The sequence below is a fragment of the Billgrantia kenyensis genome, assembly GCF_013697085.1.
GTDB lineage: Bacteria > Pseudomonadota > Gammaproteobacteria > Pseudomonadales > Halomonadaceae > Halomonas > Halomonas kenyensis.
Window position 1 is genome coordinate 1 of record NZ_JACEFT010000001.1, and the last position, 57671, is coordinate 57671.

The 57671-nt window shown below is 63.6% G+C and carries 25 protein-coding genes, 1 tRNA gene and 1 pseudogene (1 of these 27 running past the window's edge); 23 read left to right on the forward strand and 4 right to left on the reverse strand.

Annotation, left to right across the window (positions count from 1 at the left end; genetic code table 11):
* The 13 genes and pseudogenes from H1D44_RS00005 to H1D44_RS00065 all read left to right on the forward strand — a co-directional run.
* Positions 1-234: pseudogene (locus tag H1D44_RS00005) on the forward strand (hypothetical protein); the annotation flags it as partial.
* Positions 231-1307, forward strand: coding sequence for a hypothetical protein (locus H1D44_RS00010; protein WP_181512799.1), 1077 nt, complete (start codon positions 231-233; stop codon positions 1305-1307). The pseudogene H1D44_RS00005 and the gene H1D44_RS00010, both read left to right, overlap by 4 nt.
* Complete coding sequence (locus tag H1D44_RS00015) at positions 1304-2374, forward strand: hypothetical protein (protein ID WP_181512800.1); 1071 nt, start codon at positions 1304-1306, stop codon at positions 2372-2374. The genes H1D44_RS00010 and H1D44_RS00015 overlap by 4 nt, the downstream gene beginning before the upstream one ends.
* A gap of 258 nt (positions 2375-2632) precedes the next feature.
* Positions 2633-3664 carry an AraC family transcriptional regulator gene (locus H1D44_RS00020; protein ID WP_181512801.1) on the forward strand — a complete coding sequence of 344 codons (1032 nt, stop codon included), beginning with the start codon at positions 2633-2635 and terminating at the stop codon, positions 3662-3664.
* A 120-nt stretch (positions 3665-3784) separates the two neighbouring features.
* Entirely contained in the window at positions 3785-5161 is a 1377-nt protein-coding gene (locus H1D44_RS00025; protein WP_181512802.1) for a TolC family outer membrane protein, read from the forward strand.
* Positions 5162-5397: 236 nt separating this feature from the next.
* Positions 5398-6201, forward strand: coding sequence for a SapC family protein (locus tag H1D44_RS00030; protein ID WP_181512803.1), 804 nt, complete (start codon positions 5398-5400; stop codon positions 6199-6201).
* 192 nt (positions 6202-6393) lie between these two features.
* The gene (locus tag H1D44_RS00035; RefSeq protein WP_181512804.1) at positions 6394-32415 is read left to right on the forward strand and encodes an LEPR-XLL domain-containing protein; all 26022 of its coding nucleotides are present in this window, start codon (positions 6394-6396) and stop codon (positions 32413-32415) included.
* Entirely contained in the window at positions 32402-33238 is an 837-nt protein-coding gene (locus H1D44_RS00040; protein ID WP_181512805.1) for a hypothetical protein, read from the forward strand. Before H1D44_RS00035 ends, H1D44_RS00040 begins: the two co-directional genes overlap by 14 nt.
* On the forward strand, positions 33235-35127 hold the full coding sequence (locus tag H1D44_RS00045) for a GAF domain-containing protein (RefSeq protein WP_181512806.1): 1893 nt from the start codon (positions 33235-33237) through the stop codon (positions 35125-35127). Before H1D44_RS00040 ends, H1D44_RS00045 begins: the two co-directional genes overlap by 4 nt.
* A 3-nt stretch (positions 35128-35130) precedes the next feature.
* Positions 35131-37290 carry an HlyD family efflux transporter periplasmic adaptor subunit gene (locus tag H1D44_RS00050; RefSeq protein WP_181512807.1) on the forward strand — a complete coding sequence of 720 codons (2160 nt, stop codon included), beginning with the start codon at positions 35131-35133 and terminating at the stop codon, positions 37288-37290.
* A 10-nt stretch (positions 37291-37300) separates the two neighbouring features.
* Complete coding sequence (locus H1D44_RS00055) at positions 37301-39229, forward strand: preprotein translocase subunit SecA (RefSeq protein ID WP_181512808.1); 1929 nt, start codon at positions 37301-37303, stop codon at positions 39227-39229.
* A 56-nt stretch (positions 39230-39285) separates the two neighbouring features.
* Complete coding sequence (locus H1D44_RS00060) at positions 39286-40041, forward strand: efflux RND transporter periplasmic adaptor subunit (protein ID WP_181512809.1); 756 nt, start codon at positions 39286-39288, stop codon at positions 40039-40041.
* Positions 40042-40739: 698 nt separating this feature from the next.
* The gene (locus H1D44_RS00065; protein WP_238984335.1) at positions 40740-43412 is read left to right on the forward strand and encodes a sensor domain-containing protein; all 2673 of its coding nucleotides are present in this window, start codon (positions 40740-40742) and stop codon (positions 43410-43412) included.
* A 31-nt stretch (positions 43413-43443) separates the two neighbouring features.
* On the opposite strand, the gene H1D44_RS00070 is transcribed toward H1D44_RS00065, so the two are convergent.
* Together H1D44_RS00070 and H1D44_RS00075 are read right to left on the reverse strand one after the other, a co-directional pair.
* A complete protein-coding gene (locus H1D44_RS00070; RefSeq protein WP_181512811.1) occupies positions 43444-46614 on the reverse strand; it encodes an EAL domain-containing protein in 3171 nt (1056 codons plus the stop codon).
* Between the two features lie 411 nt (positions 46615-47025).
* Positions 47026-47102 (reverse strand) — tRNA-Pro (locus H1D44_RS00075).
* Between the two features lie 254 nt (positions 47103-47356).
* On the opposite strand from H1D44_RS00075, the gene H1D44_RS00080 reads away from it, so the two are divergent.
* Positions 47357-48985, forward strand: a complete 1629-nt coding sequence (locus H1D44_RS00080; RefSeq protein ID WP_181512812.1) for a BCCT family transporter — start codon at positions 47357-47359, stop codon at positions 48983-48985.
* A 14-nt stretch (positions 48986-48999) separates the two neighbouring features.
* Here the strand turns inward: H1D44_RS00080 and H1D44_RS00085 are convergent, their stop codons facing one another.
* Entirely contained in the window at positions 49000-49353 is a 354-nt protein-coding gene (locus H1D44_RS00085; protein WP_181512813.1) for a hypothetical protein, read from the reverse strand.
* A gap of 200 nt (positions 49354-49553) precedes the next feature.
* Here H1D44_RS00085 and H1D44_RS00090 point away from each other — a divergent pair, with 200 nt between their 5' ends.
* The 5 genes from H1D44_RS00090 (at position 49554) to H1D44_RS00110 (ending at position 54258) form a co-directional block, all read left to right on the forward strand.
* The gene (locus H1D44_RS00090) at positions 49554-49727 is read left to right on the forward strand and encodes a DUF2970 domain-containing protein (RefSeq protein ID WP_181512814.1); all 174 of its coding nucleotides are present in this window, start codon (positions 49554-49556) and stop codon (positions 49725-49727) included.
* A gap of 194 nt (positions 49728-49921) precedes the next feature.
* Complete coding sequence (gene coxB / locus H1D44_RS00095; protein WP_181512815.1) at positions 49922-51037, forward strand: cytochrome c oxidase subunit II; 1116 nt, start codon at positions 49922-49924, stop codon at positions 51035-51037.
* Positions 51038-51120: 83 nt separating this feature from the next.
* The gene (ctaD, locus tag H1D44_RS00100) at positions 51121-52758 is read left to right on the forward strand and encodes a cytochrome c oxidase subunit I (protein ID WP_181512816.1); all 1638 of its coding nucleotides are present in this window, start codon (positions 51121-51123) and stop codon (positions 52756-52758) included.
* A 49-nt stretch (positions 52759-52807) separates the two neighbouring features.
* On the forward strand, positions 52808-53401 hold the full coding sequence (locus tag H1D44_RS00105; protein WP_181512817.1) for a cytochrome c oxidase assembly protein: 594 nt from the start codon (positions 52808-52810) through the stop codon (positions 53399-53401).
* On the forward strand, positions 53398-54258 hold the full coding sequence (locus H1D44_RS00110) for a cytochrome c oxidase subunit 3 (protein ID WP_181512818.1): 861 nt from the start codon (positions 53398-53400) through the stop codon (positions 54256-54258). Before H1D44_RS00105 ends, H1D44_RS00110 begins: the two co-directional genes overlap by 4 nt.
* Positions 54259-54307: 49 nt before the next feature.
* Here H1D44_RS00110 and H1D44_RS00115 read toward each other — a convergent pair whose 3' ends face one another.
* A complete protein-coding gene (locus H1D44_RS00115; protein ID WP_181512819.1) occupies positions 54308-54505 on the reverse strand; it encodes a DUF2909 family protein in 198 nt (65 codons plus the stop codon).
* Between H1D44_RS00115 and H1D44_RS00120 the strand changes: the two genes are divergently transcribed.
* The 4 genes from H1D44_RS00120 to cyoE all read left to right on the forward strand — a co-directional run.
* Entirely contained in the window at positions 54504-55232 is a 729-nt protein-coding gene (locus tag H1D44_RS00120) for an SURF1 family protein (protein WP_181512820.1), read from the forward strand. The two genes, H1D44_RS00115 and H1D44_RS00120, sit on opposite strands and share 2 nt — an antisense overlap.
* A gap of 13 nt (positions 55233-55245) precedes the next feature.
* Positions 55246-55788, forward strand: coding sequence for a hypothetical protein (locus tag H1D44_RS00125; RefSeq protein ID WP_181512821.1), 543 nt, complete (start codon positions 55246-55248; stop codon positions 55786-55788).
* A gap of 63 nt (positions 55789-55851) precedes the next feature.
* The gene (locus H1D44_RS00130; protein ID WP_238984336.1) at positions 55852-56916 is read left to right on the forward strand and encodes a COX15/CtaA family protein; all 1065 of its coding nucleotides are present in this window, start codon (positions 55852-55854) and stop codon (positions 56914-56916) included.
* A gap of 7 nt (positions 56917-56923) precedes the next feature.
* Positions 56924-57671, forward strand: the 5' portion of a protein-coding gene (gene cyoE, locus H1D44_RS00135; protein WP_181513261.1) for a heme o synthase. It continues 176 nt past the right edge of the window; only the first 748 of its 924 coding nucleotides appear in the window; it begins with the start codon at positions 56924-56926; the stop codon falls past the right edge of the window.

A 57671-nucleotide genomic window follows, 5' to 3' on the forward strand; every position in this document is an offset into this window, starting at 1 on the left:
GAGCCCTTCCGTCATCTCGACCCCACCACTGCCGAACACGACCGGCAAACCGGACGCAATCCGCGCTACTGGCGCGACCTGGATCTGGAGGCCTGGAAGGCGGGCGAGGGCGCCGCTCACCTCAAGGCACAGATCGACTACCCCTGGTCCCGCCAGCGCTGCCAGCTAACCCCGCAGCTTGGCAAGGTGGAGATGTCGGCCTACCAGGAACAGCTGAAGGCTGCGGTGGCATGAGGGGAGCCGGCTCCTTCTGCTATGGCCCCGGTGCCTATCGTGCAAGTGCTATTGCTGCGATGCCGGCAGCGTCGAAGAAGCGCGAGCGTATCGGTGAGGAACTGCTCCCCTTTGGCGACTACGCCGATATCGACCCCTATCAGCAGATTTGTGAGGACGCCGAGTTCGTTCAGCACCAAGATCGTCAGGATATGGCATTCTACGAAACGAATGACTGGTGGTGGGACCATCAACGCATTCGTTTCCTGAAAAGTCAGTTGGGATTTTCAGTCTTGTTAATGGCCTTCCCATTTGTTTACTTTTGTGCTTTGGTGGCAATGCCATTTTATCTCTCTGGTATGGCTGTGTTTTATATGCAGGATTACGGCCATAATGTAATATTGGCCATGCTTTTGTTGCTGTTGGTTGCGGGTGGAGGGCTTGTGGGAGCCATTGTTCTTGCAGCTTATACAACACAAACTGTATTTAATGGGTTGGCTAGAGTGATCATTTATATGCTCAAGCCATTTCGAGAGCGGATTGAGAACCGTGCTAATCGCTACATGGAAAACCGATGCAGTGAGTTCAATCGCCAAACTGGGGCAGTAAGCTTCGCCCAAGGCAAGACGAAGCCGCCGCTGAAGGCGCCTTTCGTCGAGTTCGATGGGTATGTGGAGCGGGTGGTGCAGCGTGGCGGTATCTTCTATCGGCTGATGTTCGTACACCGTTATACCGGCAAGCAGTTCAGCCAGACCTCGCTCAGCGCCATCGTGGATCATAAGCACGAGGTACATGCCACGTGGGACATGCTCCAGCGCTACATGGACGTGAGCCAGCCCATGCCCGACGTGCCGCGCCTGGAGCCGTTTCGACATCTCGACCTCACCACTGCCGAACACGACCGGCAAACCGGACGCAATCCGCGCTACTGGCGCGATCTGGATCTGGAGGCCTGGAAGGCGGGCGAGGGCGCCGCTCACCTCAAGGCGCAGATCGACTACCCCTGGTCCCGCCAGCGCTGCCGGCTCACCCCGCAGCTTGGCAAGGTGGAGATGTCGACCTACCAGGAACAGCTGAAGGCCGCGGTGGCATGAGGGAAGCCAGCTCCTTCTGCTATGGCCCCGGTGCTTACCGGGCCGGCGCCATTCCTGCCCTGCCGGCAGCACCGAAGAAGCGCGAGCGAATCGGTGAAGAGCTGTTGCCCTTTGGCGACTACGCCAGCATCGATCCCTATCAGCAGCTCTGTGAGGATGCCGAGTTCGTTCAGCATCAAGATCGTCAGGATAAGGCGTTCTACGAAACGGATGATTGGTGGTGGGATCATCGTCGTATTGGGTTTTTAAAAAGTCAGTTGGGTTTCTCAGCCATATTGATGGCATTCCCTGTAATTTATTTTTCTTTCCTTCTCTCATTTCCATATTTCTTGATTTTGAGATTTTATGAGTCTTTATATGGCTATGGTGAGGTGTTTTCTGTTATTGCTATTCCTCTGGTGGCGATTATAGGTTTTGTTATTGTTATGGTTGCGACGGTCTATACAACACAGCCTGTTTTTAATTTCTTGGCGAGATCTCTTGGGTTTATTCTGACTCCTTTAAATACGTGGTTCGCTAGTCGTGCCAACCGCTACATGGAAAACCGCTGCAGCGAACTCAACCGACATACCGGGATGGTGAGTTTCGCCCAAGGCAAGAAGAAGCCGCCGCTGAAGGCGCCTTTCGTCGAGTTCGATGGCTATGTGGAGCGGGTGGTGCAGCGTGGCGGTATCTTCTATCGGCTGATGTTCGTGCATCGTTATAGCGGCAAGCAGTTCAGCCAGACCTCGCTCAGCGCCATCGTCGATCACAAGCACGAGGTGCATGCCACATGGGACATGCTGCAGCGCTACATGGACGTAAGCCAGCCCATGCCCGACGTGCCGCGTCTGGAGCCCTTCCGTCATCTCGACCCCACCACTGCCGAACACGACCGGCAAACCGGACGCAATCCGCGCTACTGGCGCGATCTGGATCTGGAGGCCTGGAAGGCGGGCAAGGGCGCCGCTCACCTCAAGGCACAGATCGACTACCCCTGGTCTCGTCAGCGCTGCCAGCTCACCCCGCAGCTCGGCAAGGTGGAGATGGCTGCCTACCAGGAACAGCTGAAGGCCGCGGTGGCATGAGGGAAGCCAGCCCCGCCGGCTATGGCCCCGCTGGCCAACCTACCCAACCCTACCGTTTAGAGAGCGTGAGCTGTTGCGGGGTAACTGTTGTAACGCAACGTTTACTTGACCATGGTCATGTCTATAATAGTGATGGCCTAGGAAAATGGCCTAGCTGCCAGGTAATAACTATCAAGCGGGCGGGAGAGATGCCATCAGAGCGTCATGGTAGGTCTGCTACCTTCGCCCGGTTCCTTCCTCCTACGCAGGCATGGCTGAATGTCGTTCATCTCCTTCCACAGCCGCGACTATGCCGAGCGTGAGCGTCTGGACGCCGCGCGTGAGTTCTATGCCGCCGTGGCCAATGTCGAGCTGGCGCTACCACGCCATGAAACCCCCGAAATCGCGGCGCGGATCCGGCTATTGCCGGGTATTTCCATTGCCAGCATCGAATGCTCCTCCTTGATTGCCCAGCGTGAGCTGAGCAGCCTTGCCGATGGCAACGACGATATCTCCTTGCTGCTGAATCCGGCGGGCAACGGGGGCTGGACCTCTTCTCAGCCGAGCCTGGGGGAGGTGACCTGTGCACCGGGTGAGGCCTGCCTTGGCTTCAATGAGCAGCCCGGGCGCGTTGCCTTCCACGGTCAGCGCACGCGCTTTCTGAGCCTCGGCTTTTCGCGCCAGCTGCTGGCGCCCATGCTCAACCAGGACATGCGCCCGGCCGTCAGCAAGCTGTTTCGCTACGAGCCCCTCGAGCGCCTCGCTCGGCTGGCGCTGGACCTTGCCACGCCCGAGCCCGTGGCTCTCGACGGGGGCGGGAAGGCAACGAATCAGCCGACCTGGGATCCGGCCGCCGTGGCTGAGGAGATGTTCGACCTTGCCGCACTGTGTCTGGGGGCATCGCCGGATGCGGCACAGCGGGCCCGGGGCAGAGGACTTCGCGAGGCGCGGCTGCGTGCCATCAAGGGCGACATGCGGGCTCACGCCGGCTGCGGCGACCTGACCCTGCCGGAGGTGGCACGCCGCCACGGTGTCTCGCCCGGCTACCTGCGTGCCTTGTTTCGCCAGGAGCAGACCACCTTCACCGACTACTTGCTTGAGCTGCGCCTGCAACTGGCATGGCAACGATTGACCGACCCCCGTCACGCCCATCGCACCGTCAGCGAGATCGCCTTCTCGGCGGGTTTCAACAACCTTTCCTGGTTCTACCGTGCGTTCAAGCACCACTTCGGCATGAAGCCCACCGAGGCGCGCGGCGAGCTACTGGTCAGCGCCGATACGAACGGCCGGGAGGTGGCCGTTAGGATGTGACGCTGAGTGGAAGATAGGAAGAAAGTGGGCTGATAGGCTCATGCTGAATCATAACCAAGAACGACAACTACCTTGGCGTGGGACGCTCCGCGCCGTTGCGTAGCAGGGAGCAATCCAACAATGAAGGTACGTGGTACCCCTGTCCTTCGGCGCCTTGCCATGGCGCTGAGCCTGGGGCTGCTATCGCCCGTGGCGATGGGCGGCAGCCTGTTGCAGCTGCACGAGCTGGCTCAGGACAACGACCCGCAGTTTCAGGCTGACTTCTTTGGCAAGCAGGCCACCGACGAGCGTTACTATCAGGCGCGCTCGGCGCTGCTGCCGCAAATGAACCTCAATGCCAGCCGCAGCGAGATCACCCAGAATATCGTCAGCTCCGACAATGAGGTGTTCGATAGCGGCAGCACCTCCTACCCCACCACGGTGTATGGCGCCTCCATCGAGCAGTCCCTTTACGACTATTCGCGCTGGGCAGCCTTTAGTCAGGCCAAGCTGGAGATCCAGCAGGCCGCCTCGGAACTCGAGGCGGCGCGCCAGGACCTTTTCCTGCGTGTGGCCGAGCGCTATTTCACGGCGCTGGCGCTGCACGAGAATCTGGGCTTTCTACGTGCCGAGAAGGAGCAGGTGGGTGCCAATCTGGATCAGGTGCGCGCTCGCCATGAGGACGGCCTGGCCCGGGAGGTGGATCTACTCGACGCCGAGGCCCGCTACCTGCAGGTGGAAGCCCGCGAGCTCGACGTGGAGAACCGCCTGCGCGATGCGCTCAACGCCCTGGAGGAAGTGACCGGGGTGGTCCCCCGTACCTTGCGCCTGGTCAACGACGACCTTCAGCTCGAACGCCCCCAGCCGGACACGCCCGAAGCGTGGCTGGAGCTTGCCATGCAGCGCAATCCCAGGCTGCAGGCGGCGAGCATGGCGGTGGATGTGGCCATGCAGAACGTCAAGGTGCGCCGTGGCGGTCACTTTCCCACTCTCGATCTCTCCCTGAACTACGAGAACGATGACACCGAAGGCTCGCTCTTCGGTGGCGGCAGCCAGGTCGAGACCCAGACTATCCGCCTGGGGCTGACCATTCCCGTATACAGCGGCGGCATGGTCTCTTCCCAGGTGCGCGAGGGCGAGCAGATGATCGAGGCGGGCCGTTCCCGCCAGGAACAGGTGCGCCGCGAGCTCGAGCGCGGGGTGCGGGCAGGCTACCAGGGCATCGTGACTGCCATGGCACGGGAGCGGGCGCTGCGCGAGTCCCTGCGAGCCAGCGAACGCATCGCCGAGACCCGTCAGGTGGGCTATGAGTCCGGCGTCGTGCCGTTGCTCGACTTGCTGGATGCCGAGCGTGACCTGTTCTTCGCCCGCAGTGAGCTGGCCAGCGCTCGCTACGACTACCTGATCAGCGTGCTGCGCCTGAAACACTCCGCTGGTGTGATCAACGTGGAGGACCTCGCCGAAATCGATGCCCTGCTGAGCGACGAAGTGGATCTGGTGGCTTTCAGCCGCGTGTAAGGGAAGCACTGCATAAATGCCTGCGCGAGCGAATCGCTGCGTTGCGCGGTGCCGAAGCGCCGGACCGTCGGAATCCTCACCTATACCCCATAGGCTCTGGTTCCTGTGCTCCGTGCGCCTTGCGCTGCATCTCGCTCGTCGATTTCTTCAGTGCTTCCCAAGCCTGACCCGCACTATAACGATTACCGCCCGGTCCGGTGCCGGGCGATGACATGAGACAACGCAAGGAGGCCAACTTGGCTACTCAACTCCTGATCTATCGCAACGTGCAGCCGATCACCCGTGACAAGCACGGTGAGCTGTCCCTCAAGGTTGGCAAGGACTTCGGCTTTGCCGGAAAGGTCAATTCGGTGCCGCTGATGGCCGCGGAGTTTCCGGCCGCGGCAAGCGATCTGCCCATCGTCTTCACCGATGCCGAGGGCAGCGTGCTGCCGGTAGCGGTGCTGGGCGTGGAGCAGGACGCCAACCTGATGGTGGATGCCGAAGGCCAGTGGCGCGGCGAGTACGTGCCGGCCTTCCTGCGTCGCTATCCCTTCGTGTTCGCTTCCAGCGAGGACGGCAAGACCTTCACCCTGTGCATCGACGAGGAGTACGAGGGCCTCAACAGCGAGGGCCGCGGCGAGCGCTTCTTCGACAGCGACGGCGAGCAGACCCAGTACATGGGCAAGGTGCTCGAGTTCCTGCAGGACTATCAAGCGCACTTCCAGCGCACTCGTGCCTTCTGCAACCGGCTGGCCGAGCTCGACCTGCTGGAAGCAGTGGAAGCGCAGATCAGCCTGCCCGAGGGCGGCAAGCGCACCCTGACCGGGTTCAAGGCGGTCAACCGCCAGAAGCTCAAGGCGCTGCCGGAGGAGACCCTGAAGGAGATGCTGGCCAGCGACGAGCTGGAGCTGCTCTACGTGCATCTGCAGTCGATGCGCAACTTCAACCGCCTGAGCCGTCTGGCCCGTGGCGGCTCCCGGGTGGGTGCCCTGGCCAAGGGTGACCCGGCCGAGGAGAGCGTGAGCAACGGCGGAGACGAAGAGAAGCCGGTGCATTGATGCCTGGCGGCTCGCACCCAGTGCGAGCCGCCTTGAGTCATTCGAGGTGCCGTGTGCCGGTCATGCCGGCACCAGGCGCCATGTGAAAGCGTGGAGCTGGGAGCTCTCTTGTCGGAGCAGCCCGCTTTCACATGGCGGCTTTGAAAGTCAGCGGCAAACAAGCGGAAAAAAAGAAAAACCAGGAGCATCGAGATGAATCGCCCCCTGCGCAAGCCCTTGTCGGACCTGATTTCCCAGCTGACGCGCAAGTCGCGTCGCGCCAGGCGTGCCCAGGCGGAGCCTTCGCGTTTCGTCTTCGAGGGGCTCGAGCCGCGCATGCTGCTCTCAGCCGACCCGCTCACGGCAGCGGTGGCTGCCGGCAGCGATATGGTGCTGCGCTTGAACGAGGACAAGCAGCGACTGGAACTGGTGGAGCAGCTCGAGGACCAGGTGCAGCTGCTGGAGAGCTTCGATCTCGGCGAGGCCAAAGAGCATGGCATCACCATCCAGGGCAGTGAGGACGACGATTCGCTGAGCTTCGATACCAGCCTGCTCGACGAGTCGGTGAGTGGCCTGATCGTCAATTTCCATGGCGGCGATGGCGACGACACCCTCAATCTGGCCAACAGCCAGGGCCTGGTCATCAACTTCGTGGGGGGCGATGGCGATGACCGGATCATGGGGCTCGAGGGCGATACCGAGTGGAAGGTGACCGGGGAAGGCCAGGGCGAGGCCGGCGAGAGCTGGCTGAGCTTCAGCGGTATCACCGATATCGATGCGGCCTGGTATCGCGAGGAGGGCGATATCACCCCCGCAGACGATGACTTCGTGCACCGTCTTTCCGCCACCGTGGACGGCTTGAGCTGGGCGCTTTTCGATGAACGCAGCCTGTCGCTGGGGGGCATTGCCTTCGAAGGTATCGACGAACTGGTCGGCCTTCACAGCCAGACCCTGGACTATTCCGACTACGCCACCTCGGTGGCGGTGGACCTGGGCACCGGCGAAGCCAGCGGTTTCAGGCAGGTAAGCGGCTTCGGCCATGTGATCGGCAGCAACGGCGACGATATTCTGATCGGCGACAGCGCAGCGACCCAGGGCGTGATTCTCGATGGCCGCAATGGCGATAACCTGATCGTCGGCGGCGGCGGTGACGATACCCTGCTGGCCGGGGCGGGCCAGAGTACTTTGGTCTCCGTCGGTGGTAACGACACCTTTGCCCTGAGCGACAGCCTGGGCGATGAGTTCAGTGTCGCAGAGGCCGAGCTGACCTATGTGGTGGAGCGCTCTTCCGGTGATATCACGCTATCGAACGAGGGGGAGCAAGCCAGTATCGAAGCCGATTCAGGCGGCGTGACGTTCACCCACCAGCCGGTAGAGATCGTGCTGGCGGCGGCCGGCAATGGCCAGACCTTGAGCGCCACCGGCTATGCGCTTGGCGGCGTGACCTTCCAGGCGCGTGACGGCGCCTCGAGCACCCTCATGTTGGGCAGTGAGCAAAGTGACCGCTTCATCCTCGGTGCCGGCGGCGGCGAGGTGAATGCAGGCGGTGGCGACGAAAACCTGATCGAAGCCCAGGCCGATGTCGATATGACACTGACCGATACCAGCCTTGTGGTCGGTGACGGTGACTGGGAGACGTGGTCCCTAGCCAACGTCCAGCTCGCCCATCTGGTGGGTGGCGAGAGCGACAACGTGCTCGATGCCAGCCTGTTCAGTGGAGGCGTGCGTCTGGAGGGTGTGGCGGGCAACAACATGCTGTATGCCGGCCAAAAGGACTCCATTCTGATCGGCGGCAGCGGCGACGATGAGCTCTACGGCGGCGAGGGCGCTGACCTGCTGTTCGGCAACGGAGGCAATAACCTGCTGGACGGCGGCGGTGGCGAGAACACGGCCATGGCTGCCACCTCGCACTCGCTGCGCCTGTTCGGTGATGCCGATGAAGCCACTCTTCTGCGCGGTGATCTGGCGGAACGGCGCACCCTGGAGCTGAATTACGCTCCGGGAACCACGGTGCGATTTACCTATGACGGTGAGGAAACCGCTGACCTTGATATCGCCGCCGATGCACTCGAAGTGCAGCATGCCCTTGAGCAGCTGACCGGTATTGGTGCAGGTAATCTGCAGGTTTCGCGGGAGATTTATACCGAGGGAAGCGAGGGTGACCCTCAGGAAATGGTGCGCTGGACGGTGCGCTTCGTCGGTGACTTCATGGAGGTGCAAAGCGATGGCACCTTTGCCAAGGCGCTGGCGAACAGCGAGGCGTTCAGTGTGGCCCTGGTTGCTGGGGCCGCTGCCACGACTGCCAACTCTCAGCGCGTCCAGGAGCGCACTGCGGGTGTCGATACCCTGAAGAACATCCAGCAGGGCGTACTGCAGGCGGAGCACGGCAATACCGTGCTGGATGCCCGTGGCTACAGCGGCAGCGTGCTGCTGCAGGGCGGCAGCGGCAACGACACCCTGTATGGCGGCGACGGTGTCAGCCAATTCGTCACTCTGGCCGGCGACAACACGATTCATGCCGGCAGCGGCGAAAACGACATCATCGGCGGGGCGGGGCGCGATCACCTCATCATCCAGGGCTCCAGCGTCACTGTCGCCGGTGACACCTTCGAGATCGGCGATACGACCTCGAGCTATGTCAACGTCGATCAGCTGACGCTCGTGGGCACCGAGGGGGATGACACCCTGGAGGCCGATGGCTGGCACGGCCTGGGCGAGGGCAGTTCGCTGATCGAACTGATGCAGCGTGGTGGTGCCTCGCAGGCCGATACCGAGGCCTTTCTGGCGGCACTGGGTGGCGACCTGACGGACGACGAACTGGAGGAGCTGGGTGCCACTTCGGCGATTCTCGACATCACCCTGGCCGACGGCAGCGAGCACCGGCTCAACATCGCCGACGCTCGCACCATCGGCGATTTGCTGCTTCTGCTCAATTCGGTAGAGGGCCTCGAAGCCGAGTTCGATACCGCCGAAGGGCAGCTGCGCGTGAGCGATGGCTCTGAAGGCGAGGGCACCTTCGCGATTGCTGCCAATGAGAGCGCGGCGCTACTGACGGATGCGCTTGGCTTCGGCATGTCGGATAGTGATTGGGTCAGCCAGCCCTTGGCGGGTGCCGGAGTGACCTTCGACGCCAGGTTGGGAGGCAACAATACCCTCAAGGGTAGCCGCGGCGACGACCGCTTCATCGTGGTGGCGGGTGAGCACGATATCGACGGTGCCGGTGGCACCAATACCCTGGTGGCGAGCCATGGGAACGGCGATATTTCCCTCCTCGATGACCAGCTGACCTTGGGCGAGCTCGAGTCGGACCTCGCCAATATCGACCTGGCCGAGCTGCTGTTGACCGGCGGCAGCGATGTGACGCTGCGTTCCACCGGCTTCAGCGGTGTGACCCAGTTCCGGGTGGCCAGTGCGGTCGACGACGTGACGGTCGAGGCTGGCGATGACGACGTGGTGGTCGTCGATCTGCAGGCGGGCAGCCTGGATGGTCTGGATGCGGTGGATGTCAGTGGCGGAACGCTGGTCGGCTACTGGAGCGGCGACAGCGAGCTTAGCGGCGTCGAGCAAAATTTCGAAACGGACATCGAGCTGCGCGCTGCCGGCAAGCTGACGCTGACAGACACGACCTTGACCACCAATGGCGCTGATCTGACGCTGATTGCCCGTCACCTGACCATCGATGGCGGCAGCAAGCTCGATACGGGAGCCGGTGATCTGCACGTCAGCGCCCAGCTGCCGCCCAAGGTGCTGGCGCCGGTCAACGGCTTCGTCGACGTCGGCCTGTTCGATCTCTCCGTCTCCATCGATAACGCCATTCTTGAGGGCGCCAACGTACGCATCGACGCCCTGCTGATCGACCCTGAGCGCGACTGGTTCAACCTGCGCACCGGTATCAGCGCCATCGATGGCGGTATCGATTCGGCCCTGGGCTTCTTGCAGGGCCTTTCGCTGTTCGGCAGCATCTCCACCCTCGTTGCCAATGCCACCATCGATATCGGCACTGATGCTGAGATCACCGCTACAGCGGGTGATATCACCGTGGCTTCCGAGATCGACATTACCGCCGACGTGTCTCCCACGGCGGCCTGGGGGCTAGGCGTCTCGGTGAGTACCCTGATCACCCGCTCCAACGTGCATATCCATGGCAATCTTTCGGCCAATGACATTCACCTCAGCAGCAGTGTGACCACGACCCAGAACGTCGAGGCCTCGCCGGGCGGGATTGGCGGGGTGGCCGGGGCGGTGGCGATAAGCGTGCTGGTGAGCGAGTCGCGGGTGATGGTGTGGGACGATGCCAGGATTACCGCGGGCAACGATCTGACCGTTTCCGCCACCACGGTGGAGAACAATACCACCAAGGCGGCGTCGGCCCCCGACAAGGGCATGGTGGGCGTGGCGCTGGCGGTCAACGTGGAGCACAGCCGCACCGAGGCTCAGCTGGCCGGCACCATCACCGTGGGCAATAACCTCAGGGTCGAGGCAAAGACCGAACAGGGCGACAGCAACGGCGCCGTCACCGCCAGTGCCGGCACCGCCAAGCCCTCCGGTGGCCCCAGCAGCCTGCGTGACGGCGTTGAGTCCACCCATGCCGACCTGATGCCCACTGCCGTGTTCGGCAACTTCAAACAGGCGCTTGGCAACAAGATTACCGGTGCCGCGAAGCAAGCCGTGGGGGCGTATGCGCCCGATTTCATCGGCAAGCACTTCCGCGAGTCGGATGAAAAGAAGGAGAACACACTGGACGTTGCCGCGGCCCTGGCCATTTCCGTCGACATCAACATCGCCGAGGCGCGCCTGGGCACCAGCGTCAATCGCAGCGGGGATGCGTTGGGTGATGATGAGCGTAGCACTATCCAGGTCGGGGGAGAGGTCGACGTCGAGGCGCTGAGCCAGCACCGCCCGGCGGTGAGTGCCAGCGGTGATGCCAAGGGCGTCGACCCCAACAAGAAGGAAGACAAGAAAAGCTTTGGCAAACAGGTGCTTGGCAACACCATCTTCGCCAAGTATGCCAAGAGCCTGAGCGACTCTCAGGGGTCTGCGGTCAAGGGTAACGACGCTGCGGAAGCACAGAAGAAAAAGGCCCAGGACGACAAGATTGCCGGCAAGGACGCGGCCAAGCTGGGGGTGGCAGGTGCGGTGAGCTTCGGCCTGCTGGACAACCGCGCCAACGCCAGCATCGAGGGTAACGTCGACCTCGATGCCGGCGAGTCGATTTCCGTCGAGGCGGCAAGCCTCAACACGATCGATACCGACAGCCTGTGGGGCATGAACCTCTACACCGCCGGCAAGGCGTTTGGCGACCTGGAAGGGACCTACGACCATACCAGCAACGCCGAGGGAGCGGTTTCGGTCGAGCCTGAAGGCAAGGTACTGGTGGCGGATGGCCACCAGGCCGGCGGCGAGGCCGGCTCGGTATATCGCTTCCTGGGCGAAGACGAAGCGACACTCGACCTCGCCACGGAGGATTTCTCCGACGAGGAGCGCTGGGAGTCGCTGGGCACGCCGCTCGATATCCGTATCGATGAGTTTGTCGACACCCTGAACAGCTACACGTCGGGCAACCTGGGCCTGCCGGGCAGCTTCGACAGCTGGACCATGGCCACCGCCGAGGGCAAGAAGCTCGCCATTGCCGGCTCGGCCAATGTGTTCCTGGTCAACCAGGAGAGTGATGCGCGGATTCGTGAAGGCGCGCGTATCAATCTCGGCGAGGCCGGGGACATCGCCGAGGCCGAGTCGCCGGAGCCGGGCCAGAATGTCAGCGTGGTGGCACGTAACGACAACCACCTCTTCTCCTTGATCGGCAACGTCAGCCTGCCCAAGTTCGCCGGCGCCAACGAGGCGGATGGCGCCGCCTGGAAGAAGGCCTTCAAGAGCGATATCGACAAGCTCAAGTCGGGGCTCGCCGGGGTCAAGTCGGACGGCGGGGCGATCGGTGCCGCCGTGGGGGTACACCTGCTGGGCGGCAGCGCCACGGCGCTGATCGAGAGCGGCGTGAAGCTGGTGGCCGACAGCCTGAATGTGCAGGCCGATAACGAGACCGTGCTGCTCGGGATGGGAGCATCCAGCGGCAAGGCCGACAAGGTGGCCTTCAATGCCACGGCGGTGGCCAACGTCGTCAACAATACCACCCTGGCCCAGGTGCAGGATGGCGTGGAGCTGCGCATCGGTGGCGGCAGCGTCGATGACGAGAGTGGCCTGGCGCTGCGCATCAGTGCCAACGACGAAACCTACGCTTTCGGTATCGCCGGTGGTGTGGCGCAAGGCAAGAGCGTCGGTATCGGCGCCTCGGCGGTGGTCTCGGTGGTTGAGCGCGACACCGCGGCTGTGCTCGGCAGCCTGTCGGGTCCCTCCGGGTACAGCGGCAATATCGTGGTGGGCGGCGACGCCCTGGTCGAGGCAAGCACCTTCGGCGTGGTGGTGGACATGGCGCTGGCTGGCGCCAAGGCCGGCGGCAAGTCGGCCAGTGGCGTGTCTTCGGAAGGCGGCGGCAGCGGCACGGGTGGTGGAAGCGGTGGCGGAACCGGCGAGGACGACCCCAACAAGTGGCCCAACAACCAGAGCAATTACGACAACGTGCTTGCCGAGCTGCGGGCAAAGCTGGGCCTGGGAGGCGGCAGCAGTAGCGGTGGCGAAACCGGTGGCAGCGGCGGTGGCGGCGGCGACAAGAAGGGCGGTTTCGGGCTGGGTGTCTCCGGTTCTGCAGTCGTGCATATCGGCAATGACAATACCCAGGCCTTGATCCAGGGGCTGGAGAGTCTCGACGTCGAGGGTGCCACCCGAGTGGCAGCCAACGACAGTACGCACTTCGGCCTGCTGGCCGGTGGCGCGTCGCTGGCGTTGGGTGGCGATGATGTCCAGGTGGCGGTGGCCGGCGCGGCGGCTCTGGCCTTCCAGGAGGGCATCACCCGGGCGCGTATCGATCACGTGGCCCGGTTCAATAGTGATGGCGTTCTTGTCGAGGCACTGCGCGATGGCTGGGCGGTGATCGCCTCGGCGGGTCTGGCGGTGGCCAAGGGCCAGAAGGGATTCGGCTTTGCCGGTTCGGCAAGCGTGTTGCGCTCCGAGCGCACCATCGATGCCGGCCTGTTGAATATCGAGGCGGGTAGCCTTGGCTTGGTGGAGGTCACCGCGCGTGATGCCGCCAATACCATCATGATCGCCGGCGCAGTGGCCGGCGGTGGCAAGGCGGGCGTGGGCGGCGCTGCGGCTTTCTCCCATCTATCCCATGATGTGGAAGCGCGAGCCGACAGCCTGGGCAGCGACGGTGACGATGCTGCCATTGCCGTAGCGGGCATGGCGGTGGATGCCAGAAGCGAGGCGCTTATCGTCAGCGTTGCCGGCTCCGCCGGTATCGGGGCCAGCGCCAAGGGTGTGGGCCTGGCCGGCACCGTGGCGGTCAATCTTGTCGAGAACACCACTGAAGCCGTCCTTAAGGATGCCTACCTGATGGCACCGGCTGTCGAGGTCGATGACGAGGCCGTCCCCTTCGCGGTGCAGGTCAGCGCCGAGGATCGCAGCAGTATCTGGTCGCTCTCCGGCGCCGTGGGAGTGGGCGGGCCGGCTGGCTTCGGGGCCGCCATTTCGGTCAACTACCTGGCCAACACCACCAGTGCCCTGATCCAGGGCGGGGCCATCGATCAGGCCGCCGGAGTGGCGGTGCTTGCCGCCAATACCGGGCTGCTGCGCACCCTCACCATCGGCGTCGGCGCCAGCAAGAAGGTGGCCGGCTCGGGCAGCGTTTCTGCCAACATGATCTTCAATTCCCTGATGGCGGCGATCGACCAGGCGAAGGTGACCGGAGCCCAGGGCGATATCGCGGTGAGGGCGCAGGACCGCAGCCAGCTGATTGCCATCAGCGGTGCCGCCGCCGGAGCGGGTGCCGTGGCCATGGCGGGTAGTGTATCGGTCAACTTGATCGACAATGATACCGCCGCGCTGATCCGCGACAGTGTGATTACCACCCAGGGCAGCGTGCTGGTGGATGCGGCTTCCGATGCCCTGGTGGTCTCCGTCGCCATCGGCGGCGCCGGGGCCGGCAAGGTGGGCCTGGCCGGCGCGATCAGCGTCAATGTGATTGGCGGTCAGACCCTGGCACTGGTGGAGGGCGGCAGCCTGACGGCTGGCGGCAACATCCAGGTACAGGCCACCGACAGTGCGCGCGTGGTAGTGATTTCCATTGGTGCCGCCGGCGCCGGCAAGGTGGCCGGTGGCGTCAGCAGCGGGACGGTGCAGACCGACAATGCCATCCTGGCCCGGGTGGACGGCGCCACGCTCGATGCGCACAGCGGCGGTGTCAACGTGTGGGCGGGGCTGGCCGACGATACGCGCGGCGATTTCGATCTCTCGGCTATCGGTCTCGGCATCGATCTCGAGACCGAGGGCACCGAGCTGGCACCGGGCGAAGACCCCGACGAGGACGAGCCGGACATTGCGCCGAGGGATCTCTCCAACGTCGATTGGTCCTCCGGTGTCATCAACATTTCCATTGCCGGGTCCGGGGCGGGTGCCGCGGCAGGCTCGGCTGCGGTGGGGCTGAACTGGATGCGCTCTTCGGTGCGCGCCGAGATCACCGGCGGTGCCAGCGTCACGGCCAGGGACGATATCAGTGTCGTCGCAGCCGACCGCAAGGGGTTGGTCAACATGGCCTTTGGCGTGGCCGGTGCGGGCAAGGCCGCGGGCGGTGCCGCCATCTCCTTCAACTACATCGGCGGCGATCCTTCCGACCCGTCGCGTACCGTCGACAATACCAGCGACGATGACGTGGATGCCTCGGAGGATATGCTGATCCTTGCCGGCATCGAGAGCGACCATGGCTATATTCCCGGCCAGGTGGCGGCGATCGTTGACGATGCCACGCTGACCTCTACCCTAGGCAGCGTCGAGGTCGTGGCTTCTGCCGAGGCCCAGTTGCTCAATATCACCGCGGGCGGCGCCGGGGCCGGCAAGGTGGCCCTGGCCGGCTCCATCGGCATCAACTTCATGCAGCACGACCTGCTGGCCACCATCCGCAACGGTGCGGATGTCACGGCGACCCAGGGCGACGTCAGCGTCAGCGCCTCGGTGGCGCCGATCATGATCAACGTGGCGGGGGCTGCCGCCGGGGCCGGTGCGGCGGGGCTGGCGGGGGCGTCCGCCACCAACGACATGGCGTCGATGCTCAAGGCCGGTATCGAGGGAGCCGACACCAGCGTGACGGCGGGTGGAAAGATCGATGTGGTGGCCGAGCTGATTCGTGTGACCAGCGTGCCGAGCATCGACACCGACGACAGCCTGATTCCCGAGGCCGATGAGGACGAGGACCGCCCCGCCACGCCGGAGCAGGGAGACCAGATCTGGAGCTTCGCCCTGAGCGGCGCCGGTGCCGGCAAGGCAGCGGTGGCGGGGGCACTGTCGCTCAACTGGCTGCGCACCGACGTCGAGGCGGTGGTGGATGGCGCCACGTTGAGCGCGACGGGCGACATCACCGTCAAGGCCAGCGACGACCTGGGTCTCAACGCCTTTACCGCGGCGGGTGCCGGGGCCGGCGCCTTCGCCATGGCCGGCTACATGGCCTACAACTACATTGGCGGCAATCCCGACGATCCCACCGATCATGCCGCCAATCGCATCCATGCCCTGATCAAGAACGGTGCGACGGTGACAAGCAGCACGGGTGGCGTCACCCTTGCCGCACACTCCGATTCACGCATCAATGCCTATTCGCTGGGTGGCGCGGTGGCCGGCCTTGCGGCCCTGAGCGGGACCACGTCGCTCAACTTCACGCGCAAGGATATCCGTGCCGACGTGGTGGCAGGCGCTACGGTCTCGGCGGCCAGCGATATCGTCATCGCCGCTGGCGACACCAGCAAGATCACCTCGGCCAGCGCCCAGGTCAACGTGGCGGTGAAGGGCGGTGCCGCCGGCATTTCCGTCTCCTACCACGACATCGAGAACTCCATCCTGGCCGGTAGCCAGGCGTCGACCCTGACCACGAGCGATGAAGGCAACATTCGCATCACCGCCGACTCGCGCTCCGAGAACTTGATCGTGATTGCCGGGGTGACCTACGGCACCTTCGGCGCCGGCGCCGGTAACGCCGGCAGTTCGCTGATTGCCAATGCCACCCAGGCACGCATCGATGGTGGCAATGTGACCGCCGACGGCAGCCTGCTGGTGCATGCCGACAGTTTCGATACCAGCCGCATCACCCTGGGCACCGTAGCAGTCGGTGCCGTGGCCCTGGGCGGTGGGGTCGGCGTCGACCTGATGGGCAGCCGGTCCGAGGCGTGGATTGGCGGGGGCGCCACCGTGCATGCGTATGGCAACGGCGACGGCCTGGATGTCATCGACCGCTGGGAAGACGGCTGGGCCGAGCAGAACCGCAACGGCGTGGTGGTGCTGGCCACCAGTCGCATGGAGTTTCTCACCCTGGCCATGACCGTGGCGGGTGGCGCGGCGACTGCGCTGGCCGCCAACGTGACGGTTGACGGTATCAGCGGGCATACCCATGCCTGGATCGAAAACGCCAGGGTCAGCAGTGACCGGGATGTGGTGGTTCGCGCCCTGCATCGCGGCGATGGCGACAGCGGCGGCGGCTCTGCCGCCATCGACATGACCGCTGCCGGCGCGGCGGGTGTCGACGTGTCTTTGCTCGACCACCAGACCCGGGCCTGGATCGATGGCGGTGACTACCAGGGCGACGGTGCCATGGTCACTGCCTCCAATATCGACGTGGAGGCGCGTGCCGATGTCACTTTCCTGACGGTGGCGATTGGCGTTGCCGTGGGGCTTGGCGGTGCCGCAGCGGCGGGCTCGGCTGGCGCCATCGACCTGTCCATCCAGACCCTTGCCTATGTCCAGGACGTTGAACTCAGCGCCGGCAGCATTCGGGTCGAGGCCAACAACCGGGTCGACGGGCGCTACATCATCGGTGCCGCGGCGGGTAGTGGCGGCGTAGGCATTGGCGCTGCGCTGGCCGTGGGGCTGCTCAATCCAGAAGCCATCGCCCTGGTGAGCAACGCCACCCTGGTGGCAAGCCAGCATATCGATGTACAGGCCCGCCAGCGCATGGATCTGGGGATCACCGTGGCAACCGGGGCCTTCGGTAGTACCGCCGGGCTGGCCGGAGCCGTTTCGGTGATGACCTCCAGCGCCATCACGGAAGCGCGAATCGACAATAGCCATCTCGTGGCAGGTGGCAACGTCAAGGTATTGGCTTCGACGACCACGACAGTCAACGAGCGTGATTCGCTGGCCGGCTATCTGCAGGGCGTCGGGGCTGCGGCAGTCGGCGGCGTGGGGGCGGGGGCCTCGGTTGACGTCATGGTGCTGCGGGAGCAGACCCGGGCCACTGTCGGCAACGGCAGCCGTATCGATGCCGGAGGCTCGATCAGCATCGAGGCGGAACTCGAGCGTCATCTCAACTCCAGCGTGGTGGCCTTCGCCGGTGGCCTCGGCGCAGGCCTGGCGGGGGCCATCTCGGTCATCAGCCTGGGGGCTGGCCTCAGTGAGGAGAGCTTCGCCGAGATATCGGAGCTCAACGATCTGATCGGCGATACCTTCGCTGGCTTCCAGGGGGGTGAGTTCGATCTTCAAGAAGCGGCGGGAGACAGCGATTCCGGCAGCGAGCCTTTCGACGAGGAGGCAGAGCGCGAGGCGTTCGAGAACGACTTCGACGCCCCGGCCAATGCCGGCAATCATAATCAGGCCAATCGTGCTCGCACCAACGAGGTGATGGGTGACCTGACCTCAGGCCTGTCCACCGATCGGCTGTTCGATGTCGAGGAAGGCCAATTGGTTGGCGATACCGCCGCCACCGTAGGGCGCAACGTCAGCCTCGCGGCGGGCAACGCCATCACCGTCGAGGCCGAGGAGCGACTCGAGCAGCATACGCTCACCGGCTCCGGCGCGGTCAGCGGTTTCGCCAGCGTGGGCATCTCCATTGCCGTGCTCGAGCTCAACGGCGCGGTCAGTGCGTCCGTCGGGTATGGCAGTGACCTGGCGGCGGGCGGTACGGTCCGGGTCGCCAGCCAGTTCGACGCGGATGCCGATTTGCAAGCCTATGGCGGCGCCGCGGCGCCTTCGGTGGCGGTCGGCGGTCAGGTAGTGACCCTGACCGATCGTACCGAACAGTTGAGCTATCTGGAGAGCGGCAGCGCCGAGGGGCAGGGGGTATCGATTCTCTCGGCATCGCAGCTGGAGGTGCTGGCCCATGCGCAGCGCGACTACCAGCTGACAGCCGCTGGCGGCGCGATCGGGTATGTGGCGGCCGGCGTTTCCATCGGCATTGCCAGCCTGCAGGGTAATACCCAGGCCTACCTGGGCGCCCATACCCAGGTGGGAGATCCCTCCTATGCAGAGGGCTCCGTGCTCGAGTCCATCACGGTGGCATCCACCAGTGAGGATACCGTGACCTTGAGCGTGACCGCCGTTGCAGCGGGTATCGGCGCCGGGGCCGGGAACCGCTCCGAGATCGAGCTCTCGACCGGCGTGAACGCCTGGGTTGGACAGGGTGCCTCCTTGTATGCGGGTGCCGTGACGGTGGCCGCCAGTGCGATACCTCTCCTTGAGTCGAGCACGCTGGGCGTTTCCGCCGGTGGGCTCGCGGTGGGCGTTTCCGAAACCATCATCACCCTGGGAATGGATATCCAGGCGCGGGTCGGTGACGCGCAGGGTGATGCGACGGACGTCGATATCCTGGCGGAAACGCTGGACATTCGCGCCGCGCTCGAGCGGCCGTCCAGTGGCCATAACATCAATGCCAAGGCGACCGGCGCCAGTGGCGCCCTGGTGGGGGTGGACGCCACCGTCGTGCGGTTGCGTGACACCACGAACGTGCTGGCGGAGCTGGGCAGTGCAGCGGCGGTCACGCTGGCAGCCAACGGCACGCTTCAGGCGCGACGCGAGCAGGCGCTTCGCGACAGCGACTCCTCTCCCATCGATCCCGAGGCGTGGGAGGGGTGGACCGGCGCGCCGCTCGACGATGACTTCATCATGCCGGCTCCCGAGGTGGGGCTCAGCGTGATGGCGCTGCAGGAAAGCAGCATGAATGCCGCTTCCGACAGCTATGCGGGAGGGCTGCTGGCCGCAGGTGCGTCGGTCAACCGCTTGACCCAGACCACCGTTACCACGGCGCGTATCGGTGAAGGCGCCGATGTGATCAGCTTCGGCGGTGTCGATGTCATTGCACGCAGCGAGCAGATCAGCCGCATGGATACCGTGGCGGGGTCGGGCGGTCTGGTCAGCGGGGCCGGTGTGGGTGTACGGGCCGTCGCCGACTCCCGGGTGCTCGCGGAAGTGGCCGATGATGCCGCTCTGACGCTGGTGGATACGGCGGACAGCATCACGATTTCGGCGCTGCAGCGAGTCGATGTCGATGGCCAGATGCGGGCCGTCACCGGCGGGTTGATCGCCGGTGCTGGCGCCGAGGGCATCTATGATCTGACCTTGCAGACGCTTGCCCGGGTGGGGGAAGGCGCGAGCCTGCTGGCCTCGGAAATCGGCGTGTCTGCGACCACCGAAGCGATCAAGAACGATCAAGTCACCAATGACCGGGATAACAGTCGGGGTGAAGTGTATGGCGTCGTTGCGGGTGGCGGCGCTTATGTGACTATCACCGTGGACCTGGATACTCGGGTGCAGATCGAGGACGCGGCCCAGCTGCGTACCAGTACCGCAGTCAGCCCCGATGGCATGGGCGGCAGCGACGGCAGCGGCGATATTCAGCTGCGGGCGCGCAACGTGCTCGACCTGCAGGACCGTGCCAGTCTCACCTCCGGTGGCCTGGGGGCCGGCGGCGGCGTCGAGACGCTGATCGATGCCGATGCGGTGCTGGCCGAGGTCAGGGTGGGAGGCGCCGATATCGATGCCTTCGGGCAGTTCACCGCCTCCGCCAACACTCAGGCGGACCTGAACGCGGTGATCTATATGGACGTCTACGGCGCCGCGAGCGTCAGCGTGGGCCGTGCGGATGTGGTGTTCCGGCCGGACAATCTGGTGACGATTGCCGCCGGTAGCATACGCGCCGACGGCAACATCTGGCTGCTGGCCGGGCGTGATTCCCAGTACGGGTACGACGAGCATCGTATCGCGGCAGCGGTGGACACCTTTGCCGGCAGTGCGCTGCCTTTCGATGATGTCGATGCCACTATCCGGGTGCTGCAGAACAACCAGATCCTGGTGGGCGGCCAAGCGGCGGTGCGTGGCGGCGGGGATATCAACCTCTTTGCCAATGACTACGATCCGGTACCCATGCTGGCCAGGGCCAAGGCGGTGAACTGGGTCAATTCGGCGCTGGGTGCCATCGATAACCTGCTTGGCGGTGGCGGCTTCGAAAACACAGGCGGCTCGACGAGCTCCGTGTCGATCGGCGGGGTGACCGTGGACGGCGTGGTCGAAACGGGGATCAACCGCGATCAGCGTCTGGTCATCACCCTGGCCGACGGCAAAACCCTCGAGGAACTGATGGCGTTGAACCCTGCCGATGCCGAGGACTTCCAGGCGTTCAGGGATGCCATCGTTGCCGAAGCGGGATTCGACGATATCGGCTTCACCATCGGCTTCGGGCGCACCGATTCCGAGCTCTTCCAGGCCCTCTACGAGGCTGAGGAGCGACTGCGGGCTTACGTGGGAGTCGGTTCACAGCGTGCTGTCGATCAGTTCTCTGCTGAAGTGGATCGCTTGAAGCAGCGTTTGATCGACCGTGGCTTGAGCACGACCACCGACAGCGGCGAGGTGGTGCCGGACAACCGCGAGGTGTTGGAAATCCACCTCGATGATATCGATGCCACCGCAGGCCGCATTCGGGTGCTGGCCGACTACCTGGTGGGCAGTGGCGACCTGATTTCACCCACGGATTCCAACATCACGATTCTCAACAAGCTGCCGGCCAGGCTGGTGGTCAATGACATCACCATCAACGAGCAGCTGGGGGGTGTCTATCTCAATGGCAGCATCATGGCCAACGACCAGGAGATCAATGATCTCAATAGGCTGCCTGTCGATCTGACAGGCACCTCACTGGCCAATTTCGGTTACGACGGTGATCCCGATGCTTCACCTTCGCCGAAAATCACCATTGTCAACAGCTATGCCAATGCCGGGCAGATCGGCGACCTGGATGCGGCTGACGCGCTATATGCGGGGCTGGGGGTCAGCGCCAATTACGATCTCTACCTGGATACCTTCGACCGCGACTTTGCCGATCCCAGCGTGCTGGTGCAAGGCAGCATATACGCTCCCTTGGCCGATGCGCTGATTGCTGCCGGCCAGGATTTCGAGCTGAGCGGCCTCGAGGGCAACCCCGATGCTTCCGTGGTGGTACGTGGCCTGGCCATCCAGGCCAGTGACAACGTGACCATCAATAGCAGTCGTTACACACTGGGGCCGCTGCCCGAGGCTGTCATCCGCGACTTCACCAACGGGTGGGTGGAACCCGCGGACGGGGGGGAGTTTACCATTCCGGACTGGATGCGGGACATGTTCCCCTTCCTGCCCGAGGTGCCGGATAACAGCGAGGAGCTCTTCGAGGCGCTGGAGAACTGGACCTATGGTCCGAATAATCGTGCGCCCAGCCTGCAAGCGGCGAACATCACCATCAATGCCGACTGGGTCAATCTCAACGGACATATCAAGAGCGGCATCGATGAGTTCGACATCGTCATCACCCAGGCGGATGCCGAGCAGATTCGCAACACCAATCGTAGCAGTACCTTCCTGCTCACCGAGGCGTCCCAGAGCAGCGGCGTCAATGTGGCGTACAATCCGGAAACGGGACGTATCGAAGTGGACGATGTCATCGTGCGGGGTGGCAACGTGCACATCGAGGGCCGCATCATCAATACCGGCGATGGCCTGATCGATGTCATGGCCGGCTATGGCCATATCAATATCGACAACCAGACCTCCTATGCCCTGGACCTGGCCGAGCTCAACGTGGTCAATACCGGGTCGGGGAACCTGACGATCATCGATCGGCGTCTCGATAACGGCAATGAGGTCAGGCGCCTCGAGTCCTACTATGACGAGGAAGAGGGGCGTTTCGTGGTCTCCCGCACCGGCGAGGACGATCAGTTCTTCTCCCGCGACGAGTTGATCGACTACAGCGACTTGACCTTCTCGCCCCAGCAGGGACTGCGCTACGCCTTCGAGGTGATGCAGGTCAACGAAACCCGCGAAGAGTACACCATCAGGACGTCTGCCTGGGCTGGGCTCAGTGCGCTCGCTTCCGACCCGCCCGATGAGTCCAGCAGCAGGACGATCGAGCTTGATCGTTTCCTCAAGCCGTCGGATTCCAACGAGAAGGGCTATATCTATCTCGGCAGTAGCGATCAGAGCCGCTACGAGTACTCTCGTGTCAGCGAGGAGAACAAGTCGACCCCCGGATCGTCAGGGGACGGCGTGATATACATCGGTGAGGAGGGATCGGATGATGCGATCAAGCTGGATAGCGACAATTACATTCCCAAGGGGTACTACGCCACTTCCGGGATGAACCATGTCAGCACCAACTGGATCGGCACCAAGACCTACGAGCAGACGTTCTCGCAGACCACTGTGACCCATGTCACCCACACCCACGACGTCGCCGCCGATCGCGAGGTGAAGATCAACTTCTTCGGCAAGGAAGCGGGGCGCATTCATATCGAATCCGTGGGAGACGTGGTGCTCTCCGACTCCTTGCGAAACGATACCGGCACGACGCGCATCGACACCGAAGGCAGCATTCGCTTCGCCGGCGACAACCCGGGCAACCGGGACGTCAGTGGCCGTGACGTCGTCCTGAATGCCGATGAGGGGATCGGCAGAATGCAGGTGGGCGCGGATGACGAGCCCGTCGCCGAGACACTGGACGTGGTGACGCACGGTGGATGGGTGACAGCCCACAGTGCAAGGGGCGATATCCTGCTCGGCAACTCCCTCTCTCAGCCCGATCACCTGCACATTGCCAGCGTCACGGCCGAGCGTGGCGATGTCTACCTCGAGAGCTCGCGTAGCATTCTCGGGCACGAGGCAGTCGATACCCATGTCAGTGGCCAGGCCATTACCCTGAATGCGGCAGGCAGTATCGGGGCCGGTAGCGGTCTGCTCGATTCGCTGCGCATCGACTCCAGTGCGCGTAGCGGTGAGGTGGCGGCCACCGAACGGCTTGCGGATATCGTCAATGTGAATGCCGGCGGCGATGTGAGGCTGGCGGAAGTGGATGGCGACCTGCGCCTCTTCCACCTGCAGGCCGGCGGCGATGTGCACCTGGCGATCGACGGCAGCCTGATCGATGTCAACGATATTGTCGAAATCGATGAGCGTACCTACGAGGAGCTCAAGAATGGCGTATGGCAGGCGCTTTCCCTCACCGATGAAAGCCGTGTTCAGGAAGCCATCGACAACCTGGTGGCACGGCGTACGTCCGAGTACCAGGCGTACTGGGACTACCGCCTTGCTGCATCCGATGATCGCATCGGTGAGTTGACCTATGGCGCTGATTACGAACTGATTCAGCTCGATGACCACTACGCTGTGCTGGTGAAGCGGGACGGCGACGGCAAGCTTACCGGCATCGTCGACCTGACCCCCATGGGCAGCGATGACGCAGCAACGGTGCATCAATTACTGGGCTCTGGAGCGACGGCCACTCTCGCCCGCGAAGACCTGGTAGAGGCTCCCACGACGCTTGATCTCGAGTCTATCGACGATGACGACCTGCGTCTGGCCATGGAGTCCCTGCTGGCCAGCGAGAACCGGGGCTGGCTGTTGTCGGCCCACGCGCTGGCAGGCGTGGCGTCGGGGGAGACCCTCACCTACCGGCGAGTCGTCGACTACGATGCGGACGCCAAGGTGACCCTGAATGCGCAGCAGCGTGAGGCGATCGCAGCCTCCATGCGCCAGAACCTGCGCGATGATGGCGTGCCCGAAGATGAGCTCGATGACCGGGTGGCTGCAGCCATCGAGACCATCGAGGCTTCCAGAACGCTTCGCTATCACGAGCTCCACGAGACCTTCTATGGTGCTGAAGTGCCGGCGAGCGAGCGCCCGCCGGAGTACCTGGATCTTGACTGGCAGGCGAGCATCGACGAAGCCGCTGTCACGGCTAACGTCAAGGTATGGACGGAGCAGGAGTTGCTCAGCCTGGTGGGTGAAGGGTTGCTGAAGGAAACCACCAGCACCCAGTTCGAGATCCAGGAACCCAACATCCACGCCGGCGGTGACATCCATATCACGGCGGGCGCCAATATCGGCTCCATCGATGACTATGTCGTGATCGACCTTACCGGAGGGGGGGAAGACGCGCCTTCCTTCGGGGCGCTCAGCGAGGAAGAGCGTGTCTTGCTCTCCGCGGCCGAGCGTAATGACATCACTTATCTGGAGGGGGCGCTGGTGGATGCCGAAGCCAGCTTCCGCAACCTGCAGGAGACCGGTGACGGTAGTACCGAGCTCGAGCTGGTGCGCAGCGATGGCGGCGACTGGGGAGGGCTGGACCTGGCCAGCGGCGACTGGCTCTATGTCAATGGCGATACGCTCAACTACACCGCCAACGGCATCTATTTCGAAGTCCTGGCGGTGGATGGCGATACCCTGTCGCTGAGGACGATGGCGCCGGAGGTCATTGCCGAAGAGCAGCGGAACGTTCAGCTCGGCAAGGTCATGCTGGATCCTACCGATGAGGTCAACAACGGCCGGGCCCTGAGCCATGTGGTGATCGATCAGCGCTCGGACATCCAGGTGGCATTGTCTGGCGATTCGGCGGTGTACCTGTCTGCCGGAGGCGCCATCTATCTGGGGTCCGAGGGCGATATCACCATTGCCCAGCTCGAAGCAGGTCGAGCAGAAGGCCTGGATGGAAACATCCGTATCAAGGTGCGTGGCGAGATACTCTCGCGCGATGCCACCATCATCGGTGACGGTGCCATCCTGGAGGCAGCGACGGGCGCTATCGGCAGCGAGCAGGCGCGGATAAACCTCGACCTGGGCAGCGGCCTGATCACGGCCAGGGCCCAGGAGTCGATCTGGCTGCATGCCGTGGAGAGCGCCAATATCGCTTCGCTCTTCTCGGAGCGCGGCGATATCGGTGTCAGTGCAGTCGAAAACATCATGGATGGCTTGAGCCATGATCTGCTCAAGATCCTTGCCCAGCAGGGCGACATTTACCTGGAAGCGCAGACGGGAAGCGTCGGCGCCAGCGACGGCAGCAACCCACTCGAGCTGGAGGCACGGCTCGGTGCCATCTACGTGACCGCGGCCGAAAACGTCTCGCTGCGCACCCCCGATGGCGACATGCGCATCGGATTGATCGATGCGCAGGAGGGTCGCGTGGAACTCGGCGCCGACCTTTCCATCATCAGCGCGAACCCCCTGCATGAGATGGCAGGCGACCACGATCCGCTGGCAGCCAATGTCATCGCAGACCGGCTCCAGCTGCATACCCTGCTGGGCGGGATCGGCAGCGTGGCTCAGGATCTGGTCATTCGTACCCAGGGGCGTGTCGACATCGATGCCGACAGCGGTGGCAGCGGTGCCGGCTCGATCTACGTCACCGAGCTGAGCGATGAACTCTCGCTGGGCACCGTGCGTGCCGGTGGTGGCAGGGAAGGCAGTGCCCTGGCCTTCCTGACCGCGCTGGGTTCGATCCAGAGCGTGTTGCGCCAAGACGAGGAGCACAACCTGCTCTCGGCCAACGTGCACTTGATCGCCGGTGGCGATATCGGGCGAAGCGACAAGGTCATCAAGGCCGCCATCGGCAACCTGCAGGGGACGTCCACGGGCGGCAGCGTCTACTTCGACAATACCGGTCACCTGGTCGTGCATGAGGACGGCCTGACCGCGGCGGGTGACATCGAGATCACCACCAACAGCCCCATGACGGTCAGCGAGAACCTGATCTCTCACTCCGGCAACATCTATCTCTACGCCATGGAGAGCAGCGATCCCCACGACAACGGCGATATCGTGACCTTTGCCAACGGCGCTCTGGTGGAGGCCGAGCAGGGTAGCATCTTCGTTTCCGCAGGCGACGGCATCGTCATCGAAGACGATCAAGTCGTGCTCAGGGCCTCCCGCGATATCCATCTCCGGGTGGAAACCTGGGAGACAACCCTGCTGGGTACGCGTCTCGACGATACGCAGGCTTCAAGCGTGCTGCGCGGTACGCTTGAAGCGGGTGACTCCATCGTAATGCAAGGTGGCGACGAGAAAGGCCAGCATTGGCTTATCGAAGAAGATGCGTTGCTCATCGCCACTACCGTGCGGTTGGACACCGGTGACGGCGAAAACGACTTCGAGCTGCAGGGCCGGATCGAGGCCGAAAGCGTACTGCTCAATGCCGGTCAGGACAGGGATGAGCTGTGGTTGGGCGGCTGGATCATTGCCGACCAGGTGCTGGTCCACGGCGGCGCCGGTGACGACCGCGTGACCTTCGACGGCGACCACCGGCTTGGTCGGCTGGAGGTGGACCTCGGCGCAGGCAACGACACCCTGCGCGTGCACGGCGTCATTCATGCCAGCGAAGGCATGCGCTTCGACGGTGGTGCCGGTGACGATGACCTGATGCTGCACGCCGATGAGCTGATCGGTGAGATCGAACTCTACGGCGGAGACGGCGACGATCTGATCACCGTGGTCGAGCTCAACAGCCGTGAAGACCTGCTGACCCTGGACGGCGGCAGCGGCAGCGATACCTATCGCATCGTGCTGCACCAGGGGGAGAGCGCCAACTACGAGATCACCGTGGCTGACAGCGGGGCGATCAACGACGGCGTGGACTTCCTGTTCATCGAGGGACGCGGCTTCGATGACTATACCGACATCCTCGATCGTGACTTGAACGACCACGTCGACGGCAACATGAGCGACCTGTTCCTGATCCGTCGCAACTTCATTGCGCGGATGGACGGTGATTCGACCCAGGGCGTCACCAGCGACAACGTCGAGCGCATCAACTACGGTGCCGACATCAACGGCCGCGTGACGGTCAATGGCCACGACGGCGACGACGTCTTCGTGGTGGATGATACCTCTGCGCTGATGACGCTGGATGGCGGCAACGGCAACGATCGCTTCCAGATCGGCCAGATTTTCGAGGACCACCCCAACCCCGAGGGCACCGCGGTGGACGGCTACTATGCGTCCGGGGTGCGTGTCGGCGACGAGATTCGTGTGACCCAGACCACCCTCGGCTACCTCAGCTATGGCAACAGCGAAGCCATGGTGATCTATGGCGGCGATGGCGATGACGAGTTCATCGTCTACAGCAACAAGGCGCTGCTGCGCCTGGAGGGTGAGGACGGTAACGACAACTTCGTCATCCGGGCCTTCATTGCCGGCGATACCATCGAGGTGCGCGGTGGCGAGGGCGATGACAACATCGAGTACAACATCAACGCTCCGGTGAGCATCGATGGCGGCAGCGGCTATAACACCGTGACGGTGCTGGGTACCGAAGCCGACGACAATTTCGTGATCACCGAAGACGGTGTCTTCGGCGCGGGCCTCAACATCGGTTTCGACAATGTCCAGCGCGTGCGCGTCGACGGTCTCGAGGGCGATGACACCTTCTACGTGCTGAGCACCCGGTTCGATGTGGTGACCGAGCTGATCGGCGGCGTGGGCAGCGACACCTTCATTATCGGTGGCAATGTCACCGGCCGGGTCGTGTCGGCCGATCCCGAAGGTCGCAGCAGCCTTGTCACCCACGGTTTGGTGACCAAGGACGAGGCCTATCAGCGTCTCCTGGCGGATGGGCTTCCCGTTCTCGTCGCTGACGAGGGCCAGGGGGCTGTGGTGGTCGAGCAGCCGGGCGGACATACCAGCGTGGTGGAGGGCGGTGCCGCCTCCTCCTGGTGGCTGTCGCTGGCGCTGCCATCCGAGGGGATCGCCGAGGGCACCCTGGTGACGCTTACCGTGTCGGCGGCGATGTCCTCGACCAACGATCGCAATCGCACGCCGGAAGGTGGGCGCAGTGCCGAGAGCGTCATGCTCTCGCTGACGGAGGACGGCGAGTATACCCAGGCGATCAACGTCGATTTCGAGTTCAAGGATGGAGAGTGGACGCCGCGCCAGGAGGTCTTCGTCAAGGCCCCCGAGGATGACGTGGTCGAAGGTACGCGGAGTGTGACCGTGAGCTACCTGGCCCAGGTTCAGGCACCGGGCGAGGAGGCCATTCCGGAGGTGTTGCAAGGGCTGCTGGAGCAGCCGATCAACAACACCATGGTGACGGTGTACGACGCCAGCCAGGGCGATCTGGTCTTCGATGTGCCCAACGAGAGGCTGTACCTCATCGAGGGGGATGAAACCACGCGCCAGGATGGCGAGTTCGCGCTACGCCTCTCCACGCCGCCTCAGCCGGGTGAAACGATCACCGTCACGCTGGACCTCTCCGCCTTCGGAGATCGCGTCGAGGCCGTCGGTGGCAATACCCTGACCTTCACTGCTGATAACTGGGACGAGCCGCAGGCGGTGACGCTGCGTGCCGTCGACAACGACCGGGTCGAGAATCGGCTGGATGGGCGCCTCGCCTTCGACGTGACCACCGATGCGACGGATTCGGTCTATTCCGATGCCGAACCCGGCACCGTTCGGGTCACCGTGTACGACAACGACAGCCCTTCGCTGGTGGTGCAGCAGAGCGATGGCCGGACGCTGGTGACCCAGCAGGGGGGCACCGATAGCTATACGCTGCGCCTTTCCCAGGCACCGTCCGAGCCTGTCACGGTACGCCTGTTCAGCGATGGCCTGACCGAGTTCGTCCTTGGCGAGCGTGTGGTGCTGGATGAGGTCTTCAGCGGCGAGCTGGGTGTCACCGTGCTGGCCGGCACCACGGCAGGACCGGTGCTGCGCCTCGGCGAGGGAAGCTGGCGTGAGCTGGGTCTCGATGTCGGCATGTACCTGGATCTTGTCGACGCCGAGGGCAAGGCGCTGGAAGGCAGCTTCCGTATCAACCACATCGACGCAGACGGTGATCTGCATCTGACTGGGGCGGCCGACCTCGACCATATGCTGGGCGAAACGCTGTCGTTGACCCAGGTGACCACGCCTGCCGTGGTATTCGAGGACACCAACTGGTACCAACCGGTGGTGATCGAAGTGGCGGCCGACGGACATTTCGTGGCGGCCGAGAATACCGCATACGACATGACATTCCCGCCCCAGCCCAACGTGCTGGACCGCATCCAGGGCCCGCTGATCCTCAACGGCGGCGTGGGCGATACCGACCGCTCGCTGAACGCGGCGATCATGCTGCCGGGCGAGAAGTCCGCCTACCTGGACAAGGACGGCGATGACGCGAACGTGGCACCTCAGACCGGCCTGCAGGAGGCAGAGGATACCGACAGGCTGATCATCCATGCCGATGCCAGCGTCGCCGATCTCGAGGGAAGGCTGAGCGCAACCCACCTCGGTGGCCTGGGCATGGGCGAAGGTGTGCTCCAGCAGGATGACGGCTTGGGTGGTGGCGGTACCGTCGATACCGAGCGCGGCATTCACTATTTCGGCTTCGAGGTGGTCGAGCTGCTGCTCGGCAGCGGCAGCGATGAACTGCACATCGACGCCGATCCGGTTGCCCATCATGGCGACTGGCACGTCACCGCCTCCGGTGAACTCGCGGTACTCAACCGCTCCGAGGGGCGCTGGCTGGATGACGGCTTCCGCCGTGGCGACAGCCTGCTGATCGGCGGCGAGCGGTTCACCGTGCTCGATATCACCCAGGGCGGGGGGTTGCTGCTCGATCGGCCCATGGCGGTGCTGCCGCCGGCGGGATCTGCGCCGGTGATCCGAGAAATGCCGCTGACCGTGGTCCACGGTGGAGGCGGTGATGACAAGATCACCATCGTGGGCGGTTACGAGGCGCAAATGCCGCTGATCGTCTTCGGCGACACCTCGCGCAGCGGCGAGCGCTACAGCGCCGTCGGTGGTCAGCCATCTCGTCTGGCCCAGCCGTTCTCCCATCCGGGCAACAACCTGCTGGACGCCAGCGGCGCCATCGGCGGCGTGGTACTGGTGGGGGGAGCCGGCAACGATACCCTGATCGGCGGTGCCGGCAACGACCAGCTGTTCGGCGGGGGCGGCAGCAATACGTTGGACGCTCGTGCCGGCGGCAACAATCACCTCTACGGCAACGGCAGTATCGACGTCGACCTGAGCGTGCGCCTCTCCCAGGCGGATCAGGTGATGACGCTACACTCGGCCACCGGCGACGTGGATCATGCGACCGGTGACCGTCTGGTGGCGGGCAATAACCATCTCTATGGCGGAGACGGCAACGATATCCTCATCGGCGACCATGGCGTGATCGAACTGGAAGCGAACGAGGGCATCGCCAACCTGCGCCTGCTCGACAGCCAGCGGGTGATCTCGGTGCACAGCACCGACCCGGCGTCGTATGGTGACAACCACCTCGAGGTGAGCGGTGGACGCAACATCCTGATCGGCGGCAGCGGGAACGACACCCTGCTGGGAGGCAGCGGTGACGATATCCTGTTCGGGGATCACGGTGACGTCTACTTCGGTGAAGCCAATGCCTTCGACCGCATCGTGCTGGCGACCACTCGCGTGGAGCAGCATGACGGCCATGACATGCTGGATGGTGGCGGGGGCAACAACGTCATCTTCGGCGGCCAGGGCAATGACATCATCGCGGCAGGGCATGGAAGCAATACCGTGCTCGGTGATCTGGGTCGGGTGGAGTGGGACGAAGCCGGCAACATCGTGCGCGTGGTGTCCACCGATCCGGGCCGCAGCGGCAACAACCGCGTCAGCCTGGGCAATGGCGGCAACCTGGTGATCGGTGGCAGCGGCAATAATGAGATCGAGAGCGGCGACGGCAACGACCTGCTGGCCGGGGACCACGCCGAGGCGCTGTTCGATGAAAATGGCGTCATTGTCAGCTTCACTTCGCGGCATTTCAGCTACGGCGGAAATGACACCATTACCAGCGGTGCAGGCAATGACTGGATCATTGGCGGCCATGGCAACGACACCATCACGGTGACGTCGGGCGACAACGTGGTGCTCGGCGACAATGGCCGGATCCTGGCCCGCGACGGTATCCGCCAGCGCGTCGAAAGCCTGGATACCCGAGCCTCGACCGGTGGCAACGACGTGATTCATGTCGGTACCGGCAACGACCAGGTCATCGCCGGGGTAGGCAACGATCGCGTGACCAACGTGGCGGGCGAGACCGTGATCATCGGTGACGTCGGCGTGATCCTCAGCGATGCCAGCGGGCGCTACACCATGGCCGAGACCGGCCGCACCGACTTAGGGGGGGACAACCATCTCTATGGTGGTTCCGACCGCGACATCATGTTTGGCGGTCGGGGCAACGACTACCTGGATGGTGGCCCCGGTAACGACATCCTGTTCGGCGACTTCGGACGCGTGACCCGCACCTCGACGATGATCACGGTGGAGACCACCAATCACTTCGAAGGGGGCAACGACACGCTGATCACCGGCCCGGGACGTAACATTGCCATTGGCGGGGCCGGCAACGACAAGTTCGACGGTAACTTCGACCTGGACACCATGATCGGCGAGTACGCGCGGATTCGCATCATGCTCAGCGGCAGTGGCGAAGCCGAGCAGATCACCTCCATCGTGACCCTGGCCCAGGGGCGTCTCGACCTGATTCGCCAAGCCCAGCAGGAGTTGTATGAGGAAGAGCGGGACACCGCCGATGTGCTGGGTTGGCTGGACGTGACGCCTCAGGGGCTGTTGGGCAACGACAACCTCTACACCAGGCAGGAGCCGACCCAGTACGGTACCCAGGGGATGGACGGGCTGCGCAAGTTGATCGATGACTGGGTAGAGCGTCAGCAGGGTGCAGGCAGCGCTGCGCTACGCTCGAGCGTAGCCGCCTCGGTGGCTACCAGTGTCGCTGAAAGCGCCTCGACGCCGGCCCCCGACGCCACCGCGCCGGAGCAGGCCGCAGCTCAGGAGAGCGATGAAGAGGCTGTCGAGGAAGCTGTCGAGCATGAAGCAGAGGGCGAGCTCGAGGCGCCGCAGGCCGAGGAGCAGGAGTCACTGCCTGACCCGGACGATGCCGAGGCAGCCGTTGAGTTCGGCGGAGAGACCGGCCTGGAAGCTGCCGGCCTGCTGGGTGCCCTGGCCGGCGCCAGCGGCTGGGGCGTGGCACGCCGCGGCGGCAGCTCGACAGTGAATGCCACTGGCATCGAGGCGCTGCGCCGCGCCCAGGCCGCCAGCGAGTGGCAGCGTCTGGTGGGCATGACTCCGGGCCTGCAGCAGGAGGAGGGTGATGACGACAAGTGAAGGCCAGTTCGATCGAGCCGCCCAGATGCGTGACTTTCTGGCCGGCCTGGCCATGCCCTTCAGCCTCGAGCAGTCGGCCAAGTGCCGGCCCGGGCGGTGGTCTCGCCAGCGCTATCTTTTCAGTACGCCTGTGGATGCGCTAGGCCCGGACAGGCTGGCTCGTGAGCTGCCCCGGCTGCTTGCCTCGCTTGGCATGGGTGAAGGCGATGCCGCTGCCTTCCTCGACGGCATGCAGCTGCCTTCCGGTGGGCTCGCCCACTACCTCCATCTTGGTGTCGAAGACGGTCGTCCCAAGGCCTACTGGGAGGCGAGTCAGCCGCCGACGCTCGGGCCTGGAGAGCGCTTCGTGCTCTACCGAGCGTGGAAGTGGTGGCCGGGAGAGGAGGCCGCCGTTTCGGATTATGTGCTGGTGCCCACTGCCGGCGAGGCGCGTCAGGCGATCCAGGCGCTGCTGGCCGACCTTCCGATGGCGATGACTGATCTACTCGAGCAGCTCGAGGTGAGCTTTGCGCTCAGCCAGACTCCCTGGCCGCCGCTGACGGTGCGAATCGAAGAGCGACGTGGTGAAAGCCCTACGCCTCGCCACTCCTTGAATCTCCACCTGTATGGCGCACGGCTTCCCTTGGGTGCGTTCGCCGGCCTGGTCATGGGCTTGAAGCGCGAGTGGTCCAGTGCGCCACGCCAGGCGACCGTCGACTGGGTGGCGGCTCATGGCGACGAGCTGTTGAGCAACTTGTCCTTCGGCTACGGCGAGGATGGCAAACCTTTTCTGACCTGTTATCACGGTACACGCCTGTGCAGGCCGGCAGCGAGTGAGGAATGATGCAACTGGCCGATAATGCAGCGCTGGCCATCGAGACGTGGCGAGAACAAGTCGAGAGCGTTCAGGTCTGGTTGGCCAGGCACTGCGAGCAGGCACCCAGCCCAGACGGGGCGAGCGTCACCCAGGGGGTGGTGCTGTGGCGTCAGGGCGAGCAGTGGCAGCCGGTGGCCCTGTGGCCAAGCCAGGCCGATGGCGCCGTGCTGCTTGCGCTCGCCGACGACGTGCGTGAGGCTCGGCGCGGGCTGGTCAGTCAGCCCGATGATGCCAGTCTGGCCATCGGCTATCCGGTGCGCCAGCTGGCCTCTGGTGGCGCCGGTTCCCAGGACGGCGCCCTGCTGGGGGCCGTGGCGCTGCGTATCGCCATGCCTGAAGCGATGCGTGGCAAGGAGGCCGCGACGCAGGCAGCGCTGGTACCGCTGATGCAGCGCCTCGAGGACGGGGTCGCCGCGCTCGAGCGCGACGCCCTGGAGCGTGCCTACCGCGGCGAGCATTTGCACCAGGAGAGGCTCGGCCAGCATCTCGCCCTGCTAGCCGCCGTGCTGGCCGAAGCCCGCTATGTTGGTGCCGCCATGCAGCTGGTGTCGCGCCTGGCCAGTCACTTCGAGGCCGAGCGGGTCAGCCTGGGCTGGCGCCGTGGGACGCGTACCCGGGTGGAGCAGATTTCCCACAGCGCCCAGTTCAACCGCAAGATGAACCGCATTCGGGCCACCGAAACCGCCATGGACGAAGCCCTGGACCAGCGCGGCAGTGTCGCCTGGCCGGCACCGGCCTCACCGGGACTCCAGCACAGGGTGTTGCGGGCCCAGGCCAGCCTGGGCGACATGACCGGCCTGGGGGCGGTCGTCAGCGTGCCGTTGCTGGATGAGGCCAAGCCGCTGGGTGCTGTGACCCTGGAGCGTGACCGCCCCTTCAGCGATCAGGAGGTAGCGGCCCTGGAGAGCCTGCTGGCGCTGTGCGGGAGGGCGCTGGAGGAGAAGCGTCGCAACGACCGCCCACTTCCGCTCAAGGCGCTGGTGGCCTGTGGCGAGCAGCTGGGCCGCCTGCTGGGTCCGGGCTACCTTGGCTACAAGCTGACCGGCCTGGTGCTGGTGGGGCTGGTGGGCTTCGCTACCTTTGCCACCGGGGTCGATCGCATCGCGGCGGATGCGATTCTCGAGAGCCGCGAGCAGCGGGTGATGACGGCGCCGTTTCGCGGCTATATCGACAATGCGCTGGTGCGCCCCGGCGATCGGGTCGAGGCGGGACAGCCCCTGGCCAGCATGGAGACCCGTGAGCTGCTGCTGGAAGGTCTGCAGTGGCAGAGCGAGCTGGCCAAGTTCGAACGTCAGGAGCAGGAGATGCGCGCACGCGGCGATCGCGCCGGCCTCAATGTGCTTGCGGCCCAGCGCGATCAGGCCCAGGCGCGGCTGGCGCTGGTCGATTCTCGCCTGGAGCGCGCCACGCTGCTGGCTCCCTTCGATGGTGTGGTGGTCAGCGGCGACCTCACCCAGCGCCTGGGCGGTGCGGTGGAGCAGGGCGAGGAGCTGTTTCGCGTGTCGCCTCTCGATGACTTTCGTATCGAGCTCGAGGTACCCGAGGGGCGCATCGACGACGTGAGGGTGGGCCAGCACGGCGAGCTGCTGCTGGCCGCCATGACCGGCCAGCGCATGCCCTTCGTGATCGAGCGGATCACGCCTCAGTCGCGCAGCAGCGATGGCAGCAGCCGCTTCGTGGTCGAGGCCAGCCTGTCAGATCAAGGAGAAGCGCTGGGGGGCGAGGCGCGGCGCGAGCTGCGGCCGGGCCTGCAGGGGGTGGGCCGGATCGAAGGCGGGGAGGATCGGCTGATCGTCATCTGGACCCGGGAACTCATGGACTGGCTGCGCCTGATGCGCTGGCGCTGGTGGGGCTGAGGCATGGCAGGCCCGCTGTTCAGCCAGCATTGGCACCGGGTGGCCGATCTGCGCCTGCGTCTGCGCCACCATGCCAGCCTGCAACGTCATGAGTATCGCGGCGAGCCCTGGTATGTGCTGCACGACAGCCTGACGGGGCAGGTCCACCGTTTCACGCCGGAGGCCTACCAGATCATCGGTCGGCTGGACGGCGAGCGAACCCTGCGCGAGATCTGGGACCAGGCCAGCGCCGCGCTGGGGGATGCCATGCCCACCCAGCAGGAGCTCATCGCCTTGATCGGGCGCTTGCACGGGGCCAACGTGCTGTCGGGCCATGGCGACATCGATATCGACGAGCTCTCCCGCCGGCAGGGCAAGCAGCGGCGCGGCAAGTGGCTGCAGCTGATCCGTTCGCCCCTGGGCATTCGCATCCCCCTGCTCGACCCGGAGCGCTTCGTCGCCGCCAGCTACCCCTTCGTCCGCCCCTTTATCAGCCCCTGGGGCGGGGCCGTCTGGTTGTTGACCCTGACCTTGGCGCTGGTGGTGGCAGGCATGCACTGGCAGTCGCTGACCGATAACCTGGCTGACCGGGTCTTCGGCGTGGGCAACCTGCTGCTGCTGGCATTGATTTACCCACTGATCAAGGCGCTGCATGAGCTGGGCCACGCCTGGGCGACCAAGGATGCCGGCGGCGAAGTCCACGAGATCGGTGTCATGCTGCTGGTGTTCTTTCCTGTGCCCTATGTGGATGCCAGTGCCGCGGCGGCATGCCCCGACAAGGGCCGACGCATGCTGGTAGGGGCTGCCGGCATCATGGTGGAGCTGTTTCTGGCCTCATTGGCCATGCTGGTCTGGGCCGTGGCGGAGCCGGGGTTGCTGCGGGCGGTGGCGTTCAATGTGATGTTGATTGCCGGCGTTTCGACGCTGCTGTTCAACGGTAATCCGCTGCTACGCTTCGACGCCTACTACGTGCTGGCGGACTATCTCGAGATCCCCAATCTGTTCAATCGGGCCAACCAGCAGCTGACCTATGCGGTAAAGCGCTACCTGCTTGGCCGTCGAGACGTGACCGGCCAGGCGGGTTCGCTACGCGAGGCATGCTGGCTGGTCGGCTATTCGCTGGCGTCCTTCACCTACCGCCTGTTCATCATGGTGGCCATTGCCGTGTTCGTGGCCACCCAGTACCTCTTCATCGGCGTCATTCTCGCCCTGTGGTCGGTGACCATGACGCTGCTGCTGCCTCTATTCAAGCTGCTGAAGGCCATGACCGTGGATGACTCACTGCAAGGCTCCCGCCGCCGTGCCTGGAGCTGGATGTTCGGCGCCCTGGGGCTTGTCGCGCTGCTGTTGTTCGTGGTGCCGCTGCCCTATGCCACGCATGTGCATGGCGTGATTGACAGTCGTGAGCCGGCCCAGGTGCGAGCCGGTGTCAGCGGTGTCATCGCCGAGCGCTGGGTGGAGGATGGCCAGCAGGTGGCGGCCGGCGATCCGCTGATGCGCATCGCCGCGCCGGAACTGGACGTCGAGGTGCAGTTGCTCGAGGCGCGCCAGCGCGAGATCGAGCAGGAGCTGCTGGCCAGCGTGCGCGACACCCAGGCCCGCGCGATCCTGCGTGAAACGCTGGTGCCGGTGGAGCGTCAGCTCGATGATGCACGTCAGCGTGCTTCTGCCACGGTACTCTCGAGCCCACACTCCGGACTGCTGCTGATGCCGGAAGGTGTGCCTGCACTAGGCAGCCACCTGCAGCGTGGGGCTGCCGTTGCCGTCGTGGTGCGGCCGGAGGATCTTCGCGTGCGTACCCTGTTGCCCGCCCATCAGGTCGAGCGGGTGCGCAGCGACACTCGCGAGGTGCGGCTGCGCCTGCCTGGCCATGAGCGAGATGCGCCCGGCGAACTGGCATGGGTCTCGCCCAGCTCGGATCATGTCATCCCGAGCCCGGTGCTCAGCGTCGAGGGCGGCGGTCGGGTGGCGGTGGACCCCGCCAACCGGGGAGACGATGGCGCGCCCAGGGCGTTTCGCCGACACTACGTGGGCGACTTCAGCGCCGCTGGCCTATTGGCAAGCAACCTGCCGCTGCACCTGGGCGGGCGGGTCCATGTGCGTATCGAGCATGCACCGGAGCCTGTCGGCTATCGTCTGTGGCGCGACACGCGCCGCTCCTTCCTGCGGCTGTTCGAGCGATGAGGTTCGCGGCATGGCACTGCTGAAGCTTCCCGCCGATGTGCTGGCGCGACCCGAGCGGGCGTTGCTCCCTCCGAGCAGCCTGGAGCGACCCTGGCACTGGCTCAGGTCACGGTTGCACCGCCCGGTAGCGCTGCGTCGCCTGGGGATGCGTGCCCAGCTGCCAGGCATCCATCGCCACGCCGCGCGCCTGGCCGCCCTGGACGCGGACGCGCTGAGGGCCGACGGTGAGGCGCTGCGTCATCAGCTGGCGCGGCGCGGCATCACGCCGAGCCTGGCGCGGCATGCCTTCGCCCTGGTGCGGGAGATCTCCCGTCGCGAGCTGGGCATGGCGCATCATGATGTGCAGCTGTTGGGCGGCCTGGCCATGCTGGATGGCCGAATTGCCGAAATGCATACCGGGGAAGGCAAGACGTTGACTGCCACGTTGCCTGCGGCCACGGCCGCCCTGGCCGGGATTCCCGTGCATGTCATTACCGTCAATGACTATCTCGCCGCACGCGATGCCGAGCTGATGACCCCGGTCTACCGAGCCATGGGGCTCAGCGTGGCGGCGGTGGTCCATGAGATGCCGCCCGGCGAGCGTCGCGCGGCCTATGCTTCGGATGTGGTCTACTGCACCAACAAGGAGCTGGTCTTCGACTACCTGCGCGATACCCAGCAGCTGGGGCGCAATCGCCATCCGCTGCATGCCCATGCGGCACGCCTGGCGGGTACGCTGAGCGACACGCGCCTGCTGCTACGAGGGCTGCACTTCGCGATTGTCGATGAAGCCGACAGTGTCATGCTCGACGAGGCGCGCACGCCACTCATCCTTTCCGGTCCTTCCGGCAGCGAAGCGATTGACTTGGCGTTGCTGGACGAGGCGCTGGCCATGGCCGGCGAGTTCGAGGAAGACCGGCACTTCGTGCGTGAAAGCGGGCATATTCATCTCACCGAGCGCGGCCGGCAACGGCTGACGGAGCTGGCATCGAGCGGCTGGGCGGGTCGCTCACGGCGCGAGTGGCTGATCCAGCAGGCGCTGCTGGCGCGCCATCATTTCCATCGCGACCGCCACTATCTGGTGCGCGACGGCAAGGTGCAGATCATCGACGAGCACACCGGCCGGGTGATGGCGGATCGCAGCTGGGAGAAGGGGCTGCAGCAGATGATCGAGCGGCTAGAGGGGTGCGAGCCGAGCGAGCCCAACGTGACGCTGGCACGTCTCACCTACCAGCGCTTCTTTCGCCGCTATCATCATCTTTCCGGCATGACAGGCACGGCGCGGGAGGTGAGACAGGAGCTCTGGCAGACCTATCGCCTTCGCGTGGTGGCGATTCCACCGCACCGCCCCAGCAGGCGGCAGTACTGGCCGACGGTGGCGGTAGGGCGAGCGGAGGAGAAGTGGCGCTGGATCTCCAAGAGGGTAAAGGACATGAGTGACCAGGGCCGAGCGGTGCTGGTGGCCACGGTCAGCCTGGCCGATTCCGAAGCCCTTTCCCGGTGGCTCGACGAGGCTGGGGTCGTGCATGCGATGCTCAATGCGCGTCAGGATGCCGATGAGGCGGCAACGGTTGCCCTTGCCGGGCGCGCGGGCGCCGTGACCGTGGCCACCAGCATGGCAGGACGGGGGACCGATATCTCCCTCGACGAGGCGGTGAAGTCGGCCGGCGGTCTGCATGTCATCGTTGCCGGCCACCATGATGCCTCCCGGGTCGACCGCCAGATCGCCGGTCGCTGTGCACGGCAGGGCGACCCGGGCAGCGTGGAGTTCGTGGTCTGCGACGAGGATGAACTGCTCGATGAGCTTGACGGCTGGCAGCGTCGCCTCGGGCCGCTGGCGTCGCGCTTGAAGCTTGCCCAGCGCAAGCGCGAAGCGCGCCATGCCCGTGACAGGGCGCGGCTGCTGGCAGCCGACTGGCAAGAAGGTGAACAGCTGGGGTTCAGTGGGAAGGCGGAGTGACGGGGGGGGCTGCAATAAGCGCCGCCTCTATCCAGACAACTCGATTGGGAAAGTCTATGAATGGGATCAGCCATGTTGGCGTCTTGTCGTCGTTGGTACTGCTTGCAGGCCTATGGGGGGGCGGGGTGCTGGCCCAGGAGAATGGTGCGGCGGGCTTTGGCGAGCTGAGCTGTCTGGTGGAGCCAGGCAGGCAGGCAACGCTGTCCAGCCAGGTGCCGGGTGTCATTGAAGCCATCCAGGTGGAGCCTGGCGATCGGGTCGAGCCTGGCGACACCCTGTTCACACTCAGGCGTGACGTCGAGCTTGCCAGTGTGGCGCTCGAGCGTGCTCGGGCGGACTATGCCGAGCGCAGGGTCCAGCGCAACCAGCGTATGATCGAGCGCGGCATGCTCAGCGAGAGTGAGCGCGACGAGATCGATACCGACATGCGCCTGGCCAGTATGCAGGTCAACCTGGCCAATGCACGCCTGGAACAGATGACGCATCGCGCCCCGTTCGCCGGCTTGATTACCCAGCGACTGGCGGAAGAGGGAGAGTACATCGACGCCACTCCGGTGCTGGAGCTGGTCCAGCTCGACCCGCTGCGCATCGAGGCGGTGATGCCACTCACTGCGTTTGGTGCCGTTGCCGCAGGTGACACACTCGAAGTGTCGCTGTTGGCCCCGGCAGGGCGTGAGGTCACGGCGCAGGTGCAGCGCGTCGACAGCGTGATCGATGCATCAAGCGGGACCTTCGGGGTGGGGCTGGTACTGGAAAATCCGGAAGGCCGGATTCCCGCCGGCATCAATTGCCGCCTTGGAGTCGTCAATTGACCCCCGCGTTGGGCGCTCAACGAAGCGGTGAGCGCGCCTCCTGAAGTCAATGGAAGTCATTTCCACGCACCAAATGGGGCCAGGGCTGCTTTTCGTGTCACAGATTCGTGCATCAGTGGGCCTGGGAGGCAAAGTGTCGCAAAGCGGGTGAAAAATCGACAAAGCTGGGGCATGATGTTTCTGGTAGTCACACAGGAGATACGCCATGCCAACTAAAAGCAACGATCTGACTTGTGAAGTGATCAGTCACTGGGCTTCTCATGCCTTGGCTCAACGAGCGGCACATGATGCCGTCGTGGCTTACATTCGCTAAGCCCGCTTCCAACCAAGCATAGGGCCAGGGAGGGTCCTGATCACTGCCTCCTTTGCTTAACAGCTATTCCTGCCTCTCGATCCCGCTGTGTTTTTCCCCTCATTGCTGCGTCAATATCGGCTCATGCCCCGCTACCGTCACCTAGGTGGTATTTCTATACAACCTTTAACTACTGTATGGATGTTCAGGCTATAGCCTGACAGTTTTACGTGCTGAGGCTGACGATCTATTATTGCTGAAACCCTTGTGCATCGGGCTTGTTGGCAAGTTAGTGTGTAAAAGTTTGACGAATGTCAAATATTTTCATTCTGTACGCTTCTTGTACGATGATATGCTGTCACTAAATTACGAAAATCGTATTAGTCGACGCACCAGGGAGCCTGACGTGCCACATAATAACGACAAGCACCCCGGGGCAGGTGGCTCAGGTGGCTGGCGTGAGATTCTCAAGGGCTCCTACGAGTCGCTCTCCCACGAGCTGAAGCACTTTTATACTGCCGTGGAGCAGAGTCCACTTGCCACCGGCATCACGGACCCCAGTGGGAGGCTGCTGTACGTCAACCAGCGGTTCGTTGAGGTGACTGGCTACAGTCGCGAGGAGCTGCTGGGCAATACCCCAGGCATGATCAAGTCGGGAAAGACGGACAGAAGCACTTATCAGGCCATGTGGGCGACGCTTCGCAAAGGTCAGGTATGGCGCGGCGAGCTTCTCAATCGGCGCAAGAACGGCGAGGAGTATTGGGAAGACGAGCTGATAACACCGATCGTCGATGATCAGGGTAAGATCACCAGTTTCGTGCTGGTCAAGCAGGACATCTCCGCCCGCAAGCGGCAGGAGGATCAGCTGAGCATGATGGCGACGGCCTTCGAGACGGGCCAGGCCACCCTGATAGCCGGTGCGGATATGCGCATCGAGCAAGTCAACCAGGCGTTCACCCAGATTACGGGATATTCCGCCGACGAAGTCATCGGCGAGACGCCGCGGATGTTCAAGTCCGGCCGCCATGGCCCCGAATTCTATGCTGAGCTGTGGAAGACCCTGCGCGAGACGGGGCATTGGCAAGGTGAGATCTGGAACCGCAACAAGCAGGGCAAGATCTACCCCGTCTGGCAGTCGATCACGGCCGTGAAAGAAGAGCGCGGCGAGGTCAGGCACTACGTTTCCGTATTCCATGACATTGCCGATCGCAAGAGTGTGGAGAGGGAGCTGGCCGAGGAGGCGACGCGGGATCACCTGACGGGGGCTGCCAATCGGCGCGCCTTCGACAGGGCCCTGGTCACGGCGGTCAGGGCCGCACGTGAGCAGGGCGCCGAAATAGCCCTGTTGCTCTTCGATATCGACCATTTCAAGTCGGTCAATGACCACCATGGCCACGAGGTGGGAGACCGTATTCTGCTGGCGTTGACCGAACTCGTGCAGAAGCGTCTGCGCAAGAACGATCTGCTGGCACGCTGGGGCGGAGAGGAGTTCACCTTGTTGCTGCTCGATACCCCGCTCAAGGGGGCCTGGCAGCTTGCCGAACGGCTCAGGCACGATATCGAGCACGCCAGGTTGCCGGGCCCCCGGGTTACGGTCAGCATTGGCTTGACCGGCTACCGCTCCGGCGACAGTGCCCGTGATCTGATCCAGCGCGCCGATGCTGCGCTTTATCGGGCCAAGCGCAGCGGACGTAATCGCGTCGAGGTGAACGGAGACAAGCAGGAGCTGGGCTCGGTAGTCGACTTATCGCCCCAGGCGGGCCGGCCGCGCTTCATCGACGACTACGGTCGTATATCCCAGCGTTCTCAATTGACTCGCTGGCTGGAACAGTTCTTGTCGGCTGCCCGTGAGCGTAACGGTTCGCTGACGGTGTGTGCGCTGGATGTGGACCACTTCAAGGGGCTCAACGAGCGACTCGGGCCGGCGCGGGCAGACAGATTGATGCTGCTGTTGGCTCATCGCCTCAATCGTCAGCTGGGTGAGCAAGACCTTATCGTGAGGACGGGCGGCGATGAGTTCGTGCTGCTGTTGAACGATCTCGAAAGCGATTCCGCCATCAAGCGGTTGCTCGAGGTCATCCGTCAACCTTTCACCCTCAGCAAGCGTCCGGTTGCCCTCACCGCGAGCCTGGGTGTAGCCAGCTTTCCCATCGACAAGGTCGAGGCCGATGGCCTGCTGCGCCATGCGCAGCAGGCGATGTTCCGTGCCAAGCAGATGGGGCGCAACAATTTCCAGCGCTTCGACCCGGGGCAGGATCGTCGGATCCAGCGCTCGCAGGCGCAGCGCCGACGTGTACAGCAGGCCATCGACAGAGGCGAATTGATCCTCCATTTTCAGCCCCAGATCGACATGACCCGTGCCGAAGTGGTGGGGGTCGAGGCGTTGGTGCGTTGGCAGCACCCTGAAAAGGGGCTGCTGGCGCCGGCGCAATTTCTGCCCTTGATAGAAGGCACCTGGCTGGAGCATGCCCTCGGAGAGTGGGTGCTGGCGACGGTGATGCAGCAGTTGGCCTGCTGGAAGAGCGAGGGCTGTCACCTGCCGGTGAGCGTCAACATCAGTCCGTCCCATCTACTGGCATCGAATTTCGTCGATCGGCTTTCCGGACTTCTGGCCAGCATGCCGAGCGTCTCGCCGTCGCGGCTCAAGATCGAGGTCATCGAGACGGCGGCCATGCACGATATCGGCAAAGCCATGGAAGTCATCTCGGAATGCCAGGCGATGGGGGTACAGGTGGCCATCGACGATTTCGGTACGGGCTTTTCCTCGTTGACCTACCTCAGGCAGCTGCCGGTCGATCTGATCAAGGTCGACAAGAGTTTCGTCAGCGACATGCTGGTCGATGCCAGTGATCGAGCCATCGTGGAGAGCGTGATCTTCATGGCCAGGCGCTTCAACAGAACGCTCCTGGCCGAGGGCGTAGAGAGTCTCGAGCATGCGTTGGCACTGCTCAGGCTGGGCTGCCCGCTAGCCCAAGGGTATGGCATCGCCAGGCCGATGCCTGCCGAAGCGCTGAATGCCTGGCTGGCGGAATGGCCGCGGCGCGAGGAGTGGCAGCGGCTGGCCAGCTTCGAGGCTTGAGTGTTTCGCCCATGTCGTCATCTGGCAGGGCTCATGGTACTTCCTCTCCGTGAACGCTTGGCTGGGCGGGGAGACGCAGGCGCGAGCCCTTGGCGAGCAGTTCGGTCATCTTACCCGCGGGCAGGGGGCGGCTGAAAAGATAGCCCTGCAGTTGGTCGCAACGGTGTGAGCGCAGGTAGGTGGCCTGCTCCTCGGTTTCGACGCCTTCCGCCACCACCTGAAGGCGTAGTCCATGGCCCATGGCAATAATGGTCTGGGCGATGGCGGCTTCGTCGGCGGAGGTCGTGATATTGCTGATGAAGCTGCGATCGATCTTCAGCGTGTCGAAGGGATAGCGGCGCAGGTAGGCCAGGCTCGAATAGCCTGTGCCGAAGTCATCCACCGCCAGGCGAACCCCCAGGGACTTGAGCTCCTGCAGCAGGGTGCTGGTTTCCTCGGGGCGCGCCATCACTGCGGTCTCGGTGAGTTCTAGTTCCAGCAATGCCGGGTCGAGTCCGGTTTCTGTGAGAATCCTGGCGACCATGTCTGCCAGCCCCGGCTGTAGCAACTGGCGAGCGGAAAGATTGACCGCCATGACCAGGGGCGGAAGGCCTTGACTCTGCCAGGCCATGGCCTGGAGGCAGGCCTCGCGCAGCGCCCACTCCCCCAGCGGCCGGATCAGCCCCGTCTCTTCCGCCACGGGAATGAAATGCATGGGGGAGATGTTGCCTTCGACGGGATGCTGCCAGCGGGCCAGTGCCTCGACGCCCACCACCTCGCCGCTGCGCAGGTCGACCTTGGGCTGATAGTGCAATTCGAGGCTTTCCTGCTCGAGCGCACGGCGCAGGTCTTGCTCGAGCGCCAGGCGCTGCCAGGCTGCCGTGTTGAGATCTTCGGTAAAGAACCTGAAGGTATTCTGTCCTTCGCGAGCGGCCATGTGCTGGGCGGTAGTGGCATGGCCCAGCAGGGTTTCGAGATCCGTTCCGTCCTGGGGCAGCATGCTGATGCCGGCATGCATGTTGATGTTCAGCTCATGCCCTTCGATACCCAGGGGGCGATAAACCGATTCGATCATGCGCTGGGCAATGGCGGCGATGCCCTTGTAATCGGGTGCATCGGGAAGGATGACGACGAATTCGTCTCCGGCGTAGCGAGCGATGATATCGTTCTGACGCGCGCAGTCCGTCAGCCGCTTGCCGACAGCCTGCAGGACCTTGTCGCCGATCCGGTGGCCCAGGCTGTCGTTGATCAACTGGAAGCGGCTGATGTCGAGCGACATCACGACCACCCGTTGACCACGACGCACGGCGTGCCGTGCCACTTCGTCAAAGCGTTTGGCCAGCAGGGCACGGTTGGGTAGCTTCGTCAGGTCATCGAAGTACGCCAGCTGATTGATCTGCTCCTCCATCTGCTTGCGCTCGCTGATGTCGTACTGGATGCCGACGAAGTGGGTAATCACGCCGTGCTTGTTGCGGACGGGGCTGATGGAAGTCAGCTCCCAGTACAGTTCGCCGTTCTTGCGCCGATTGCGAATCTCGCCTTCCCACACCCTGCCGAGCCGGAGCGTACGGCGCATGTCCTGGTACTGGCCATGTGGCAGGCGGCCGGGCTCCAGCAGGTGGCTCGGCCTGCCCATGACCTCTTCGGGCTGAAAGCCGGTGGTGCGGGTAAACTGCGGGTTGACATATTCGGTGATACCGTTGGCATCGGTGATGACGATCGAACTGACGCTCTGGTCGATCGCCTGATTGAGCTTCTTCAGCTCCTGCTCGGCATGGATTCGTTCGCTGACATCGCGCCCATTGGCAACGAAGTGCGTAACGTTGCCTGACTGGTCGTAGAGTGGCGAAACGCTGATCTCTTCGTAATACTTTTTTCCTTCGCTCCCCAGATTGATGAAGGTGGCGCGGAACGGTTCTCCGTTGGTGAGGGCCTGGCGGAACTCCTGATACAGCTCCGGAGAGTTGCGTTCACTGCTGCGAAAGATCCGTGCATTCATGCCGACGACGTCGTCGCGACTGTAGCCGCGAAGCCGCTCGAATGCGGCGTTGACGTACTCGATATCGCGATTCTGATTGGTGATGATGACGGAATCGGCGCTCTGCTCCACGGCAAGGGAAAATTTGCGCAACTGCTCCTCAGTGGCTTCACGGCGCTGGATATCATCGAGCAGGCTGGCTCTCATCTCGTCGAAGGCCTGGGCCAGACTGCCGATCTCATCCTGCCTGAACGCAGGAAACCGCTCCTCGAGCAAGCCGCTGGCGACCCGGTTCACCGACGCTTCCAGGCGTTGCAAGGGCTGGAGAATACGGTGCCTGATGGACCAGACTGCCATCAGGAAGATGGTGATTGCGGTGAGGATGGAGAAGATCACCATCGCCAGCGAGAGAGTGACGCTGTTGCGCAGCTTGTCGAGGCTCGCCTCGAAGTGCTGGCTGACAGCCTCAGAGAGCGCGAGTACCGAATTGATGCCTGCCGTCGCCTGAACGTACCACTCGGCAGCCGTGACCGGATAATCGTGACCCCGGCGATCGGCTTCGTATACCGCCAGGCGCAGCTCCTGGTACTCCTCGAGGAAGCGGCTTTCCAGTTCGGCTTGCGCGGTGCTCAGGGAGGGCTGCTCGGGCAGCTGCCGGAACAGGATGTCGACACGCTCGAGCGAGGCTTCGACGATGTCACGATAGCGCATCAGCATGGCATGCTCGCTGTCGCTGATGGCACGCTGCTGGGAGATGGCGGCACCCAGGATCGCTCGCTCGCGTCCGGCATATTCGCTGATATTGAACAGCGCATCCTTGATGATCGGATTGGTCGAGTGCGAATAGATGTTGCCGGGCATGGGGTGGGTGGAGGCGTCACGAACAGAGGTCAGGGCTTCGATGAACCGTGTTGCCTGAAGAATCCACTGGGATTCGTCGAGGGTGACGATCTCGCCGGCCAGGCGAGCGTCTACCTGGCGCCGCGCTGAGGAGAGCGCCTCGTGGTGCCTGGCCAGCTCTTGCAGGCTGCTTCTGAGCGGGTGGTGGGGGGCGCCCCCTGACAGGCGTGCGAGTTCACTGCTGACTGCCAGGATGACGCGGTACAGTTCGTCTCCGTTACGCCGTTGCTGGGCCATCTCGTAGAGCATGTCCGGAGTGGCCATGTCGGGCTGTGACAGGATGGCGGAAGTGATACCTCGCTCCATGGCCATCACGCCGCTGGCACGAAGCGAGAGGTCGGCCATCTGGTTGCCTTGCAAGACCCACCGGGCCGCGCTCTGCTTCGACCGGATCTCCCTGATTTCCCAAGCTGATCCAATCAGGATAAGAACGCCCATCAAGGTCAGCAGCGTTATCAGAAGGCTACGAATCTTCATATGCCGACGCACTCATCGGCGAAAGGATTTGCTGCCTCATGGTTTGTCCCCTCGGTACTTTTTTCTAGGTATAGTTTTGTTAAATTTAATTTACGTGTGCGAGGGAGAGTCGACAAGCCTATGTAAGCTAGTGCGTTAGTATGAGATTGGAATTAGCTAGCAACACGGATCGTGTCGAGAGATAGGGCAGAGTATTTCCAGAATGATGCGAGAACATTACCAGCAACGAAAAACCGCCGCTCGGCATGATCCGTAAGCGGCGGTTTTTACTGTGTTTTGTGGTCGGAGCGACAGGATTCGAACCTGCGACCTCTGCAACCCCATTGCAGCGCGCTACCAAGCTGCGCCACGCTCCGACTGGTGTCTCATGCGACATTCGATCTGGGAAAAATCGATGCGCCGGGCGAACCTGACCGTGGCTCGTGCCCCCGAGAACGAGGCGTATACTAGCGCGTTGGACGGCAAATGAAAAGCCTCTTTTGTACTTTCCTTTCAGATGCTTGCCCCGCAAGGCTCAGGGCCTGGAAGAGGCCTCGCTCGGGCGTGAACCAGATTCCTCGCTGCCTTATGATAGCGACGGCTGGCAATGTCGCGGCGAAGGGGAGGGTGGATGCAACAGCAGGCGCAAAGTGGCTTCTTCAAGGGCATGAATACCAGGATCACCCTGGTGACCTTCGTGATGGTGGCCGTCTCCTTGTTCTATGGCGCGGTTTACACCGAGCGGCTCGGCCTGGGGTTGGCCTTTCTGCGCAGTGTGCTGGACCCGTTCCTGGAGTGGTATTACGTCCTTCTCGTCGCTTTCCTGTTGCTGTTCATGGTCTGGTTGGGCACGGGGCGCTACAAGAACGTGCGCCTGGGGGGGGACTTCGAGCAGCCTGAATTCAGCTTCTTCTCCTGGGTGGCCATGCTGTTTGCTGCCGGTACCGGCGTTGGCATCCTGTTCTGGTCGGTCGCCCAGCCGATTCTGCAGTTCCAGGACAACCCCTTCATCGAACAGGGGATGAGCCCGGACGCGGCCCGGGTGGCCATGCGCCTGACCTACTTTCACTGGGGGCTGAACGGCTGGGCGATCTTTTCGTTCGTGGCGATCGTGCTGGCCTATTTTTCCTACCGCTGGAACCTGCCGCTGACCATTCGCTCATCGCTCACGCCGCTGCTGGGCAAGCGTGCCGAAGGGGGGCTTGGGGATATCGTCGATGTGCTGGCCGTGTTCGGTACCGTGTTCGGCATTGCCACCACCCTGGGGCTTGGCGTGCAGCAGATGAATGCCGGCCTGGGCGCGGTATTCGGTTGGGAGTCGTCCTTGACCCTTCAGTTGATGGTCACGGCCGGGATCATGTCCATTGCCACGCTCTCGGTGGTGTCCGGGGTGAAGCGTGGCGTGCGACTGCTCTCCGAGGCCAACTTCTGGCTCAGTATCGCTGCGGTAGTCTTCCTGCTGTTGTTCGGCCCTACCCAGTACCTGATCGCCATTACCATCGAGTCTGCCGGCGACTACATCCAGAACCTCATGGGCATGACCTTTCATACCAATGCCACCCGCGGGGATGGCTGGCAATCGGAGTGGACCGTTTTCTTCTGGGGCTGGTGGCTGGCCTGGTCGCCGTTCGTGGGGATGTTCATTGCCCGCGTTTCGCGTGGTCGCACGTTCCGCGAGTTCGTCATGGGGGTGCTGCTGGTGCCTACCGTCATCACCATTGTCTGGATTGGCCTGTTCGGTGGCACGGCGCTCTATCATGAACTGTTCGGCCAGGGGGGGATCGTGGCGGCGGTCGATCACGATGTCGCCACGGCGGTCTTTGCCACCATCGAGGCGATGGATCTCGGGCTGCTCGGGCAGGGCTTTTCGGCGGTGCTGGTGCTGCTGATCGCCACTTACCTGATCACCTCGGCCAATGCAGGCACGCTGGTGATCAATACCATCCTGGCGGGAGGCGACCCCGAGCCGCCGACGGCACATCGCCTGCTATGGGGCGGCCTGCTGGGCCTGCTGACTGCCGTGCTGCTGATGGCCGGGGGGCTGGAAACGTTGCAGGCCGCCGTGATCATGGCGGCGCTGCCGTTCTCGGTGGTGGTCATGCTGATGATCGTCGGATTGCTGAAAGCGCTGCACCGGGAGCGCTACGCGGCGCGTACCGGCGAGCGGGTGGAGGCGCCCCGGGAGCCCTGGGCCGACCTCGAGGACGCCGGTACCCAACCCAATCCGGTATCGGACGACGAAACCCACAAGCTCCATTGAGCCGGCAGGCCGGCTCAGATTTCTTCCCAGATCCGCTGCCTGAACTCATGCGGCAGGGCGGCAACCTGCTTCAGGCGCTGCATGTGCTGATCGGCGACTTCGCGCGCGAGATTCTGGTAGCACTCCCGGAGCTTTTCCGGGTCGTGACCGTGGGTGTCATAGCACATTCCAAGCTGTTGTCCGGCTTCGGAAAGTGCCGCCAGGAACTTGGCTTCCTGCACCATCATGTCTGAAACGCTTTCCATCCATACCAGCTGCAGGCGGGTCATCGGGACGACGCCCTGCAGCCACTGCTGCGAGTACCAATCCATGATCGGCTGGGAGGCCTGAGTTGCAGGGGACTGGCGGTTGGATGCTTGGCTGGCCATGGCGACCTCCTGAGGCGGTTTTTTATAGTAGATAATGTGTAACCTGTCTACCTTGAGTCTAGCCCAGTCCGGGCAGGCTTCCACGGGATTTTGCTGCATTGCGCTATGAGTTTGTCTGGTACTTCATTCAAGGCACTTGCCATTGCCGGGGAAGGGTATGTCATGCTCATCGCTGTCGACCTTTGCCTGGGAGCATGACGATGTGGGGTGTGATCAAGTCGGTGCTGTGGGCCTTCCTCGGGGTACAGCGCGACGAACAGCGCCGCGAGGATTTCGAAAAGGGCAGCCCATTGGCTTTCATCATCACTGGTGTGGTGCTGGGGCTGCTGCTGGTAGCGATCCTCGCGGTGGTGGCAGTGTGGGTGGCGGGCTGAGCGGCCGCAGCCAGCGTGCCGTAGCGTTGACAGCTGCGTTAGCCATAAGGTGAAGGTTTCGCGAGTGACTTTCTAAACTTGTCTCCATATACTCGGCTAGAAGAAGCGGCTAATGTTCTCCGGGACGAGAACCCCCGTACCCTGACTTTCGGGGCTGCCGTTATCTAGACAACTACAAACATCGGGAGGCGTCGATGCGCACTCTGCTCGTTCGGTTGGCAGGGGGCCTGACCCTTGTCGGCTCGAGTCAAGTGGCTCTGGCTAGCGGCTGGAACATGCCCGTTGGGGTCACGGACCTCAGTAGAGAGATCTACAACCTACACATGGCGATCTTCTGGATCTGTGTAGTCATCGGCGTGATCGTGTTCGGGGTGATGTTCTATTCCCTCTTTCGCTATCGCCACTCCAAGGGCGCCAAGGCTGCCAACTTCCACGAGAACACCACCGTGGAGATCATCTGGACGGCGATCCCCCTCCTGATCCTCGTCGGCATGGCGATACCTGCCACTGCCACACTCAAGAAAATCTACGACCCTTCCGACGCCGAACTCGACGTTCTGGTCACCGGCCAGCAGTGGCGCTGGCGATATGAATATCTCGGTGAGGACGTTGCCTTCAATTCCAACCTGGCCACGCCCAGGGCACAGATTCGAGGCGACGAGGAGCGCGGCGAGCACTACCTGCTCGAGGTCGACGAGCCCTTGGTCCTGCCGATCAATCGCAAGGTGCGCTTCCTGTTCACTTCCGACGATGTGATCCACGCCTGGTGGGTACCCGATTTCGCGGTCAAGCAGGATACGGTGCCGGGCTTCATCACCGAGAACTGGGTCCGCATCAACGAACCGGGCATCTACCGGGGGCAGTGCGCCGAGCTTTGCGGCGTCGACCACGCTTTCATGCCGATCGTCGTCCATGCCGTGGAAGAGGAAGAGTTCGATGCCTGGCTGGCGGAGCGTCAGGAGATGGCAGCGGAAGAGGCCATGGGCATCGACCGTGAGTGGGAACTCGACGAGCTGATGGAGCGGGGCGAGGGCGTGTACGGCAGCATCTGTGCCTCGTGCCACCAGGTCGAGGGTGAGGGCTCGCCACCTGCGTTCCCAGCACTTGCCGGCAACGAGCAGATGCTTGCCGACCTGGAGTGGCACAAGGACGTCATCATCAATGGGGTGTCCGGGACTGCCATGCCGTCGTTCCGTACCACGCTCAATCCGGTCGAGCTGGCGGCAGTGATCACCTATACCCGCAACGCCTGGGGCAACGATTCCGGCGATGTGGTGCAGCCCGCGGAAATCGCCGAGCGGCTGGAATGATGATCGCCCTCACGCTGCCAATGGCGGCGTGAGGGGCCCTGGCGAGCTGCGATACAACAAGACAATGATACTGGAGTATTCCGATGGCCCCTAAGGTACCTCCTCAACCGACTCTCGAGCAGAGCACCGCTGCCGCGGAAGCGGGGCATGGACATGCCCACGAAGCGCCTCCCAAGGGCATCATGCGGTGGTTGCTGACGACCAATCACAAGGAGATCGGGACCATGTACCTGATCTTCTCGCTGATCATGTTCTTCATTGGCGGGATTTTCGCGCTGGTGGTTCGCCTCGAGCTCTTCCAGCCGGGGATGCAGTTCGTGAACCCCGAGTTCTTCAACCAGATGACCACCATGCATGGCCTGATCATGGTCTTTGCCGCGGTCATGCCAGCGTTTACCGGGCTGGCCAACTGGATGATTCCGCTGCAGATCGGGGCACCCGACATGGCGCTGCCGCGACTGAACAACTTCAGCTTCTGGCTGCTCCCGGTGGCCTTCGGGCTGCTGCTGTCGACCCTGTTCATGCCGGGCGGCGGACCGAACTTCGGTTGGACGTTCTATGCCCCGCTGTCGACGACCTACGCTCCGCCGTCCACTACCTTCTTCATTCTTTCGCTGCATATTGCCGGCATCAGTTCGATCCTCGGGGCAATCAACATCATCGCCACCATCCTGAACATGCGCGCGCCTGGCATGCGTATGATGGACATGCCGCTGTTCGTGTGGACCTGGCTGATCACTTCCTTCCTGCTGATCGCGGTGATGCCGGTGCTGGCCGGCGTGATAACCATGATGCTGATGGATATCAACTTCGGGACCAGCTTCTTCAACGCCGCGGGTGGCGGCGACCCGGTACTGTTCCAGCACCTGTTCTGGTTCTTCGGGCACCCCGAGGTCTACATCATGATCCTGCCGGCCTTCGGGATCGTGTCGGCGATCATTCCCGCCTTTGCCCGCAAGCGCCTGTTCGGCTACGCCTCGATGGTGTATGCCACGGGCGCCATCGCGGTCTTGTCGTTCCTGGTCTGGGGGCACCACATGTTCGTGGTGGGCATGCCGCTGGCCGCCCAGCTGTTCTTCATGTATGCCACCATGCTGATCGCCGTGCCCACCGGGGTTAAGATTTTCAACTGGGTGACCACGCTGTTCCGCGGCTCGATCAGCTTCGAGCCACCGATGCTGTTTGCCCTGGCCTTCGTGGTGCTTTTCACCATTGGCGGCTTCTCCGGGCTGATGCTGGCGATCGCGCCTGCGGACTTCCAGTATCACGACACCTACTTCGTGGTCGCGCATTTCCACTACGTGCTGGTGCCTGGCGCGATCTTCTCCATCATCGCCGCCGTCTATTTCTGGCTGCCCAAGTGGACCGGCCACTATCCCAACGTGCGCCTGGCACAGTGGCATTTCTGGCTCTCGGTGATCAGCGTCAACCTGACCTTCTTCCCGATGCACTTCTCCGGGCTTGCCGGCATGCCGCGACGGATTCCCGACTATGCGCTGCAGTTCGCCGACTTCAACATGGTTTCGTCGATCGGCGCCTTCATGTTCGGCTTTTCGCAGCTGCTGTTCGTCGCCGTGATCGTGATGTGCGTGCGTGGCGGTCAGAAGGCACCGGCGGCCGCCTGGGGCGAGTTCGCCGATGATCTGGAGTGGAGCGTGCCCAGCCCCGCACCGTTGCACACCTTCGAAACGCCGCCGACCTTCAAGCGTCCGGCTCACTGATTCGGATTGCCGGCCAAGTGCGGCCGGCCTTCGATAGGAGGAGTGAAGCATGTCTCAGGATGATAACGAGGTCAGGCAGGCGGGAGTGCGCCGTACCGTCTGGCGTAGCGTGGCGGCCCTGGTCGGCATGTTCGCCTTTGCCTGGGCGCTGGTGCCGCTCTACGATGTCTTCTGTCGTGTCACCGGGATCAACGGCCAGGTGGATACCACGGCCCAGGCGCTGGTCCACGATGACGTGGATGAGTCGCGCATGGTCACGGTGCAGTTCATTACCCGAAACGGCTCGGGGTTGCCCTGGCGCCTGGATGTCGAAACACGCCAGGTACGTCTGCATCCGGGCCAGACCTCGGAAGTCAACTTTACGTTCAGTAACCAAAGCCGCAGCGAGAACTGGGCACGTGCCGTGCCCAGCGTCACGCCCAATACCGCCACCCGCCATGTTCGCAAGTCGTCCTGTTTCTGCTTCGAGGAGCAGTTGCTGCAGGCGGGGGAGCGGGTAGAAATGCCGCTGGTGTTCCAGTTGGACCGGGACCTCCCGCCCGAGGTCACTACCGTCACTCTGGTCTATACCCTCTATCCCGTTGAGGGCAAAACCCAAAAGCTGCAGGCCGGGGTCAAGCTCGACGAAGGAGGTGAGGCATGAGTGGTGGAAGTTACTACGTACCCGTAACCAGCAAGTGGCCCATACTTGGTTCCCTGGCGCTGGGTGTGCTGATGATCGGCACCGGCATGATGCTGGTGCATGGACGGGGCACCCTGATCACCCTGGTCGGTCTTGCCGGGGTCATTGCCGTGATGGCGCTGTGGTTCCGTGATGTGGTGGTGGAGTCGCGCAGCGGGCTCTACGATGCCCAGATGGACCGCTCGTTCCGTTGGGGCATGGGCTGGTTCATCTTCTCCGAAGTGATGTTCTTCGCCGCCTTCTTCGGCGCGCTGTTCTACGTGCGCACTTTCGCCGTGCCCTGGTTGGCGGGCGAAGGCACCAAGGGAGCAACGGCGCTGCTGTGGCCGGAGTTCACCGCGCACTGGCCGTTGCTGAGCCCTCCCGATGCATCGATTGCCGGACCCTTGCAGGTGTTCAGCCCGTGGCACCTGCCACTGGTCAATACCCTGATTCTGGTTTCGTCGAGTATTACCCTCACCGTCGCCCACGAGGCGTTGAAGGAGGGCAAGCGTCAGGTGTGTCGTAACTGGCTGGCCGGTACCATCCTGCTGGGCCTTGCCTTCATCACGATCCAGGGAGTGGAGTACTACGAGGCGTATGCGCATTACGGCATCACGCTGCAGGCCGGCATCTACGGTGCCACCTTCTTCATCTTGACGGGCTTTCACGGTGTGCACGTCATCGTCGGAACGATCATCCTCATCGTGATGCTGGTCAGGGTGATGCGTTATCACTTTTTGGCCGAGGACCATTTCGGCTTCGAGGCGTCTTGCTGGTACTGGCACTTCGTCGATGTGGTGTGGGTAGGATTGTTCCTGTTCGTCTATGTCTTCTGAGCCATAGCTCGTGCTGACGTGGGGCTGCCAACGGCGGCAGCCCGGGCGATCAAGCCGCGCCCAGGCTGCCGAAGTAAAAGCCGTAGAACAGCAATGCGAGCAGTAATGCTGCCAATGCGACGCGAATTTTCAGAGAAATCAGCAAGCGCCTCGAGCTGGAGTCGTCTCGGAGCAGAAAGCCAACGCCGGCGGCCAGGCTGGTCAACATGGCCAGGAAGACAACGGCTATCAGGGTCTTGAGGAACATGGGGCACTCCATCGGAAGTCAGGGGGTTGGCGGCTGGCGTTTGAAAGCCTGGTTCTCGTTGTGGTCGCTGCTGGTGTTGCTGGGGCTGTTTCTTGGACTATGGCAGTGGGAGCGGGCGGAGGACAAGCGCGAATACCTGGCACGCCTCGACGCCGCTCCAACGCTCGAAGCGCCCTATGAAACGCCTCCTGCAGGCACGCGCCTCACCCTGCGTGGCCACTTTGTCGAAGACCTGACGCTCTTCCTGGACAACCGCACCCACCAGGGCCAGCTGGGTGTCGCGGTGTTGACACCGCTGCGAACCGAGGATGGCCGCCTGTGGCTGATCCAGCGTGGTTTCCTTGCCACCGGGCCGAGCCGGGAAACGCCGCAGGTCGAGACCCCTTCAGGGGAGGTCGTCGTCGAAGGCCGCTGGCAGCCCGGCGGCAGTGGAACGCCGCTGTTCGGGCCCAATCAGGAAGGCCGGAGGCTGCAGCGTATCGAGCTGGCCGCATGGGAGTCGGTCGCAGACTTCAGCCACGATGGGTGGATGCACCTCGAGCGTGGTCAGGGTCTGCTCGAACCGTGGTGGCAGCCCAGCGTCATGCCCCCCAGCCGGCATGTCGGATACGCCGTCCAGTGGTGGGGGCTGGCGCTGGCTGCCCTGATCGTGATGCTATTGGGGGGGCGGCGGCTGTCACGGGACCGCCGGGATGCCGCCAAGCCTGACACAGAGAGTTCGCCTTGAAGGAGACGACGCCTTGCAGGAAGCCATGAGGATACGCCACCAGCGCCTCAAGCTGCTGGCCTTGATTGCCATTTTCGCGCTGCCGGTGATCTCGGCCTGGGTAATGGTGCAGTGGCGTGTCGGTATTCCTGAGCAGCGCACGGCTCACGGCGAACTGGCGCCGGATGTGCCGACCCTTGTCCAGTGGCCCTTGGCTGAGTATCGGCTCGCCGAGGAGGAAGGGGACTGGCTGCTGGCTTTCGACTGCTCAGTGGCCTGTGCCGAAGAGGCCGACCGCTGGTGGCGCCTGCATCGTGCGCTTGGCCGCGAGGCGCCGCGGGTGACGCGGTTGCGCATCGGCGGCGAGATCGATCCCTTGCCGGGGGAGGTGGCAACCGAGTGGCTCGATATTCCCGACTGGCAGGCGCCCGGTCGAGTCTGGGTGATCGATCCCGGGGGGCAGGTGGTATTGAGCTATGGTCGTGAGGTCGGACAGCGCGAAGTGATGGATGATCTTAGCCATCTGCTGCGAATGAACCCGGATCGACGGTCGCTCCCCGAGCGCATTGGCGATTAGCGCCGAGTTCCGACGCCCTCGATCGCCTTCGAACCAAGGATCCACAACATGCCGAGCGTTTCGATGCCAGATGCTTCCCTCCAGCCAGCCACGGCGCGGTTGCGCCTGTTGCTGCGCCTGAGCCTGGCGGGGGTGGTGTTTACCACCGTAGTGATTCTGATCGGGGTCTGGACCCGGTTGGTGGATGCCGGGCTGGGCTGCCCGGACTGGCCGGGGTGCTATGGACGGCTGGTGGTGCCGGATGCCGAGAGGGCCATGGCCCACTCTCCGGATGCACCGCTGGAAGTCTTCAAGGCCTGGGTCGAGATGATCCATCGCTATGTGGCCTCGGCATTGGGCCTGCTGGTGATCGCCCTGCTCGTGTTGGGCGCTGGCCTGCGTCGCCGCCCCGGCTATCCCTGGGCCACCAGCGTGGCACTGCTGATCGTGATCCTGCTGCAGGGGGCCTTCGGTGCCTTCACCGTGACCCTCAAGCTATGGCCCCAGGTCGTGACGATGCATCTGCTGGGCGGGCTTGCGGTACTGCTGCTGTTCCTCTGGCTGCACCTGAGCCTGCGCCGCTTTGCCAAGGGCGATGCGGCACCGAGTTCGCGCAGGCGCCGCCTGACCCCATTGTGGGGTGTCGCCATGCTCATGCTGCTGCTGCAGCTTGCACTGGGTGGTTGGGTGTCGAGCAACTACGCCGGCATCGCCTGCCAGGGCTTTCCGACCTGCAACGGCGAGTGGTGGCCCGAAATGGACTGGAGCGAAGGCTTCCACCTGACCCAGACCGTGGGCCCCAACTACCTGCATGGCCAACTGCATGCCGATGCACGTACCGCCATTCATCAAGGGCACCGCATCGGTGCGCTGTTGCTGGGGCTGGCGCTGGTGGCACTGGCGGCACGCTACTGGAAGGAGACGAGGCTGCGCCCCTGGCTCGGGGGGCTGGTCATCGCTTACGGTGTCCAGCTAGGGCTTGGCATTGCCAACGTTCTGATGTGGCTGCCCCTATGGCTGGCACTGCTGCATACGGCCGGCGCCGTGGCGTTGGTGTTGCTGATGGCACTTGGGCTCTGGCAATGGCGGGAATCGGCTCTGGTGGCCGATGATTCAACACGACGGGACAAGGAGTGGGTACATGTCTAACGCGCTGATGAAACGCTCGGGTGTGAAGCGCGACCTGCTGGCTCAGTGGGAGGCGTCTGACTGGACCTGGCAGGACCTGCTCACGCTATGCAAGCCCAGGGTGGTGATGGTCATGCTGGCGTGTGCCCTGGTAGGCATGGCGCTGGCGACACCGACATTGCCTGCGCTTGCCACGGTGGTGTTCGGCCTGGCCGGGATTGGCATGGCGGCCGGTGGTGCTGCTGCCTTCAATCATGTGGTGGATCGCCGACTCGACGCCATGATGTTGCGCACGTCACAGCGGCCGCTGGCCGCCCAGCGTATGCCGACGGTGCTGGCACTGGGGTGGGCTTCGCTGCTGTCGATCGCCGGGATCACCTTGCTGCTGTGGCAGGTCAATGCCCTGACGGCGTGGCTGACGCTGGCCTCCCTGATCGGCTATGCGCTCATCTATACGGCCTTTCTCAAGCGTGCCACGCCTCAGAACATCGTCATCGGCGGTGTCGCCGGGGCAGCGCCGCCGATGCTGGGCTGGACGGCGGTGACCGGGCAGTTGGGGCCGGAGCCGTTACTGCTGGTGCTGATCGTATTCGCCTGGACGCCGCCTCACTTTTGGGCCCTGGCAATCCACAAGCGCGATGAATATGCCCGTGCCGGCGTACCGATGCTGCCGGTGACGCATGGCGAGGCGTTCACGCGGCTTCAGGTCTGGCTCTATGGCTGGCTGACCGTCGCCGTGACGCTGCTGCCGTTCGTGATCGGCATGAGCGGTGCCG

What these genes read in the sequence shown, in the direction of transcription:
- coxB (WP_181512815.1), top strand. Translation starts at nt 49,922, where the DNA reads ATGCGCACTCTGCTCGTTCGGTTGGCAGGGGGCCTGACCCTTGTCGGC.
- H1D44_RS00090 (WP_181512814.1), top strand. Translation starts at nt 49,554, where the DNA reads ATGTGGGGTGTGATCAAGTCGGTGCTGTGGGCCTTCCTCGGGGTACAG.
- H1D44_RS00010 (WP_181512799.1), top strand. Translation starts at nt 231, where the DNA reads ATGAGGGGAGCCGGCTCCTTCTGCTATGGCCCCGGTGCCTATCGTGCA.
- H1D44_RS00080 (WP_181512812.1), top strand. Translation starts at nt 47,357, where the DNA reads ATGCAACAGCAGGCGCAAAGTGGCTTCTTCAAGGGCATGAATACCAGG.
- H1D44_RS00035 (WP_181512804.1), top strand. Translation starts at nt 6,394, where the DNA reads ATGAATCGCCCCCTGCGCAAGCCCTTGTCGGACCTGATTTCCCAGCTG.
- H1D44_RS00120 (WP_181512820.1), top strand. Translation starts at nt 54,504, where the DNA reads ATGGGGCACTCCATCGGAAGTCAGGGGGTTGGCGGCTGGCGTTTGAAA.
- H1D44_RS00045 (WP_181512806.1), top strand. Translation starts at nt 33,235, where the DNA reads ATGATGCAACTGGCCGATAATGCAGCGCTGGCCATCGAGACGTGGCGA.
- H1D44_RS00050 (WP_181512807.1), top strand. Translation starts at nt 35,131, where the DNA reads ATGGCAGGCCCGCTGTTCAGCCAGCATTGGCACCGGGTGGCCGATCTG.
- H1D44_RS00040 (WP_181512805.1), top strand. Translation starts at nt 32,402, where the DNA reads ATGACGACAAGTGAAGGCCAGTTCGATCGAGCCGCCCAGATGCGTGAC.
- H1D44_RS00060 (WP_181512809.1), top strand. Translation starts at nt 39,286, where the DNA reads ATGAATGGGATCAGCCATGTTGGCGTCTTGTCGTCGTTGGTACTGCTT.
- H1D44_RS00110 (WP_181512818.1), top strand. Translation starts at nt 53,398, where the DNA reads ATGAGTGGTGGAAGTTACTACGTACCCGTAACCAGCAAGTGGCCCATA.
- H1D44_RS00130 (WP_238984336.1), top strand. Translation starts at nt 55,852, where the DNA reads ATGCCAGATGCTTCCCTCCAGCCAGCCACGGCGCGGTTGCGCCTGTTG.
- H1D44_RS00055 (WP_181512808.1), top strand. Translation starts at nt 37,301, where the DNA reads ATGGCACTGCTGAAGCTTCCCGCCGATGTGCTGGCGCGACCCGAGCGG.
- H1D44_RS00105 (WP_181512817.1), top strand. Translation starts at nt 52,808, where the DNA reads ATGTCTCAGGATGATAACGAGGTCAGGCAGGCGGGAGTGCGCCGTACC.
- H1D44_RS00015 (WP_181512800.1), top strand. Translation starts at nt 1,304, where the DNA reads ATGAGGGAAGCCAGCTCCTTCTGCTATGGCCCCGGTGCTTACCGGGCC.
- H1D44_RS00115 (WP_181512819.1), bottom strand. Translation starts at nt 54,505, where the DNA reads ATGTTCCTCAAGACCCTGATAGCCGTTGTCTTCCTGGCCATGTTGACC.
- H1D44_RS00025 (WP_181512802.1), top strand. Translation starts at nt 3,785, where the DNA reads ATGAAGGTACGTGGTACCCCTGTCCTTCGGCGCCTTGCCATGGCGCTG.
- H1D44_RS00020 (WP_181512801.1), top strand. Translation starts at nt 2,633, where the DNA reads ATGTCGTTCATCTCCTTCCACAGCCGCGACTATGCCGAGCGTGAGCGT.
- ctaD (WP_181512816.1), top strand. Translation starts at nt 51,121, where the DNA reads ATGGCCCCTAAGGTACCTCCTCAACCGACTCTCGAGCAGAGCACCGCT.
- H1D44_RS00085 (WP_181512813.1), bottom strand. Translation starts at nt 49,353, where the DNA reads ATGGCCAGCCAAGCATCCAACCGCCAGTCCCCTGCAACTCAGGCCTCC.
- H1D44_RS00070 (WP_181512811.1), bottom strand. Translation starts at nt 46,614, where the DNA reads ATGGCCGACCTCTCGCTTCGTGCCAGCGGCGTGATGGCCATGGAGCGA.